Below are 57,671 nucleotides of genomic sequence, written 5' to 3' on the forward strand. Positions count from 1 at the left end.
ACCGGCAGGGTGGTGGTGGCGGTGTTGGAGTAGCCCGCCTCACCGTTGCCGTTACTCGACCGGACCCGAAACTCGTAACTGTGGCCGTTGACCAGCAGTTTGACGGTGTCACAGGTGCCCTCGACGGGATACGGCAGACGCACCCACTCCCCGCCGGCCGTGACATCCCGGTAGTACACGACATACCCCGTAGCACCAGGCGCCGCATTCCAGCAAAGGCGCACCTGCGCATCACCCGCCGTGGCGGTGAGCCCGGTAGCCGACGGCGGGGTGAGCCCCCGCGCCACGGGGGCTCGCGAGACCTCGTCACCCTTCGGAGGGTCCACCCCGTTCGTGGGCGGGATGGGCACCGGAGCCGCCGTAACACCTGCCGTGTCAGGAGACCTCTCGACGGGCGCGGGCGAGGCGCTTTCGGCATCGGCGACGACCGCTGCGCCGGGGACCGACCGAGGATCGCCGTCGCTCATGCTCCACCAGATCATCGCCGGCACCGCGACAGCCCCCGCCAGCAGAACAGGCCAGGGCCGAAAGGCCCGTCCGGTGCCACCGAACAAGATCAGCGTGGCCCGTCTTGCTCGTATCATCGTCAGCCGGGCCAGACGGCGGCATAGGCTCTCACCTGATGACGACCGTGCGCTTTTCACGCCATGATATTACTGGTGCGCCTTCGCGAGATGCACACCTTCACCATGCTCGTCCGTGCTAGGACGGTGATCGTCGCCGACGGAGGGGCTGGCTGTGTCTTCTGAGTTGAGCGGCGGCGTGGAGTCCGTGGGCCGTGTCGTCGCCGGCCGCTATCGACTTTTGGACAGAATCGGCTCCGGCGCCTATGGGACCGTTTGGCGCGCGATCGATGATCTTCTTGACGTGAGTGTCGCGGTCAAGGAAGTGCGCATCCGGGCGGGCGAGAGCGAGCAGGCGACCGCCGAGCTGATTACGCGGGTGGAACGCGAGGCCAGGGCCGTCGCGAAGTTGCGCGAGCATCCGAACGTGGTCACCATCCTCGACGTGGTCCGCGACGGTGATCTGCCGTGGATCGTCATGGAATGGGTGCCTTCCATATCATTGGCGCAGGTCCTTCACGAGCGAGGCGCACTCAGCCGGGAGGAGACCGCCCGGATCGGGCTGGCCATCCTCGACGCACTTGTCACCGCGCACTCCGCGGGTATCGTCCATCGCGATGTGAAGCCGGCGAACATCCTGATCGGCGACGACGACCGCGTCGTGCTGGTGGACTTCGGCGTGGCCGCCATCGCATCCGATCCGACAATCACCGACGGCCTCATCGGCACGCTCGCCTACATGGCACCGGAGCTGTTCGAGGGGGCGCGGGCCCTGCCGGCAACCGACGTCTTCGCCCTGGGCGTGACGTTGTACTGCGCCATGGAAGGTGCGACACCCTTCACACGGGCAACGGACGCCGCGACGATTGCCGCGGTGCTCCGGGAGAATCCGCGGCCACCGGCCTCGGCCGACCAGCTCACCAGCACGGTTCTGGCGATGCTCGACAAGGACCCGTTGACCCGCATCACCGCGTCCGCGGCGCGCAGCAGACTGGTCGCAGCGGCGGACAGCTCGCGCATCCCCGTCGTCGACCCGACTGCCATCAACCATGACACCAGATCCATCGACCCGATCGGGGCGGTGGACGCGATGCGGACGGAGCCGGTACAGCCGGAACCGGCGCGGCATGGCGAGGCATGGTCGGGGCGGGCCGCCGGTCTCCTGTCCATCCTGGTTTCCGTCGGTGCCGCCGCGGCCCCCTGGACGGCGGAGGTCCTCATCGACCTTCCCGACTGGCTGCGGGCTGTCGCGCTGTTCTGGTCGGCCCTTCTCGGCTGTTGGGCCGTCGCCTTCGCCTACCTGTTCAGCCGCCCTGACTTTCTGTCGATAGGGCCGGCCGGAATCAGTTACCGATGCGCCGGCGAGGACTTCACCCTGACCTGGGAGCAGATTCGTTCGGCCCGCGTCGTCGACGACCACCTGGAGATCGAGCTGGCCGACGGAACGCAGGCGACGCGGTACCGGGAGCGCCGCACACCGCCGAAACCCGCCACCGGATCCACCCTGGTGTTCTGTCGGCTGACGGATCTGCGCGGGGCGTCCGCCGCGGGTATGGAGAGCGCGATCCGCTCCGTATCCGGCACAGCCGGCTGAGTCATCGCTCGAGCTCGACGACGTCGGGCTCATCAAGATCGACGTCGAGGGCCCCGTTCGACTGATCCCACCGGTTGGTCCCGGTCTCCTCCGTTGCCAGCCGCTCGGCTACGATTCGGCGCAGCCCTGTACGACATACCGCCCTGGGCGACTACAAAAAGTGAAAATTCGGCCGATGGTTCGTGGGCCAGTCCGTGGCGGGCCCAGCTGTTCTGACGGGCCCCGCCGCCGGTCGCTGACCCGTACTCGACTGACATCAGGTGATCATGACTGACCCCTCATCGCCAGCTTCGCGTCACGCGACGATGTCCGGGCGGTACCTCGCCGGGCTGGCGACCCGTCTCGCCGACCGTCACCGGAAGGAGACGGCGGTCGTGGCCGTCGCCCGCGGCCACGCCGACCAGCTTCGTGCGCAGCTGGCACAGCGGGACGCCCAGTTGGCGGAGTGCCAGCTGCAGCTTGGGCGCCTCCAGGAGCGGATCGGGGGACTGACCGCAGACCTCGGGCAACGGGATCAGCGAGTCGCCGAGCAGGCCGAGACCATCGGTCAGCTGGAGAAGCGGCTGGAGGTCGCCGAGCAGGCGTTGGGGTTCATCTCCCACGAGGCGCTACCCGCGTTGATCGAGGGCACGCACACGCCCGCGTTGCCGGCGGCCCTCGACGGCAACGCCGACATCGTGGCCCGCTACGACGGCATCGCCGGCCATATCGCCGAGCTGCGCGACACGCTGCGACAGGCACAGGATGCGCTGCGGATCGGTGAACGACGGATCGCCGCCTGGGAGGAGGGCGTGCGATTCGTCATAGACCACCAGCTTCCCGCCCTGGCCACCGGTGATCTGGTTCCCGCACTGCCGGACGCCGCCGGTGACGAGGCGATCGTCGGAGGGCTGGACCGGATCGGCGCGGCCGTCGCGAAGCTGGTGGAGCAGGCCCACGATCGTTTCCGGGACCGCGAGGAGGCCCTGCGGACCGCGACGGTCGGGCTCGCGCGCAACGTGCAGGCCGTGTCCCACCGGGTGCAGGAAGAAGCCACGGCCATGGTGCTGGCGCATCCGACGACACCGGATGTGCTCGAGAGCGGCTACCGCGTGGACCACGCGGCCGCGCAGCAGGCCCGTTACGCGCAGAACCTCGCGGTGCTGTGCGGCGAATCGCCGGGCCAGCAGTGGCAGGAGCCAGTGGCCGCAGCCGACATCGTGACCGCGGCTGCCTCACGGATCATCGCCTATCAGCGGGTGCACGCGTCCGGCGGCCCGGACACCGCGGTTGTCGCTCACGTCGCCGAACCGCTCATCAGCGTCATCGCCGAGCTGTTGGCCAACGCGGCGCAGTCCTCGCCGTCGACGACCGAGGTGCTGGTCGCAATCCGGTCGGTGCAGCGCGGAGTGGTCTACGAGATCGACGACTGTGGCGTGGGCATGGAGGAGTTCCGCCTGAACCGGGCGCGGGAGATCGCCTCGGGACGCCGGCCCGTGCGGGTGGCGGATCTCGGCCAGACGCCGCAGACCGGCCTGGCGGTGGTCGGCGAGTACGTGCGCCGCCACGGGCTGCGGGTCGATCTCAGCGAGTCGGTCTACGGCGGCGTCCGGGCGGTGGTCTTCGTGCCCGACGAGCTGACCGAGCTGTTGACCCCCGCCGCACGCCTTACGCACGGCCACCACCGGACCGGGTCCGCGGCCGTTGGCACTCCCCCGGCACCCGGCGCGGTCTCCCCGCCGGACCCGGCCTCGGTCCCCCCTGGCGACCCGGCCCCGGCCGCGGCGGAGGATCGCCCGTCGAAACCGGTGCTCCCGCGACGCCGATCGCCCCGCCATGCCGTGCTCGCCGAGACGGCCCCGCCGTCCGTCACGCGTCCCGTCACGCCATCCGCGAGCCCGCCCGCACCGCCGCCGTCAGCCGACGAAGCCGGATCGTTCCTCGCGGCGATTCTGGGCGTCTCGCCGGACGCCGCTCCCGGTGGCGAAGTCACTGACCCGGGCGACCGCACCCCGCCCTCGGCCCCACTCACTCCCGCAGAGGAGACGGAATGACCCCCGACGCCATCGGCACTCTCCCCACCGACCACTGGCGCGGGATCGACGCCAACCGCTGGATGGTGGAGGAGATCGAGACGACGCAGGGCGTACGGCACGCGTTCGTCTTCACCGCCGACGGCTTTGTGACCGCCGTCTCCAACGCCCTGGACCGCGACGGCGCCGAGAGGCTCGCCGCCGCGTGCTCGGCCATGGCGTCCCTGGGCAGAGCGGTTGCCGCAGACCACGGTGAGGGCGGCATTCCCAGCCACGTGGTGTACGAGCTCAACGGCGCCAAGCTGATGTTCCGCGGCGCCGGCGAACGCACCTACCTGGGTGTGATCACCGAGGCCGTGATCGACCCGGCGCTCGTCGCCCACCAGATGACCACGACGGTACGCAAGATCGGCGAGAAGTCGTTGAGCTCCGCCGAGCGCCCGCACTAGGCCGTGGTCGACCCCACGGACTACCTCGGCCCGGTTCGACCGTATGTGCTGACCCGTGGCCAGGCGCGCCCCAGCCGCAACACGGTCCGGCCGGAGACCCTGCTGGTGGCGAACTCGGACGCCAGCCTGCCGCCCTCCGCCACGCGTCAGCATCGGTCCCTGGTGCAGCTGTGCAGGGGAATGCTGTCGCTGGCCGAGGCCGCCGCCCACCTGAAAATCCCGGTGAGCGTCGCGGCGGTCATGGTCTCGGACCTGGTCGACAGCGGCCATCTCGCCGTGCGCACGGTGGGAGCCGATCCAGACACCCCGAACCAAGAGCTTCTCGAAAGGGTCCTGAATGGTCTCCGTAGCCTCTGATCACCGCAGGGCTGATCGTGACGAGGCGGACCGGTATGTCTCGCCGACGGTGCGCCAGTCGGTCAAGATTCTGGTCTCGGGCCCGTTCGGCGTCGGCAAGACCTCGTTGATCGACTCGGTGAGCGAGATCGTGCCGCTGCACACCGAAGAACAGATGACCCGGCAGAGCCTGGGGGTCGACTCGCTGACGGGTGTCGAGCGCAAGACGTCGACGACGGTCGCCCTGGATTTCGGTCGGATCACCCTCGGGGACGACATCGTGCTGTATCTCTATGGCACTCCCGGGCAACGACGATTCTGGGACCACTGGGCCGGGCTGGCCGAGGGCGCGATCGGCGCCCTGGTTCTGGTCGACACGCGCAGGCTGGAGGAGAGCTTCGAGGTTCTGGACCAGATGGAACTGAGTGACACGCCCTTCGCCGTGGCTGTGAACGTGTTCCCCGATACGCCGGACCTCCCGCTGGAAGAGGTCGTCGCCGCGCTGGACCTGCCCACCGATACGCCGATGACGTCCTGCCGGGCTCTGGACAGGCAGTCCTCGATCCAAGCGCTGATCACTCTGGTCGAGCACGCGACGGTGTCCCCCCGGCTGACAGGGGCGCATCGATGATTTCCACCCGCGATTCCCTGTCGGACTTCACGGGTCTGACTCCGCTGTCGGAGACCACCACCTGCGCCGACCCACAGGCCTCCTACCGGGTGCTGCGGGAGCGGTGGGGGCAGGTCGCACCGGTGGAGCTCGAACCCGGTGTACCGGCCTGGCTGGTCATGGGCTATTCCGAGATTCTTCACGTGGTGCGCAACGAGCGCCTGTTCGCCCGCAATCCCTCGCACTGGCGGCTGCTGTCCGACGGTGTCGTGCGCCAGGACTCCGGGCTGGGACCGATGATGTTCCCGCGGGACAACGCCTACTTCGCGGACGGAGCACGGCATCGCCGGCTGCGGGCCCCACTCGACGAGGGCATCGCGGGCATGGACCAGCACGCCCTCCGGCGCTCGCTGCAGGCGACCTGCCGAGAGCTGATCGGCGGGTTCGCGAAACGCGGCGAGGCCGACCTGGTCACCGAGTACGCGTCGGTCATTCCCATGCTGGCGGTCTCCAGCCTGTTCGGAATCTCCACCGAGCACGGCCATCAGCTGCGGGCCGGCCTGATCGCCCTGTTCGGCAGCGGCGAGGACTCGCAGGAGGGCAACCGCACCTTCGAACGCATCCTGACCGAGGTCATGCAGTCGCACGCGGCCAGCCCGGCCGAGGACCTCACCACCGCCTTCCTGTCGCACCCGAACCTGCACGACAGCGACGAGGTCGTGCAGTCCATCGTTCTGATGATCTCGGCCGGCTACGAGACGACGACCTCGTGGATCGCGCAGACCATCCGGATGATGCTCACCGACCCTCGGTTCGCCGGGCGCCTGCACGGCGGCCGTCTGGGCGTGGACGACGCGCTCGACGAGGTGCTGTTCCGCGATCCACCCATGGCCAACATGCCCGCCCGGTACGCGCTCGCCGACACCGAGCTCGCCGGGCAGCCCATCCGTGCGGGCGACGCCCTGATCCTCGGCCTGGCCGCGGCCAACGCCGACGCGCGCATGCACACCGACGACCCCTGGCTGGAGACCGGCAACCGTTCGCACCTGGCGTTCTCCGCCGGACCGCACACCTGCCCGGCCCTGGACCCCAGCCGTCTGATCACCCGCACAGCCGTCACGACCGTTCTGACAGAACTGCACGACCTCACCCTGGCCATTCGTCCGGATGAGATCGAGCTGTTGCCCTCGCCGTGGACCCGCTGCCCGGCAAGCCTTCCAGTGCGTTTCGCCGCATCCGACGTGCCCATCGTTGAGCAGGAGGTCTCGCATGGCTGACTCCACCGCCATCCCGCTGGTTCCCCTGGACCCCTTCGGCGCCGATCACCACGGCGAACAGCGCCGGCTGCGGGAGGCGGGTCCGGTGGTGCGGGCCGAGCTGCCCGGCGGCATCCGCGTGTGGGTGGTCACCGACCACGCCCTGCTCGCCGACCTGGTGGCGGACGAGCGGGTGAGCAAGAACTGGCGGAACTGGAGCGCCATCCAGGACGGGACGATCACCGACGACTGGCCGCTGATCGGCATGATCAAGGTGACCAACATGGTGACCAGCGACGGCGTCACGCACTCCCGCCTGCGCCGACCGGTGACCCGGGTGTTCACCCGCGGCCGGGTGGAACAGCTCCGTCCCCGCGTCGACCAGATCGTCGCCGAGCTGCTGGACGGGCTCCCCTCCCAGGCCGGCCCCGACGGATCGGTGGATCTGCGGTCGCATTACGCCTACCCGGTGCCGATGCAGGTGATCTGCGAGCTGCTGGGCGTCCCGCGGGAGTGGCGCGCCGAGCTCCGCCGGCTTGTCGACAGCATCTTCCGCACGGATACCAGCAGCGAGGAGGCCGTGGCCACCGAGCGGCAGCGGCTGGCCCTGCTCGCCGAGCTGGTGCGGCTGCGTGGCGACGAGCCCGGTGAGGACCTCACCAGTGCGTTGATCAAGCTGCGTGAGGAGGACGAGGAGGCGCTGACCACCGAGGAGCTCGTCGACACCATCTGGCTGCTGCTCACCGCCGGCCACGAGACCACGCTGAGTCTCATCACCAACGGCGTACGCGCCTTGCTCACGCATCCGGACCAGAAGGCCATCGCCGTCGCCGGTGACGCCTCGACCTGGTCCAGTGTGGTCGAGGAGGTGCTGCGCTGGGACGCGCCGATCGGGAACTTCCCCGCCCGCTACCCGCTCGAGGATGTCACGATCGCGGGCGTCACGATCGCGAAGGGCGACGCGATTCTCGCCGCGTACAGCGGTGTCGGGCGGGACCCCCGCCAGTACGGCGCCGACGCCGACCAGTTCGACGTCACCCGCGCCCCCCAGCGGCATCTGTCCTTCGGCGGCGGACCGCACCTGTGCCTGGGCGCGCACCTGGCGCGACTGGAGGCAGGCGTCGCCCTGCCCGCTCTGTTCGCCCGGTACCCGGACCTGCGCCTGGCGGCCGACCCCGCGACCCTGCCGCCGGTTCCGTCCTTCTTCTCCAACAGCGCCGCCGCGCTGCCGGTCCAGCTCGGTCAGGCCGCCGTGGCCCCGCCCTTCGTTCCCTGAGAGACGCTCGGGGCCGTCACGTGAGCCGGCCGAGGCGCGCGTTGCTCCCATCCGCTCGACGCCGCCATCGCCGCCGGCCGCCTACCCGGGGGGAGCCCCGCTTGTCACAACGGGGTCACTCTCGCGGCTCGGTCGCCGGGGACGTCCCGCCGCCGCGGCCGGGCTACGACGACTGGCCCTCGGTGGAGGTCGGCGTGTCGCCCTGCCGTTGCTGTGGTGGGGCCGTGGTGGCAGTGGCGGTGGCGGCCGGGGCGGATTTCACGCCGTTGAGGCGCGCCAGGTAGGCGTTGTAGGCGTCGAGCTGCTCGTCGACCCCTGTCGTGTCGACCCGCCGCTCGCGGTTGCGGGCGCGGCGCTCGTCGGTGCGGGCCCACTGCACCGCGAGCACGAGCATCACGATCAGGGTCGGGACCTCGCCGAACGACCACGCGATGCCACCGGCGGTGCCCTGGTCGTCCAGCGGGCTGTCGCCCCACGGCCGGACGAGGACGTCGTACCAGCCGCTGCCCAGGACCGTCGTCGTACTCATCATCGTCAGCCCGAGGAAGGCGTGGAACGGGATGACCGCGACCAGCATGAGCACCCGCCCCGGATGCGGTGGGCGTTTCGGCAGCGGGTCGACGCCGATCAGCACCTCGAAGAAGTAGAAGCCCGTCATGAGGAAATGGGCGTTCATGAAGAGGTGGCCGAGGTGGTTGTTCATCAGGTCACTGAGCAACGAGCTCAGGTAGATCACGTAAAGGCTGCCGGCGAAGTTCGCCGTCACGAACAGCGGGTGGGTCAGGATCCGGGCCGGCCAGGAATGCAGGGCGGCGACCAGCCATTCCCGCGGTCCGCTGCGGTAGGGCGCGGGCGCGGTCCGCAGCGCCCGCAGCGCGAGGGTGATCGGCGCGCCGAGAACCAGCGGTATCGGCGCCAGCATGGTGAGGATCATGTGCTGGGCCATGTGCACGCTGAGCAGCACCGGCCCGTAGCGCCCGAGTCCGCTGGACGTCACCACGACGACCAGCAGGAGCCCGCCGAGGAACCCGATGGTGCGCCCGACCGGCCACCGGTCGCCCCGGCGCGTCAGCCGGATCACGCCGGCGATGTAGAGCCCGGCGGCGAGCACGCACAGCCCGATGAACACCCAGTCGGGACGCCAGTCGGCCAGCAGCCGCCACGGGGTCGGCGCCGGCGGCATCGGGTAGCCCAGCAGTGCCTCGGTGGCGTCCTTCGGCACCGCCGCGTCGTTGACCGGGGTCGACGTCCGGGAGAGGGCGGCGGCCAGGCCGAACGTCGCCGCCAGGACGCAGCTCTCGATCAGCGCGAGCCGGCGGAACAGCTGACGGCGGGCCAACTGTCCGCCCTCGGCCGCGGCACCGGCCGCGGCTTTGGCCCTGCTCCCGGCACTGGCCTCTGCACCGGCCCCGGCTTTGGCCTCGGTTTCGCTGTCAGCCGCGCCTGTGCTCCCCGCCTCGGCGGTGGCTTCGCTCCCACCCTCGGCGGTGGCTTCGCTGCCTGAGTCGGCGGTGGCCGCGGTGGCGATGACCCGGCGGCGGGTCAGGCCACCGAGGGCCACCGCGGCCAGCAGGCCGGCGACCTTGCCGAGGACCATCAGGCCGTACCGGTCGTCGAACAGCGGGCCGAAGCCGCCGAGACGGATCGCGGCGCTGGCGATCCCGCCGACGGCGGTGAACGCGGCGGCGCCGGCGGCGACCCGGGAGTAGCGACGCAGGGCGGCGGTGAACGGGGCGTCCGCCACCGTTCGCATGGTCAGCAGCGCCAGCAGGCCGCCCAGCCAGACAACCGCCGCCAGGATGTGCACGCCGAGCGCGACGACGGCCAGCGCGTGCTGCGACGACCCGGCGGCGTGGCCGGTGAAGACCGGCGGGAGCAGCGCGACGCCGGCCAGCGCCAGCAGCCAGCCGGCGGCGACCGTCGACATCAGCGTCGGCGCGATCAGCACGATGACCAGCGCGCCCGCGGCCACGCCGACCAGGGCCCTGCCCTGCGACGTCGCGCTCACGAACGAGCGCAGCGCGGACGGGTCGAGGACGTCGCCGGCCGGCCGGGCGGAGATGTCGGAGGCGGTGAAGACGAGCTCCGCCAGCGTCGCGGCCAGCCAGACCGCGGCGGCGAGGGCGGCGGCGCGGGCATGCCTGCGGGCGGCGGCACCGAGCCGGCCGTCCCTGGACGGAATGAGGACCGCCGCGGCCAGCAGCCAGCCGACCACGCCGACCGAGGCGATCTCCCCCACGACCCGGGAGAGCGGCAGGCCCCAGTGGGTGAGCGACCCGGCGTCCGGCAGACCCGGCAGGGTCGCCACCGTGGGGTTGGTGGCTACCGTCACCAGGACCGCGATCAGCGCAAGCAGGGCGCCCAGGGCGAGCAGCGGAGCGGTCATCGGACGACTACTCCCGCTTCCGTCGCCGGAACACCACGTACGCGCCGCCCAGGGCGACCAGTGCGGCTATGAGGAGGCCGATGATCCACCAGTCCTCGCCCTCCTTCGGGGGAGCCGGTTGCGCCGGCGGTGTCGTGGCGGCGGCCCCCGCGGCCACCGACGTCGACGCGGGTGCGGACGCCGGTGCGGACGCGGAGGCCGATGCGCTCGTGGCCGGCCCTGCGGTCGCCGTCGCGGTCGTGCTCGCGGCCGGGCCGGCGGCGGTGGCCGTGAAGGAGAACTCACCGGTGATCGGGTGGCCGTCGGCGGAGACCACGCGCCACGTTACGTGGTATTCGCCGGGTGTGGCGCCGCGCAGCGGCACCGTCAGGGTTGTCTCGATGACCTGCGGCGGGCCGGTCTGCAGGGTCCGGCCGTCGCTGCCGGTCACCACGACCGTCGCGTAGTCCGTCCAGACGGGTTCGTTGAAGACGAGGGAGATCCGGTCGGGCGGTGCGCTGACGGTGGAGCCGTCGCCTGGCTCCGTGCGCAGCACCGTCGAGTGCGCCCACGCGGCGCGAGGCGCCGCCAGCAGGGCTGCGAGGACCAGCAGGAGCAGCGCGGCCAGTGCCGCGGGTGCCGGGCGGGAAGCCGGGGCGAACGATCCTCGTTGCACCGGGCAGAGTCTACGTTCTACCAGCGGTAGAAGGACGGACGGTACGACCGCCGGGCGCCCGCGCCGCCGGCGACCGACGGCCCCGACGGCCCCGACGAGCCCTCAGCCCACGCCGAACCCGGCCGGTGCGGCCCGCAGCGCGCCCAGCAGGCGTTCCAGCCGCCCCCGCGGCGTCTCCACCAGGGTCAACGTCAGGACGTCCTGCTCGGCCTCGCCCACCAGGGCGCGGACGACGGCCCGGGCCTCGTTCTTCGACAGTGCTCGCCCGTCCCGCGCCGCGACGCGGATGACACCTTCGCGCAGGACGTTCCCGATCCGGCCGTGGGCACGTTCCAGCAACCATCGGGCGAGGAGATCGCCGCTGACGGTCCCCTCGGGGTCGATCAACGCCGCCTCGACGGTCACGTGCTGCGCACCGCCCGACGAGGGCGACGACGGCGGGAAGCTCAGCCGGTATTTCGAGGCCAGCAGATCCGTGAGCTGGGCGCGGGCGGCCGGGGTGGAGACATCGGGATGGTCCGCCGGCACCAGGAACCGAACGTGCGTCCCGGTCACGGCCAGCAGCCCACGCAGGAGCAACGGCCCTGGATCCGCGGTGAGGTCGACCTCGAAGGCCGCATCGGCGTCGAGATCGCGCAGATAGTCCGAACCGGCGAAAAGCACCCGTAGCCCCAGTCGGCGGGCTCCCGGCGGCCCGGCCGTCTCGCCGATCACCGTGGCCGGCCTGGATGCACTCGAAGGCGGCGATGCGGGTGATGCGGGTGATGCGGGTGATGCGGACGGCGCGGAGGCCCGGGTCGCCGCGGAACCGCCGTCTCCAGCGGCCCGGTCCGCGCCGGCGGCGCTTTCCACCGACTGGCGGCCGTGGGTGTAGATGCGGGTTCCGAAACCTTCGGACACCCGGTCGAGGACCTTCCAGGTCCGGCTGGTCGGCGCGCACACGTACAGGTCACTCGCGCTGCCCACCGCCTGCGCCCCGTGGTAGCGGTTGAAGGCCGGGAGAATTGTCTCGAAAACAACGCCGAGCTGCTGTGCGGACTGCTGGACCTGAAATCCCAGCATCGGATGGAGGCGGCTGTGCCCGTAGGCGACGACCACCACGCCGTTCACCTTGTCCCGCAGGCCCGAAAGGCCGCGCCCCAGAAACAGCCCGACACCATCCGGCGTGTACGGAGGGTCGGTGAAGACGAGATCCGCCCATTCCCGCGCCGCGGGCGGGAGCATGAATCGCAGATCACCGAAAAGGGTACGGATCGGGAGGCCTTCCGAACGGGCTGTCGCGTCGATGTACGCAAGGGTCCGTTCGTCGAGGTCGACCACGGTGATGTCGGCCCGCGGGCAGACCCGGGCCAGCGCGACCGAGGTCAGATCATGGTCGCCGACGAACAGCACCCGCCGACCGGCGAGATCGTAGGTGGAGCACAGCCAGCTCGCGCGGCGGGCCAGGGTCGGCGCCGTGGCGGCGACATGGTCGAGGTCACGGCGCGGAGCGGGCGCCCCCTCGATCAGCTCGGCCAGCGCCCGCACCCGCGCGGCGGACTCGGGATCCGCCGCGGGGCCGACGCCGTCGGTGGCGTCGAAGCCTTCGGCGGGGCCGAGGCCCGCGGCCCGCGCGGTGCCGGCCGGTTGGTCGTCGGCTGGCGCGGCCAGCTCGCCCAACCCGAAGAATTCGCGGTACCGGGCGGTGAGCTCCGGTCGGATGCGCAGCCCTTCGGGACTTTCTTCGAGGTCGCCCCCAATACTGCGCAGAAGGTCCTCCACAGCCCTTCGCGGGGTTGCCGTCAGGGCGATGAGCGCCTCGATCGGCTGGCTGCCCCGGGTCAACAGCGAGAGAATTTCGCGGAGCGGTCGCGAACGCACACCGAAGCCGCCGACAAAGGCCGCGACAGCATCCACCGTGGACTTTTCGCCGGTCATGTCGACAGTCATATCATTCGAGGGGGCAACCGTGGTCAGGTCGGTCCCGGGCACGCGGGAGGTCCCGACGTCCGCCACCGTTCGGACATCCACTGCCCCGACGCCCACCTGGCCGGCGTCCCGCGGGCGGGAGCAGGTGGCCAGGCCCCGGGTGGTCGTGCTCGGCGGTGGCTTCGCCGGGCTGCGCCTGCTGCGCCGGCTCGAGGCGCTGCTGCCCGCCGACCGGGCCGAGCTGATCGTGATCTCCCCGGTGGATCACCTGCTGTACACCTCGCTGGTACCGCAGGTCTGTGCCAGCACCGTCGAGCCCCGCCATCTCGCCGTGTCGCTGCCCGCCGTGCTGCGGCGGACCCTGCTGTGTCTCGGTGACGCGGTCGCGGCCGACCTGGCGGCACCGGCCGATGCGCAGGCCCCGGCTGGCCTGTCAGCCCCGGATGGCGGCCTCGCAGCCTCGGCTGGCCTCGCAGCCCCGGCCGCGATGGCAGCCCCGGCCGCGACAGCTGCCGGAGTCGGCCGGCGGACGGTGACCGTGCGTGCCGCCGACGGGTCGACCCGGGCGATCACCTGGGACCGGCTGGTCATCGCCGCCGGTTCGGTGACGGCGACACCGGACGTACCGGGGCTCGCCGAGCATGCCCTGGGCCTGAAGAACCTCGACGAGGCCGTGGCGCTGCGTGACCACGTGTTGTCCCGGCTGGAGCTCGCCGACGCCACCGACGACCCGCGCCGCCGCGGCGCGCTGTGCACGTTCGTCGTGGTCGGCGGCGGCTACACCGGCACGGAGCTGGCCGCGCAGATGGCGGCGTTCACCCGACGGGCCGCGGCGGCCTACCGACGCCTGCGGCCGGCGGACGTCCGGTGGCTGCTGGTGGACCACTCCCCCCGGCTGCTGCACGATCTCGCGCCGGCACTCGGCCGGCGCGCGGCACGGGTGCTGTCCCGGCGCGGGATCGAGCTGCGCCTGGGCACCTCGGCCGTGCGGATCGGCCCGGACTCGCTCACCCTCGCCGAGGGCGGGTCCAGCGTCCGCCGGCACACCCAGGTCGCGACCCACACCGTCGTATGGTGCGCCGGTGTGTGCGCCAGCCCGCTCGCCGCGGCGCTCGGCCTGCCGACCGAGCACGGCCGGATCGTGACCGACGAGTTCTTCCGGGTGCCGTCGGTCGAAGATGTCTTCGCCCTCGGTGACATCGCCGCGGTGCCGGACTCGGCCCGCGGCGGTGCGCCCGCCGGTCAGACCGCCCAGCACGCCGTCCGCCAGGGCGCGGCGGCGGCCCGCAACGTCGCGGCGTCGCTCGGCGTCGGGTCGCCGCGCCCCTACCGACATCGTGACCTGGGCTTCGTCGTGGATCTCGGTGGCCGTGACGCGGTGGCGAACCCTTTCGGTGTCACGCTGAGCGGGCCACCCGCGGCCCTGCTGACCCGCGGCTACCATCTGGCGTCACTCCCGGCGACCGCGAACCGAATGCGGGTGGCGACCGACTGGCTGCTCAACGCCGCCTTCGGCCAGGAGATCACCCACTACGTTCCGTCCGGCACGCAGCAGGAGACGATCGCCACCGCCGAACACACCGGGATCTACCGCACGCCGAAGAGTTGAGGATTCTCGTCGTGCCGGCTCACGTCGCCGGGGATCCCACACCGTCACGCAGCACTAGCAATTCATCCCAAGAGCGACAAAAGGTGCGGCCGATGTCGCCACCGATCGAAGATCATGCAATTTTGGTTGTCCCGACGACCGAAATCCTCAACTCTTGTCTGGTCGCAACGGTTATCCGGAGTGAAGCCCGAGCTCACCGCTGGAAGATCACGGGATTTTGGTCGTCCTGGCGACCACGATCCTCAACTCTTACCCGGCAGAAGCCACAGCAGCCATTGCAGCCACAGCCCGAAGCCCGAAGCCCGGGACCTTGCTGACAGGGTTGGCCTCAGGCTAGGGCGCCGCGCCCTGGTGTGCGGCGGGCTCGTGGCCGGCGGCCTTGCCAGTGGCGGCACCGACGGCGGCGGCACCGAAGGCGGCGCGGTCGAGACGGCGGCGGATGAAGATCCAGGCGATCTCCAGGAGCAGCCCGGCCCCGGCGGCGATCGCCACCCCCGTCCACGGCCCGGTGGTGCCCACCAGCGACAGCTGGAAGAACTCCTGGCCGAACGGCACCACCAGCACCAGCGCGAACGCCCCCGCCATCACGGCGACCAGCAGGATCCGCCACCACGTGTACGGACGAGCCACGATCGCCAGCGCCCACAGCGCCACCAGGAACAGCGTCAGGGTCGCCATGGACGTCTCGGCGTCCAGATCGTCGTAGATCGAACGGCCGACGAAGTAGGAGATCAGGGTCGCCGTCCCGGCGATGATCCCGGCCGGCAGCGCGAACGACAGGACCCGGCCGACGAAGTCCGGGCGGGCCCGTTCCGCGTTCGGGGCCAGGGCCAGGAAGAACGCGGGAATGCCGATCGTCAGGGAGCCCAGCAGCGTCAGATGCCGGGGCAGGAACGGATACGGCACCTGGGTGATCACGACGACGATCGCGAGCAGCACCGAGTAGACCGTCTTGGTCAGGAAGAGGTTCGCGACCCGCTCGATGTTGCCGATGACCCGCCGCCCCTCCCCCACGACCGAGGGCAGGGTGGCGAAGCTGTTGTTCAGCAGGACGATCTGCGCGACCGCCCGGGTCGCCTGGCTGCCGGAGCCCATCGAAACGCCGATGTCGGCGTCCTTGAGCGCCAGCACGTCGTTGACGCCGTCACCGGTCATCGCGACGGCATGCCCTCGGGACTGCAGGGCGGCGACCATCTCCCGTTTCTGGTTCGGGCTGACCCGCCCGAAGATCGAATGGGTCTCCAGGACGTCCGCCAGGGCGTCGCGGTCCTCGGGAAGGGTCCGGGCGTCCACGGGGTCGTCCGCGCCGGGCAGGCCGAGCGTGCGGGCGACGGCACCGACGGACAGCGCGTTGTCCCCGGAGATGACCTTCGCGGCGACCCCCTGCTCGGCGAAGTAGCGCAGCGTGTCCGACGCCTCGGGGCGCAGCCGCTGCGCGATGACGACCAGCGCCACCGGCGTGGTGCGGTCGGGAACGCCGCCGGGGTCGTCGGCCGCCGCGGCGAGGTCGTCGCCGAACCGGGCCAGCAGCAGCACTCGCAGGCCCCGCGCGCCGAACTCGTCGACCTCGGCCAGCGCCGGGTGGCCGGCGGGCAGCAGGACGTCCGGTGCGCCGATGAGCCAGGCGGTCACCGCGCCGGCGGGGTCGGCGATCGCCGCGCCGCTCCACTTGCGCGCCGAGGAGAACGGCACCTCGCCGCGGACGGACCAGCCGTCCTGGGCGGGGTAGGAATCGATGATGGCCTGCATGCTCGGGTTGGGCCGCCTGTCCGCGGCTCCGAGCGCGCCGAGCACGGCGCCGACCGTCGCACGCGTCACCGCGGCGCCCGTGGCCGGCGCATCCGACGTCGTTGCCTCCGTGGCCGGCGCGTCCGTGGCCGGCGCGTCCGTCGTGGTCGCGTCCGAGGGCGTCGGGCCGGCGTCGACGAGGCGCAGCTCGGCGACGTCCATCGCCGCCTCGGTGAGGGTTCCGGTCTTGTCGAGGCAGACGACGTCGACCCGGGCCAGCCCCTCGATCGCCGGGAGCTCCTGAACGAGGCACTGCCGGCGCCCGAGGCGCACCACGCCGACGGCGAACGCGACGGAGGTGAGCAGCACGAGTCCCTCGGGCACCATCGGGACGAGCCCGGCGACCATCCGCCGGATCCCCTCCGCCAGATCGTCGTCGTTCACCGTGATCTGGCTGATGACCAGCGCGATCCCGGTGGGAATGATCATCCAGGTGACGACCCGCAGGATCGTGTTGATGCCGTTGCGGAGCTGGGAGTTGACCAGGGTGAAGCGGCTCGCCTCCTCGGCGAGCTGCGCGGCGTAGGCGGCCCGGCCGACCCGGGTCGCGCGGAACGCACCCGTGCCCGCCACCACGAAGCTGCCGGACATCACCTGGTCACCGGGCTGCTTGTGGACGGGGTCCGCCTCACCGGTGAGCAGCGACTCGTCGACCTCGAGGCTGCCCGCCTCCAGCACGAGACCGTCCACCGCGATCTTGTCGCCCGAACCGAGCTCGATCACGTCGTCGAGCACGATCTCGGCCGCCGCCAGCTCCGCGGCGACGCCGTCGCGGCGCACGAGCGGCCGTGCCTCCCCGACGACGGCGAGCTGGTCCAGGGTCCGCTTCGCGCGGATCTCCTGGATGACGCCGATCAGCGTGTTGGCGATGATCACGCCACCGAACAGCGCGTCCTGGATCGGGCCCACGATCGCGATGAACACGAAGAGCACACCGATGATCGCGTTGATCCGGGTGAGGACGTTCGCCCGGATGATCTCGCCGACCGACCGGCTGGACCGGACCGGAACGTCGTTGACCCGGCCGTCCGCGACCCGCTCCGCGACCTCGGCGGCGTTCAGCCCCCGCGCGGAGAGCTCCGCGCCGCCACCGGCGCCACCAGCGCCGTCGGCGTCACCGCCGGTCGCCCCGTCCGGCTCCTCGGCCCCGTCACCGGCGGCGGTGGGCCCGGTGGAGTCGGGCGACGTGGCCACTGGGCGGTCCATCAGCTACCTCCGGAGGGGACTGGTCGGCGCTCAGGCTAAGCGGGTGCCCCCGCCGACCCCACCGTATTGGACGCCCCACCGACGCCACTCGCCCACTCATCGCGACGAACCCGTTCATCGCGACGATGCGGCCCGACCAGTCGACGCCCAACCGGCCGGCACTCGACCGGCCCGCCCGTCCAGGTGCCGGAGGGCGCATCGCTGGGAGGCCAGGCGATACCAGCCAAAGCCGAAGGCCAATCAAGCTGCCGGGATGGCCTCGGTCCGTCCGGCGAGCACGAGGGCCAGGAGCAGCAGCCCCAGGCCGACTCGGTAGGCGACGAAGGGCGCGAAGTCGTTCCCGCCCACGTATCGCAGGAACCAGGCGATCGCCGCGTACCCGACGAGGAACGCCACCACGCTCGCACCCGCCAGCGGGCCCCAGGCCACGGTGGACGTCGGTTGCCTCGCCTCACGGTAGAGCCGGTGCAGCCCGAACGCCCCCGACACCGCGACCGCGGGGACGGCGAGCAGGAAGGAGAAACGCGACGCGGCCTCACGCGAGTACCGCAGCACCAGCCCGCCGCCGATGGTCGCGCCGGACCGTGACACTCCGGGAATCAGCGCGGTGGCCTGCGCCAGCCCGATCAGCAGACCGTCGCGGGCGGACAGCTCGGCCAGGGGCTTGCGGGCACCGGGCCGGCGATCCGCCCACCGGTCCGCGGCGCCGAGCAGCAGGCCGACGCCGGCCAGGGCGCCGGACATCAGCCGCAGGTCACGCAGCCGGCCCTTCACCACATCCTCGAAGAGGTAGCCGCAGGCTCCGATGGGAACGGTGCCGAACGCGATCAGCCAGGCGAGCCGGGCGTCGGCGGCCTGAGCCTCGGCACCGCGGGCGTCCGCCCCGGTGCTGCCCGCCGACAGGGGCAGCGATCCGAACCAGGCGCGACCGAGGCGGGCTATGTCCGAACGCAGGTAGACGATCACCGCCGCCGCCGTGCCGATCTGGGTCACGGCGGTGAAGGCCGCGCCGGGGTCGTCCCAGCCGGCCAGCGCCGCCACGACCCGCAGATGCGCGCTCGACGAGACCGGCAGAAACTCGGTGAGTCCCTGGACCAGCCCGAGGATCGTGCCTTCGGTCCAGTTCACCGCGAGGTCCCGTGCATGGACACGACGTTATCGGTGCGCCGTCGCCGTCGCGCGCGTGCGCTGGGCCACGTAGCTTCCCGCGGCGAGCGCGACCGCGATCGGCCACTCGATCGCCTCGACCGCCGCGAGTGTCCCCAGCCCGATGTAGTACGCCGTCATCTTCGCCGAGGGGATCGGGACGGGCCCGAGGTGGCGCCCGTCGTCCTTCGGCGGCGGCGCCATCTCCAGCCGGGCGGTGACGTAGGGCAGATGCAGCACCACCACCCGCTCGTCGTGGTTCGGCCGACGGCCGCGCACCGCGGACCCGATGGCGCTGCCCACCGCGCTCCCGATCGTGTTCGCGGCGGACCCCGCCGGCCCGGACCCCACCGAGGCGACGGAAACGATCCTGGACGCGACCGACCGCGGGAAGCCGGCCGTCACCGACGCGGGACGCGCGGCGCGGGCGGCACCGGCCGACGTCCGCGCCTTCGCGGTGCTCCGGCTCCGGGGGGCGGTCGTGCGCGTCGTCGCCGTGAGGGAGGGCGTGGCACGGGACGTCGTGGCACGAGTCGTCGCGGTTCGCGCCGGCGCGGTACGGCTCGACGTCGCCCGGGGTGCCGTCGCTCGGGTCGTTGTGGACCGGGACGTCGTGGACCGGGAGGCGGAACCTCCGGGAGCGGAGGCAGCGGAGGCGGATCGCCGCTTCGCAAGCGCCTCGGTAGCGGCGGTTTTCCCTGTCGGGGAGGCAGTCGAGCTACCTGTCGACGCCGTCATGGGCTGGGCCGGGCTCCCACCGACGCGCGCCGCGGGCACCGTCTTCGCGCCACCCGATGTCGCCTTCGCCGGGCCCGAGGGCACCCCGGTGCCGGTCGTCGCCCCGGGAGCGCTGGCCGCCTTGGCCTTGGTCGCCTTGGTCCCCTTGGTCTTGGCGGCGGAGGACTTGGCAGGCACGGGCTTGCCGGCCGACGCCTTGCCCGACGCCGATTTGGCAGCCGCGGGCTTGGTAGCGGCTGGCTTGGCGGTCGACGCCCTGTTGTCGGACGCCTTGGCGGACTCGGGCCTGGCGGTCGACGACTTGCTGGCCGACGACCTGGCAGCCGCGGGCTTCACGGTCGAGGTGGTCCCGGCAGCCGAGGTCTCCTTGGGCACCGCCACCGCCTCGGAAGCGCTGGTCGACTTCGAGGCGCTGGCGGGCTTCGAGGTACCGGCCGGCTTCGAGGTGCTCGGGGGAACCTGCTCGGCGCCGTTGGTCGACCCGGCTGCCCCGGCGGCCTTCTTCGTCTCCGCGCTGGACGTCGCCGCGGACCCGCCGGGCGCAGGTGCGGCCGGAGCCACGGCGGTCGGAGCGGTGAAGGTCGGCATCGGACCGGGCCGGTGCGCGAGGCCGCCCACGACGCCCGCACCGTTACTGGACGCGCTGGTCTCCGATGAACTGGTCGCCATGGGGCCGTTCCCTCCGTCGTGCGCCATGAAGCAACGAGCCCGAACAGCTCATTGTCACTGAGCGTATATTACTCGTGACTCCAGTGACGGGCGGTAGCCGTCTCGCCGGGCGCGCGCAGCCACGCGGCCCAACCGCCACTCCCGGCGACGATCCCGGAACATCAACGCCCAGATCGGACGCTGCCCCCAAGCCTGGCGCGACAAACCGTTCCATCCACGGATCACGGCGAAAACGAGGAAGAGCCGACCCCTGGACACCGTCGACCGCATCAACCGTTTCGACGACAGGAGAAGATTTACGCAGAAATCACGCGGCGCCACCGGATCATCCCTCGGGGGTGACTGGAAGCAGCACGACCTGTCGCCACCTAGAATGCCCCGACCGCCTCGACAAAACGTAGTCTGCTGATTACGGCATACCCGGCCTGGTAAAGCGGGGAAAGGCTGTGGCCGGGTTCACGGAGGTCCTTCTCGGCCGCCTCGGCGTATCGGCGCCCGCCGTAGGTCAGCGCCCTGAACACGATGCGGCCCGCCGCCGGTGCCGGCGCTCGCTCGCCGTCCGCCTCGAAGCTGGTCAGGTGTGCTTCCGTCACCTGCAGGAAGCGGCGGGTGGCGGCGACCACCGCGCTGTGGGCACCGCCCCCGACCGCACCGCCGCCAGCACTCGCGTACAGGCTCGTGGTGCCGTCGGCCAACGAGACGACCGTTACCGTTCCCTCCGCGGCGCCGATTTCCATCAGCGCACCCCACACAATCGTGCCAGCCGTGTGACGGAGCATTCCCTCAACGACCGGATCGAGCGTAAGAACCCCCTCACGGAGCCGGTGGAACAATGCCGCACCGTTGTCTGAACGACGAAGCCCACTCGCAACGATCATCGTCCAAATCGTAGTGGCGAACTCCGGATCCGTCCTCGGCAAGAGGAAATATCGGCGAAGAGGATCAGTGCTGACTACACTTTCGGTGGTCCAGGTTGGCGACATCCGGACCAACTCGGGACCATAACTACCGACTGATGCGGACCGAGCAGATATCGGTCACGCCCCCGGCTCAGCTGTCGGTCACCGCGGCACGGCGACGCCAGGTCGGCGGCTCGCCCGCACGCTCCGCGACCACGCCGCGGCGCTCCAAAGCGCGCAGGTGCGCCAGCGCCTCGGCCACGGCGCTGCGTTTCATGAAGCCCTCGATCTCGTCCCAGGGCCGTGACCACTCCATCCGGCTCGCGACCTCCCAGGCGGTCGCCGGGCCATCGTCCAACGTGGCCAGCACCTCGCCGAAGCGCTGGTCGTGATGCCTGCGCAGCTGCGCGACCCGGTCCGACAGGCCGTCGAAGCGGTATTCGTGCGCGGGGAGCGTGGCCTCGGCGGGCAGGGCGTCGACCTTGTCCAGGGAGCGCAGGTAGTCCCCCAGCGGATCATCCCCGACCGCGGCGCCGAACGGGATGTTCGGCGTGATGCGGGGCAGCACGTGATCGCCGGAGAGCAGCAGCCGGTTGGCCGGCTCCCAGAAGCACAGATGCCCCGGGGAGTGCCCCGGTGTCCAGACGGCCCGCAGGTCCCAGCCGGGGACGTCCGGGCGGTCGCCGTCGTCGAGCAGGATGTCCGGGCTGGCAGCGACCGGGAACGGACCGGGTGGCAGCTTCTCGGCGGTGAACGCGCGCATGGCGCTCGGCGGTGCGCCCGCGCGCAGCATCTCCGCGTTGAGGTTCCGGAACAGATCCGCCGGTTCGAGCGGGTGCGCGCGCAGCAGCGCGGCGTCCGCGGGATGCAACGCGATCCAGGCCCCGGACGCCTCCCGCAGCCGCCCGGCGAGTCCGTAGTGGTCAGGATGCATGTGGGTGGGCATGATGCCGCGCAGATCCGTGACGGAGTATCCGGCGACGGCCAGCCCCGCCTCGACGGCGGCGAAGGCCGCGTCGGTGTCCCAGCCGGAGTCGATCACGTAGGCACCGCGATCGGTCTCGAACAGATACATGAAGACGTGGGTCAGCCCGGCGGTCGGCAGCGGGACCGGGATGCTCCACAGACCTGGCCGGAGCCGTTCCACCGGGGGCAGTTGCGGGCCCGACGGACGCGCCACCCCGGTCACGCGCTGATCACACTGGTACGACGGTCAGCTTCCCTCATCCGCTCACGCCTCCACTGCGCTGCGCGTTCGCGGGCGGCTCGACCGGTGCCCCACAGGAGCCAGGGCCACGCACCGCGCACTCACGGTCACCGGCGCTGTCACGATCACCCGGCCAACCAGGGCCCACGCGGTCGACGCCAGCAGGACGCGACGACATTATTCGATATATCTTTACTACTAATCGAACGGTAGCCCAAACAGACCGCCGGTGCAGAAGGCGGGATGGCCGGTCATCCGCCCGACCAAAGTTTCGCGATCTCGGTCCGATGGCGTGCCGCCCACCGCGGCACCGACGCGCCCGGGCCCGTCGGTGGCTCGTCGAACCAGCCGAACACCTCCCAGCCGATCACCTCGGTGAAGACATCCCGCCCTCGGCCCACCTCGCCGAGGGCCACCAGGTCCAGCGCAAGCTGCAGAGCCGCATCCAGGGTCTGAGGGTGCTCGTAGCCGAGCTGTCGCCGAGCCCAGGCCAGTACCCGCTCGTGGAGCACACGGGCCTCGCACGGCAGACCGAGACCACGCAGAGCAACCCCCAGGACGAGTGCGGTGGCCTGGGTGTCCAGGTGGTCGGTGCCACACCGGCGGGCCCGCCGATCATGGGTGTCCCGAAGCAGGACGTCAGCCTCCGCGAACTCCCCGAGCCGGGTCAGGATGTCGCCGAGGCCGTGCGCTGACCGCAACGTGTCGGGATCGTCCGGGCCGAACCGGTCGCGCTGGCGGCCAAGCGTGTCCCGGTACAGCCGCACCGCCTCGCCGCGGTCACCGATCTCGCCGTGTGCGCGGGCAAGGCTGCTCGCCACGACGAGCACCTCGCGATGCTCCGGGCCAAGTGTCCGCAGCCGGCGGCTGTACGCCTGCGTCAGAAGTATCTGCGCCGTCACCACCGCGGCCGTCACAGCTGGTGCTGCTGGCCCTGCTGCTGGTGCTGGCCCTGCTGCTGGTGCTGGCCCTGCCGACGGCGCCGGCGCGCCACCGAAGCCGGTTTCGGTGGCGTGGCCGCCGTCCACGCCAAGGCCGTCCAGCAGGATCGAGGCCTCGACCACAGCGGCGCTGAGCACATCCGGGTGATCCGGCCCGAGGTCGCGGGCCCAGCGGCATCGCACGGGCCCGCTCAGCCCGCGGCCGTCGTCGTACCGCCCCGAGCGATGCAGAAAACCCACGACGAGCAACGTCAGCCGACGGATCTCCGCGCTTTCCGCCTCGGCCCCGGCCGGGCCGGCCGTGTCCATCCAGGCCGAGACGGCACGTACGTGCGGCTCGAGCCGCGTGAGGTCGGACCGGTGACCCGCCTCAGCGCCGTCGTGAAGATCGCGGCCGGCCAGGGTGAGCAGCCGCAGCGCGCCGCGCAGCGCTCGGCGCCGCCGTTCCTCGCCCCCGAGCCCTGCCCGGAGCCATTTCCGCACCAGCGGGTGCACCCGGATCCCGGCCTCGTCGCGCCAGACCAGCCCGAGCCGGAGCAGCTCACCGCCGATCACGTCGACGCCGTCGGCGACCACGAGAGGAAACGGGGCGGTCGCGAGGAAGGCCAGCCCGTCCAGGATCTCCGCCGTGGCCGGACTGTCACGTTCCAGCCAGGCGCGGCTGGTGGCCACGATCCTGGGCAGACCGCTGCCACCGGAGGCCTCGTTCGCAGCCTCAGCCGCCCCAGCCCCCTCAGCCGCCCCAGCCCTCTCGGCCGCCTCAGCCCTCTCGGCCGCCTCGGCCGTCCCGGGCGCGTGCCACTCGTCGAGCAGACGCAGGTAGGCCGCGATCGGCAGCCCGGTGCCGGCCAGGAAGCGACCGGCCTGCGCGAGCGCGAGCGGCAGATCCCCGACGGTGGCCGCGAGCAGGGCCGCCTCCGCTTCACCGGCCCGGGTGTCATGTAGCCGCAGCAACCGGATCGAATCGGCCCGATCGAGGTCACCGAGCTCCACCAGGGTCGGCATGAGCCGGCCGATCTCGGGCGCGCGGCCGATCATGATGACGTGCCCCGTGTCGGGCGGTGCGGCGATACCCAGGTCCAGCGGCGAGTCGACGTCGTCGTAGATCAGCAGCCAGTCCGCGCGCCGGGCCAGCTCGGCCCAGAGCTCCCTCAGCACGGTGGTACCCGGCCCTGTCACGGCCGGCACGAGGATCGTGGCCAGGCCCAACAGACATGACTCGGCCCGCGCCGGGGTCTGCGCGTCCACCCACCACACCAGGCGGTAGCAACCGTGGTGGCGATGGGCGTACTCGACGGCCAGCTCGGTGCGGCCGACTCCGCCGGCCTCGTCCGCCCCGGCGGCGCAGACAATGCCGACGCCGCGTGCTCCCATGGCGGCGTCGGGCGGAGCAGCCCCGCGCAGCGCCCGATGGATGCGGACGAGCTCGTCGTCCCGCCCCACGAAATGCGGATCGCGTTGCCGCACGTTCCACACCGGCGGCAGCCGGCCCGAATCGCTGGCCCCCGGCATCGTCTCTGGCGCCGTCAAGATGTTCGCCCGTCTTTCAACACCGACAATGAGGCTTTTCCGTCTCACGGTGCGCGGCCGGGGACGCCATCGGCCCTGACCGGCGACGGAAAAGGACCAATCCACCACAACATGCGCGTTGCCGCTCCCCACATCCGATCGTTTCGTGGCGCGTGGCACCGGTAGCGGAACCCGGCCGCGGGGACGGCACCGCGTGCGGAGTCCCATTACCCAACGCCTCGAACGACACTCCTCCTTCCCCGACACAGCCGGCACAGGATGAAAGCCGGCAGCAGCCGGGCCGGTGTTCCTGGCCGGACTCCCCCACAGGCCTGCGAATGGTAAGGCTGGTCGTCCCGGAAATCCCGTCATGAACACGGGTACCGGGCCGGCGGGATTCGCGGGCCGCCGGACGTGGGCACGATGGGGCCGCAGCGTCATCCGCCGCACGCTGGACAGCCGGCCGCGAGGGACCGGCCCGATACCCGGACCAGAACCCGGGCCCTCCTTGGCCAGCTCACGGAACGTGCGAGTTGACGGCCACGGTCACCCGGCGCGGAGATCCGAGTCACCGTCAGTCCACCGATCCGGCGTCGATGCCACCCGGGTCGGGACTCGCCGAGCAGTGGACTAATCGTTCTGATGCATGTCCTCATAAATGCTCGTATCGTCCGCGACGTCCCCCGTGGGCATTCCGCACGGGGGACCGGGACCCACCCATTTCCAACCGGGCCGCCGACACCGGAGTGGGGCTGCCACGCCGTCGCCGGTCCGGCGCCCAGAAAGGTCGATGATGAGAAATCCGCGCACTCAATTGTCTCGGGCAGCCACCATGACCGCCGCGGTGGGACTCTCACTCGCGCTGGCGGCCTGCGGCGGAGGCGGCGAGAGCGCCGAAAAGCCCACCGCCACCGCGGCCGCGAACCGCCTGGCGGCCGGATCCAGCAACGGTCTCGAGTCCAGGCCAGCCAGCGAGATCGTCGCGACCGCGGCCCAGGCCCTGAAAACGACCAGCAGCGTGCGGTATCTCGGCCGCGGCACCGAGGACGGCACACCCTCGTCGGCCGAGTTACGGATGACCGCGGATGGCACGGTCACCGGCGTACTCGACGGAAACGGGCAACGGGTCGAGATTCTGCGGGTCGCCGGGGTCGCGTACGTCCGCGGCCCTAGCGCCGCCGGGCCGTATCCGGGGGCCAGGACCGATCAGTGGATCAACACCGGCCCGGTCGGGGCGGCCGACGACGACCTGTCGATCAACAGCGCGGCCGACGCGATCCTGGACCTGAAGGCCGACATCGACGGAGGTGAGGACGCGACCGTCGAGCAGATGACCGAACAGGGCCAGCCCGCGGTACGGGTCGCCACGAAGACCGCCTCGTTGTACGTCGCGAATGTCGGCCAGCCCGTACCGCTGAGGCAGGTCTTCAACGACGCGAACGACAGGTTCGAGGTCACCTTCACGGAATACGGCAGTCCGGTGCCCGCGGCGGTCCCGACCGACGCCTTCCAGCCCCGGACCACACCGACGTCCTGACCACTCCTGACCGCTCCTGACCACCTGGCGCACCCGACCCACCTGGCCACCTCGCCCGCACGGTCCGCCCAGCCAGCCGGACTCCCCGCGGACCCCCGCGTCACCGAAATCACATGTTTCCTATTGAATTCCAAACAGTCGGCTCCGCACCGCGGAAGAACCGCGAGTGAGCATTTTCCGTCGTCGACTCGGACCCGACCCATCCCTGACTACAGGCCGTGAGGCGGAAACGGCTCAGTGACACTGCGCCGCCGGATGACCCAACGATCGCGCGGCGCAGGTCACACCCACAGCGGTCACTGTGAAAAGCGCCATCACGGCCAGGGGACGGATTCGCCGGTAGCGCGCCATACCCTTGGGTCCGGATAGCCGCGCCCACCATGGACTCGAAGTCGCATCCGTCGAATACGGGTTCATGGAACGCGGGCCGCGGGAAGCCGCGCCGGTCGGATGCGGGCGGCAGGAAGCAGTGATCGGAGTATGCGCATGGCGCACGGTCAGACGGCACCTTCGGCCGCCCAGGCATCTCCTCTCAGGCCGGCGCCCGGCCGACCCGTTCCGCGCGTGCCGTCCACCGGCCGGCCCCGCTCCGTCGAGGACGGCACCAGGCCCGGTGGCGTCGGGGTCCGGCACGCCGCCACCGGCCGTCGCCCGGTCACCGCCGCACCGGACGACTCCGGGCTGTGGCCCGGCACCACCGGCTCGGTTCACGGCACGCCGGCCCGCCAGCCCGGCTCCGTCCGGCGGACGATCTCGGTCATGATGGAGCGCCCGCAGGGCCTCACCGGCCTGCTGCACCTGACCAGCACCGGCCGCGATCTGATGACCACCTCGGCCGGCGGCGCCACCGTTCTCGGCGAGGCTCGGCTGCGCCTCGTGATCGACTACATGGCGGCACCCGGGACGATCCTGGAGATCGAATCCGAGCCGGCGGTGCCCGGCCTGGCGAGCCTGGTCGGTGCCCCGTCGCGCGCCGGCTTCCGCGCCGCCGCCCGCCAGGTGCTCGCGGCCCAGCCTGACAGCACGGCCCACCCGGAGGACAGCGCGCAGGGCACGGCCCGCACGGCCATGGCCCGTCTGCTGCTCGGCCAGCTCCTGGACGACGTCCCGGTCACGGTGCTCGTGTCGGGGGCGGCGCTGGGGCGCAACGGCATCCACCGCTCGGAGTCGCGCCCGAACGCAGGGGCGGAGTCGGGTGGCAACCCGATGATCGATGTCTGCGCCGGGTGGCAGCGTGAGGGGCTGCTCGCGCGCCTGTCCGCCGAGCGCCGAGCCGATCGGGACGCCGGCGGCAGCGGGGACCAGGACACCGGCGATCGAACGTCTCCGGCCCGCCCGATCAGTGTCCCGGCCGGCGATCTCGCCGTGGCGGAGGACCCCCTCGGGTGGCATCCGTTGCCGCCGATGTCGACGCACGCCATGCGGCGGCTGCGCCGCATCGACGTCGTCCCGGCCCCGGGCACGCCCGGGGCCGCGGTCAGGGTCGACGCGCTGCTGCGTGACTCCTACCTGGAGTCACCCGGGCGTGAGTTCGTCGTGCACGAATACGGTGTCGACGCCGATGTGGACGAGGCGGGTCTGTTCACTCGTTCGGTGGCCCGGGCGGGGGTGCTTCCGGGAGCCGAGTGCCCCGAAGCTCTCGGCAGTGCCGGGCGCATCGTGGGGATGCCCGCCACCGACCTGCGCCGCACGATCGGCCGGACCTTCGTCGGAACCTCGACCTGCACGCATCTCAATGACACTCTGCGCGCGCTCGGCGACCTTCCCGTACTGATCGGGTTTCTCGGAGAACCCAGTACCGACTGAGCTGACATGTCATCGGCTGCCAGCCCGGAGCGGATATTCGCGGACAGGCCGGAGGGGCGCTGCGAAACGCACACCATGTCACTGTGTCTTTCGATATCAGGACACCCGGACAAAGGTCCTGCTCACGGGGGTCCATACCGGCTGACCTGCTCGCCGGGCGCCCGACAGGCGCCTTCGGGCGAGTAGTTTCTTGATCATGACTGGAGTTCGCGTCTTCCTCCTGGACGATCACGAAATCGTCCGCCGGGGCATCCGCGAGATGTTGGAGGACTCCGGGGACATCGAGGTCGTCGGTGAGGCCTCCACCGCGGCCTCCGCCCTGCGGCGCATACCGGCCGCCCGGCCCGATGTCGCAGTGCTCGACGCCCGGCTGCCCGACGGCAACGGCATCGAGGTGTGCCGCGAGATCCGTTCCACACAGCCGACCGTCGGCTGCCTCATCCTCACCTCCTATGACGACGACGACGCACTGTTCGCGGCGATCATGGCGGGCGCCTCCGGGTACCTGCTGAAACAGATCAGAGGCAACGACCTCGTGGGGGCGATCCGAACGATCGCGGCCGGCCGGTCGCTGCTCGACCCGGCCGTCACCCAGAAGGTCCTGGCCCGCCTGCGGGACGAGCCCGTCGAGGACGAGCAGCTCTCCGCGCTCGGCGCACGGGAACGGCAGATTCTCCGGCTGATCGCCGAGGGCATGACGAACCGCCAGATCGCCGCGTGCGTCCATCTGTCGGAGAAGACGGTGAAGAACTACGTGTCCGCGATTCTGGGCAAGCTCGGGCTGACCAGCAGAACCCAGGCCGCCGTGTTCGCCGCACGCCTCAAGGCCTGAGCCCGGAAAGGCCTGATCTCGGACCTCCGAAGAACCCTCGGCTCCGGCCACGTAATGCGATCAGCCTGGTGCTGCACGTAGCGTCTGGAGGTGTGCTGAACGGTGAGTCCGCCCTGCGGACCTGCGACACCTGCGGAAACGAGTACTGGATGGCCTTCGAGGTGCGTGTGGTCTCCGGGGAGACCTACCACTTCGACTGCTTCGAATGCGCCGTGCAGAAGCTGGCGCCTCGATGTGAGCACTGCGACTGCCGGGTCATCGGCCACGGCGTGGAGGTGTCCGGGCGCTTCTTCTGCTGCGCGCACTGCGCCCGCCAGAGCGGCGGCATCGGACGCGAGATCCGCAGCGCCGTGGGTGCGCATCCGACCTGACACCCACCCACGGCGCGGTTTCGATCAGCGCTGATCAGCCGGCCCACTCTTGATCGCCTCGACGAGCGCGCCGATCTTCTCGCCGGGGAGGTTCCTGGCGAGGTCCGCCTCGCTGATCATGCCGACGAGCCGCTTGTTGTCGATGACCGGCATTCGCATCACGCGATGCGAGATCATCTGGTCGAGCACGGTGTCCAGATCGGCGTCGGCGCCCACATAGAAGGGCTTGCCCTGGCCCAGGTCGCCGGCGCAGACCTTCGCGGGGTCCTTCCCCTCCGCCAGACAGTGGATGACGATGTCCCGGTCGGTGATGATCCCGCCCAGCCGGTCGTCGGCGCCGCAGATCGGCAGCGCCCCGACACCGAGGTCACGCATCATGCGGGCGGCGTTGGTCAGCGGCTCGTCCGCCCCGATGCACCGTGCCTCGCCGTGCATGATGTCTCGAGCCGTTGTCATGGGAGTTCCCCCTCCGTCGGTGCTGCCCGGTCCTTCGCGCTGCGCCGAGTCATGGCGCGTTCGTCCCGCGCGACTTCCGACCATGACATACCCAAAGTAATCACATGCACACGATCAGGATGCGATACCGAGGGCGAGCCGCCCATCCCGCACTGCCTTGTCGAGTGAGAGGCGGGCGTCGAAGCTGTCGAGCTCGATGAGGTCCGACCAGGTCCGCGCGGCGACGGCGGCCGCCTCCTTCCGCGCCTCGGCCTCCGACCAGCGTGCCTGCACGATCACACTGTCGCCGCGCTCCAGCGCCTCACGTGCCCGGCGCAGCAGCTCGGCATGGACCTCGTCATCCGAGCCGAACTCACGTGCCGGGCCCGAGCCCGACGCCAAGTCCGCGTCCGTGTCCGCGTCCGCGTCCGCCGGACCCTCGTCGCGCGCCCCGGCGCCGGGTGGCACAAGCTCGCGTTCCACCGCGAGCTCACCGCGGATGGCGTCCGAGGCGAGGAGCACCCAGCCGTCCTCGTCCCGGATGAGACGCTCCGCGAAGGCGGCTCTGACGCTTCCGGGCGCTCCGCCGACCAGGACGAGCCGCACCCGGGCCCGGCGCAGATGCTCCAGCGCGATCCGGACCAGGCGCCGGGCCTCGCCCGTCGCGGCCTCATCCCCCAGGTGGGCGCGTACCGCGGACTCCCCGGCAAGCACGATCCCGCGGTGCGCCATGTAGAAGTGGGCGAGCGAGGGCGGGTGGGTCTCCCCCGCGAACTCCACGCACCACCCGAAGAACGGGCCGGTCAGCTGCGGCGCGCCACGCAGCTCGAGATCCACGGCCAGCATGGACGCGTCCGCCAGGACGTCGGCGATGCGCCGGCCGTCGTCGGCCGAGAGCCGATCCAGGATCCGCGGCCCGTCATCCAGGCAGAAGACGTGCTCGGCCAGCAGGTTGCCGTGCCCGTCACGGATCCGTCCGCGCGCGGCCCGCCCGTCGATCAACGGCCGGCGCCCACGCAGGTAGCGCTGGCCCAGCTCGTCGATCTCGGCGATCTCCGCCGCGTCCAGCATGGTCCCCTGGAAGGGTGTGAGCCCCTCGATCGCCGCCAGCCAGGCGGCTTCCAGATCCCGCAGCCGCCCGTGCTCGGCGATCTCGGCGGACGTCTCGCACCGCTCGTGGAAGGTGACGAGGGCCCGCGCGACCTCCCGCAGCGGCTCGTCGACCGGCTCGCCGCGTGCGAGCAGCTCCGAGAGCCGGCGTTCGCTCGGCAGCCGGCGCATGACCACCATGTGCTCGACCGGCGCGCCCGCGCTGTCCCGGACGTCGGCGACCCCCAGATAGACCCCGGGCGCGAACGGGCGGTTCCGGACGATCTCCGCGCGGCAGGCCTCCTCACGCGCCTCCCGGCGGCGCAGATCCGCCTTGCCGACAGCCGCGCGTTTGGGCATCTTGAAGACACGGTCGGAGACGAAGAACAGGGTCGAGTGAGCGGTCTCGACCGTGGACATGGTGGTCTGGTGTCCCCCGCCGCCGCGCCGGGTCGCCCCGGGCGGCGGCGCGACGTCGGCCTGCTGGCCGGACGTCCTGGACGTCGTCGAGCTGTTCACCTGGTTCTCCCTCGGCTCGGACGGACAAGCCCCGTACCTGGGGTGTGCCCGTCCGGAAGCCGAGTGGAGCGGTCGCCCGGGCATCCGCCGGCGACCGGCATGTCAGTGGCGGTGCGCCGGAACCATCCTGGTCGCGTGCCGGGTCATCACCGCGCGGACACCACAGGGGTCGCTGCCGGTCGGCGCACACGGCTCGCACTCGGTCTCCACCGTGGCGTGCTCGACGCCGTACTTGTCGGCCAGCATCACCTTGACGCGGCCGGCGACCGTACGGGCTTCCTCCAGCGTCGGATGCCCGGCCACCTCGATGTGGGCGCTGGCCGCGAAGACCCGGTCCGACAGGCTCCAGACATGCATGTCGTGCACCCCGGTGACACCGTCCACCGCGAGCATGTCCCCGTGGACGGCGGCCAGGTCCAGGCCGGCAGGAGTCCCCTCGAGCAGCACCCGGGACGTCTGCGCCAGCAGGCGCAGACCCTGGACGCCGATCAGCGCCGCGACCACGAGCGAGAGCACCGGGTCGAGCCAGTACCAGCCGTCCGTCAGCCAGATGACGAGACCTGCCCCGGCCACCGCCACCGAGACCAGGCAGTCTGAAGCCAGATGGATGACGGCCGCACGGGTGTTGAGGTCGCCGTGCCGCTCGTGGACGAGCAGTGCGCTGAGGCCGTTGCCGACGGCCGCTACCAGCGCGACCACCAGCACCACCAATCCGTCGATACGCCCGGGATGGGCGAGCCGACTGACCGCCTCGACACAGACGAGCGTGGTGGCCACCAGCACGCTGGCGGCGTTGGCCTGGGCAGCGAGCACAGGCCAGCGCAACCCACCGAAGGTGCGGGTGGCGGACGGTTCCTGGCGAGCCAGTCTCAGCGCGACCAGGGCGAACGCGACGCCCGCGGCATCGGCGAGGTTGTGCGCCGCGTCCGCGAACAGTGCGACCGAACCGACGATCAGGCCGGCAGCGCCCTGGCCTATGACGATCGCGACGTTCGCCGCGGTCGCGATCGCCAGCCTGCGGGCCTGGGAGGTGTAGCTGCGCGACGAGCGCCCGTCGGCACCATGCCCGTGGGCATCATGCCCGCCGACACCGTGCTCATCGGTGTGGTGCTCATCGGCGTGGTGCCCGCCGGCATCGTGGGCGTGCCCATGGAAGCCGCGCGTGTGCCCTCCGTGGCCATGGCCGTCTCCGCCGTGCGTCGCGCCATCGCCGCCCGCCGGAGCCGTCAGACCCGTCGGTACCGTCAGACCCGCCGGAGCCGTCAGACCCGTCGGTGCCGCAGCACCAATGCCCCGGGGCTGCCGCGGGACATGGTCGTGAACGTCACGCCGCCGACGAGCCTCGGGGTCGGAGGAGCTCACCGGTCCGGCCGATCGCCACGGCCGGGCTCGGCTCCGGCCACGGCCACGACGGCCGGGGAGAACTCCGCCGTCGACAGCTCCGCGTGATGCGGCGCGGGTGCGTCGAGCGGATCGTCATGGGCATGGTCGTCATGGGCATGGTCGTCATGGGCGTGGTCGGGATCCACGGCGAGGACCACGCTGAGCAGGTCGTCCAACGCGTGCGCGAGAGCGGAGTCCGCCAGTTCGTACCTCAGCCGCCGGCCCTCGGACACCGCGACCACCAGGCCGCAGCCCCGAAGGCACGCCAGATGGTTCGACAGGTTCGTCCGGCTCACCGAAAGGATCTCGGCGAGTTCCGTGGGATAGGAGGGACCCTTGCGTAGCACCAGAAGGAGCCGTGCCCTGGTCGGATCGGACAGCGCGTGCCCGAACCTCGCCAGCACCTCTCCATGCGCCACAAGCTTCACCATGTACTGAACAGTACAGCGGACGCTGACATCAGGCGACCCTGAACTATCTCCTGATGCGGACGGGCCACCCGGCACGCTCCGGCAGGCCCATCCGCCCAGTACCGCCACCCGGGAGCACCGCCCGGGTCCGCGCTCAGCCGTCGATGTCGCCGATGCGGTCGATGAGCTCCTCGATGAACAGGAGCACGCGGGCCGGCACGCAGCGCCGACCCGGCCCGGCCAGCACCGAGTGCCCGCCCGGGACCACGGTCAGATCCGCGCGGGTGGCCGTCCGGGTCGTCATCCGCACCAGCGAAAGCGGACTGATCTGATCATCGCGGCCATGCACGAGGAGTATGGGGATGTCGGGCAGCACCCGCGGCGGCGGATCCGCGACCGGGATACCCGCGACGGGCACATGCAGCAGCGGCAGCCCGAGCAGGGCGAGCCCGTCGGGGCGCACGGCCGGTGAGCCCGCCATCGCCAGCGCGGCCAGTGCCCCCGAGTCGGAGCCGAGCAGGACGAAGGGCAGCCCTGGCCGGCGGACCTCACCGACGGCACGAGCGACGTTGACGCCGCCCGGCACGATCGCGGCGCTGTAGCCGTCGAGCGCAAGCCGCGCGGCGAGCCACTCGTAGGGCTTCGGGCTCTCCCCCCGGCCCATGAGCATGGCCACGGTGGCCCGGACGGTCTCTCCGGCGAGGCGACTGGCCGGGTCCATGTCGTGTTCGGCCAGCCGGGGGCTGATTGTTGCGGTCAGGGGCGTCATGAAGCCGTGTTCTCCTTCTCTGGCGCTCCGTTGCGCCGTCGCGGCCCACGGCGGGGCATGACGCTCACAACAACGTGTGAGCGCGGATCTTTCCGGCCAGGCACACTATCCCCCTCGGCCGGACGCCACGGCAGCACGCACACGAGGTCGTCCGTGTCCGGCGGACGACACCCCGGACCGCCTCCACACCACCGGTCGGAGCTGCCCGGAATCCCGGGCAGCTCCGACCGCACCGTGGCCGCGCCAGACCGCGCCCGGCAACACGCTCCGCCCCAGGAGCGCCAGCCGGGCGCAGGAGCAGCTTCCCGGCCTGACCGGGCGCCCCGCGCCTCTCAGCTCTCGTGGATCTGCTGAGTCAGGTAGTTCGTCGCGCCGAGCTGCTCGATGAGCGTGAGCTGGGCGTCCAGCCAGTCGATGTGCTCTTCTTCGGAGACCAGGATCTTCTCCAGCAGAACGGCCGATCCCACGTCGTTCTTCGAACGGCACAACGCGATTCCGCCGCGGAGCAGTTCCACGGCCTCGTCCTCCTGCGAGCGGTCGGTCTCGAGCTGCTCGGGCACCGTCTCACCAATCCGCAGGGAGTGCAGCCGCTGCAGATTGGGTAGACCATCCAGATAGAGCACGCGCTCAATCAGAGCGTCTGCGTGTCGCATCTCGTCGATCGACTCGTGGTAGTAGTACTCCGCCATGCGCCGATAACCCCAGTTCCGCTGCATCCGGGAATGCAGGAAGTACTGGTTGATGGCTGTCAGTTCGTTCGTCAGTACCCGGTTCAACAGGTCGATGATGTCCTTGTCGCCACGCACCTTCGCCATCTCCCTCACTCGCCTCTCGCGTCAGCCGACCACGGACGACGCCCTCCCGGACGGCCGCGCCCGCGACCGCCCTGAACGGACTACCTCGGCGTGCCCGGCACGGCAAGCCAGTTGGCCGCCGCCACCGCCCACCGCGCAATAGCCCAGGAAACAGGAAACCACACAGATGGGCGGAACACATAACGGCAGGAGAGCCGCGAAGGTCACATCGACACCCGTTTAGGCTAGCCTTTCCTCAGTTAGGGAAGGCTTCGCTGACCGGTCCTGGCACACTGAACCGAACGGGATTCACCACGCCCTCGGGGCGAAAACGGGCCACCGGCCCGACCGGGCCGATCTGTTGCCGGCCGCTCCCATAACGAGGACGTAAGCGTACGCAAGCGCCCTGTCGCGACATGGTCCAGCCGGGCCGGTTTCACGGGGCGCCAATTGCGGCACCCATCCGGAACCCGCGACGAGCGGTGCGCCCGGCCGCGAACGCCAAGCGCACCTCAAGGCAGGTCACCGGACCCTGCGGGAGCGCGAAGAGTTACAGACATGCGACGCTCTGCGGGTAGCAGGTTCCCCGGAACCCCGTCGAGCAGGTGGAGTGGTCCCGATGCAGCGCGGTACGAACATGGGTGGTGCCCTGTTCGTCTGCTGCGCGCTCGCCAACACCCTGGGCCTGCTGGGGCTGGTACGCGCCTTCGGCTACCCGTATCTGCTCAACGAGCCGGCCGAGGCGACCCTCGCGGACCTGGGCGCGCACCTGAGCACGCTCATCCCCTTCGCCGCACTCGCCGCGACCGCCGCATTCCTCCTTGTCCCCATGACGGCGAGACTCATCCGGCCCTCGCCGAGGGATCCGCTGCCCACACAGCCCGCCGACGGCGGCGCCGCCGTCGGCGGCTGGCAGACCGGTCCCCTCGACACCGGCCCGTCGAGCCCCGCCCACTCCACCCCCCACCTGGACGGCAGGCGGCGCACCCGCCGGCTGCTCCTGTGGGTCAGCCTGGCGACAAGCACGATGATGATCTTCGAGTGGTCGATCTGGCTGGTCGGGGTCCCCCTGCTCGCTCGCCCGACCGAGGTACCCGGGCGGATCCCCCCCGAGGTGATCACCTTCGACCTGCTGCGCGTCACGGCCGGCGTCGTGTCCGGGGAGACACTCGGAGCCCTCCTGCTCGCGGCCTGGACGACACTCGTAGCCACCCATTTCGTCGACCCGATCTTCGACGGGTGGTGGCCATTCGGCCCGCTGCGCCCGATCGGGCGTGGCGTGACCCGCCACAGCGGCCCCTTCGGCCCTCTCATCGCGATCATCCGGGCCTGGGTCGACTCGCTTCGCGTGCGCGGCATGCTGTGGTCGCGTCCGGCTCTCGTGGGCGGCGGATTCGTCTGCGCCGCGCTGCTCGTCGGCGGTGCGGCGGCCACGGCGGGGCTGGTGCCCCTGGCACCGCTGCCGTTGTTCGCGCGGATGGTGTGGAGCCTGTGGCTGGCGGCGGTCGGTGTGGCGATCTGGATCGCCGGCACGCCTGCGCGCACCGTGGCCGTGCGGATGCGCAGACCCCGGCTGATCACACTGCGCCGCTCCCCGCAGTCCACCGGCCCGCACGCCAGCGACCGACCGTCCCACTTCGAGCGGCTTCCCTACCGGTTCGCCGCCTATGACGCGGCGCTGCGGCGAGGCCAGACCGGGCCCCGGCCACTGCGGCCCTCACCGGACGACCTCACGGCCGACGCCGTCACAGTGGCCGGCGACGAGGTCGTGCTGCAGATGCCGGCCCCACAGCCCGGCACCGGCGGTCACCGTGCCCCGGCCGCCGCGTCCGAGACCGGCCGACAAGACGCCGATGCCGGCTCCGGGACAGGGGCTGGGGCTGGGGATGGGGCTGGGCGAGGTCAGGTCAACGCCGACCCCGGGAAGGACGTCGACCCGCCCACCGAGATCGTCGGCGCACAGGGAGACCACGACCGACCCGTCTGATCACGACCGCCCCGTCTGAACAGCGCGTCGGGGAGCGCCGCCCGAGGCAGGCCCGGTCCGTCTGGCTGCCACTGCTGCCGACCAGGATCCGAGGATCGTGGTCACCTGGGAGCGCGTAGCGAAATGCCAGCCAATAGCGATAAACAGGCAGGCAGCCATTTGACAATCCACAAGAAGTGCGGATTTTGGTTGCTGCAGCAACCAAAATCCGCACTTCTTGCCCGAAAGCAGACGGCGGCAATGGAAGCCCGAGGCTCGGGATTCAGCGACCGGCGGCTTCAGCCGCGCAGCTGTGGAGGCCGCGGGGCACGCACCGGAGCCTCCTGGCCGGCCTGATGCACCGTCCAGCCGAGCTCATCCGAGCCGGTTACCGCCCACGGCGGTTCGCCCTGCTCATGGGCTCCTCTCCCTCGGCTCCCGCCGCCCCCACCGCGCACACCGCTGCGCGGGCCGGCGACGAACGCCGCGACGTCACGCATCGCCACGTCCACCAGCGCTCCCCGGCCACCGGCCCGGCAGAGCGCGACCGCCAACGCACCGAAGAGTCCGGCCAGCGGATCCGCGATCGCGTCGCCGCAGAAGACCGGCACCGGACCACCCCGCGCCGCCTGGTCCCAGGCCACCAGGCCCCCGCCCACCGCCGCGTCATCGCCGAAGGCGACCGGCCCCGCGCCGTCGGCCTGCGCGGCGACACGCCGCCCGTACCCGGTGATGCTCAGCCAGACCCGCCCGGGTCGGGCCGCCACCCAGGCCTGCGCGTCCAGCCCGAGCTGGGCCAGCGCACGTGGCCGGGACCCCTCGATGACGACATCCGCCTGCTCGACCAGGTCACGCAGGGCCGCGCGCCCGGCCGGCTCGTGGAAGTCGAAACGGGTTTCGTCCTGGCCCGTGTGCAGCCACCGGTAGAAGTCCGGATCACCGCGGCGTGCCCCGTCCGGGCGGTGCACGCTCTCGACTTTGATCACCCGCAGGCCCAGCTGCCCCAGCAGTCGCGCGGCCAGTGGACCGGCCCACAGCGACGACAGGTCGACCACGAGCGGGGCGGGAGCCGACGTCGGCCCAGGCGACTCGGGTGGGCCGGGCGGCGCCGGACGGCGCCCGGTCGCTCCACCGGACACTCGGACCACCGCGAAACCGGACCCGGGATCGAGGCCGCCAGCGTCAGCACCGCCAGCACCAGCACCGCCAGCACCAGCACCAGCGGCGGCGGCGGCAGGCAACGGTGCCACCGGCAGGCCCAGCAACCAGGCACGCTCCACCAGGTCACGGCTGCGCCACCGCGGCAAAGCCGCGGCCAGCGCGTCCCAGACGTCATCCGTGATCTCGGCACCGAGCAGTGCGGGGACTGCGTCGACATCGTCCGGGCGAGCGAGGTTGACCGCCACCCAGCCGTCGGCGGCCCGCATCAACCGGCAGCTGCCATTCGCGGAGACAGTGCCGCCACGACGCAGGCCGAGCAGGGCGGCCCGACCGCCGAGGATCTCCGCGACATCGGCGAACACCGGCGAACCCAGCCGGGTCGACACGGCTGTCAGCAGCTGGGCGGCGGCACGGGCACGGTCGAGCACCGGGGCTGCCGGGACGACCGGTGGCCGCCCCGGTTGGCCGGTGAGAGCCATCAGCCCGGACTCCGCCCAGTCCAGGGCACTGTGCGTCGGCGTCGGCGTCGGCGTCACCAGCATCGGCATCGGCCGACTCCCGGGGCCGCCACCGCCACCGGTCGTGGCCTCCTCCGGCACGGGAAGGCCCGCGGCGCGCAGGGCGTCGCCGAGCTCGACCAGTGCCCACGGGGCTGCCGCCACCACCGCAGGCCCCGTCCGCGAAGGGCGGCCGTCAGCCGCTCGGTTCGGCACCACGGGCCGGAATCTCACCACACTGGACCACCACGAAACCACCCCGCCCGGTGTACTCGATCTGCGCAAGCTCCCCGGACGAGCGGCCGAACAGATTTCCGATCTTGAAGGAGGACACGACCCGGGTACGTACGCCTGCAGTCCAGGCGACGGCCGCGTCCCGGTCGACACACACGGGCTCGTCGGTCGACAGCACCAGCGGGCTGCCCAGGCACAGCACCGCCACGCCTCCGGTGCCCGAAACCTCGGTGTTGAACACGCCTCCCGCGATCATCGCGCCGACACCCCCCGACGTCGTAGTGATCTTGTAGCGGATGCCGGACTCCAGGGCAAGCAGACTGCGGCCGTTCACGGTCAGGCGGTCGTTGTCCAGGTGAAAGATCGAGATGTGGCTTCCGGACTCGGCGAACCAGGCCGTGCCACGACCCTTGACCCGCATCAGGTCCTGGCCCTCGCCGGTCACCGCACGCCGGAGGTAGCCGCCGACGCCCTGGCCCTTGTAGGCGAAATCGATCTGGCCGCGGTAGGCGACCATCGACCCCTGCTTCGCGTACATCTCGCCACCGTCGAGGCGAACCCGCAGCATCCGGTCGCCCGATTCCAGGCCGAACGGCTGCCCACCGTCATTTCCTGCCGCATGCTGCCCGAGTGGTTGATTCACGGACACCATTGAGCCTTTTCCATCTCACGTTTGTCGAGTGCCGCGGCCACCGGCCAGACAGCGCGAGCCGCGGTCAGCTCCGGCGGTGGATGCTGACCGCGTAGCCGTCACCCGGTGTGCTCGGCGCGCCTTCCCAGGTGGCGAGGCGGCGTTCCAGGGCCAGCCCCGCCTGTGCGCACCACGAGTCGTACTCGGCGAGCCCGAAGGGCGCCTGGAGCAGTGGAAGGTGCGCGGCGTCCAGACCGAACCCGGCCACAAGCAGACCACCAGGCCGCAGCCGCTCCGCGAGGGCCCGCACCACACGCGCCTCGGAGCCCTCGGCCAGGAGCGGTATGACATTCCCCGCGGCGACGACCAGGTCGAACTGGCCATCCAGATCCGCGAGGTCCACGAGGTCGGCGAGGACCCACGTGACGGAGTCGGAGGCTGCCCGCGCCCGCGCCAGCATCGACGGGTCGACGTCGACGCCGGTGCAGGCATAGCCCAGTTCGGCCAGGCGGATCGCCACCCGCCCGGTACCGCATCCGGCGTCGAGGATTCGTCCGCCCGGCGGGACCAGGGCCGCGCAGAGAGCAGCCTCGCCGTGCACATCCATCCCAGCAGCGGCCAGTTCGGCGAACCGCCGCTCATAACGCTCGCCCAGGCCGCCGGAGGCCGCGGCGGACCGGTGGTCATTCGTTCCGCTGGTTCCGCCCGTTGCGTGCAGGCTGGCCCAGCGGCTGGGCCGCCCGCCGGGACCGAGTTCGGGCCCACCCGCGCCGTCAACGGCGGCGGTGTCACTCATCGCCACGCCCCACGGCCGCCCGCCGCGCCGGCGAGGCCCGGCCCGCTCACCAGGCCGGGCGCGCCGGCCAAACCCTGAACCACCACCGGCCGAGGCTATCGGAGCCGCTGGGAAGCCGGTGTTACACCGCCGCTCCGTGCCATGCCGGCACCCGGTCGGTGAGCCAGCCCTCGATCACCGCACGCAGACTGGCCGGACGCAGATCGAGCCCGTGCAGGCTGCTGAGCGTGACCGCGGTCAGGTCGACGTCGAACTCCCAGCTGCCGATCTGCGCGCCCCACGGCAGGTCCGCCGCGAACAGCACGTTGATCTCCTGGTAGCGCACGCCCTTCTCGACGTACACATGCTCGGCGCAGCCGATGAACTCCAGGTCGGCGACCTCGAATCCGGCCTGTTCGCGGGTTTCCCGCCGCAGCGCGGCCTCCACGGTCTCGCCGGGGTCCACGTTCCCGCCGGGCAGGTAGAACCAGGACTGCCCGCGGCGGTTCGCCAGCAGGACACGATCTTGCCGGAGGAACAGCACCCGGGCGCTGATCTCGACAGGGGCAGCGGCGGTCATGAACGCTCCAGGAGGGCTAGACACATCGGTGCGGATCCGAGCAGGGGGTGGGCCTCGGCGGCCGGCGGCCGGCGGAGGCTGCGGCGGCGGCGGTCAGTCGCCACGGGTGGCCGGCAGCGAGGCCGGGGCGAACTCCGCGGGATCGAGCCCGAGAACGTTCACCGCGTCCAGTACCACTGCCTGCTCACTGACGACGAACTCACCATCGACCCGGCCGATGACCTCTCCCAGCGCGATCACCGCCGCCGCTTCGGCCGGCCGGTTCCGGACCTTCGCGATCTCGGCCAGTGCGGTCGCGCGACCCTGCGTCGGATCGCTGACGAGCCGGGTGAGGTGGGCGTCGAACAGCGCCTCCAGTTCGTCCGGGGCGAAGTGCGACATCACCGGATCGCTGGCGACGAAGGCACGCAGCCCCTCGCGCTCGGCCGGATCCACCCGGCCGTCGGCGGCCGTCACCAGCGCGCACATCGCCACGGCCGCGTCGCGGAAGGCGTTGCCGCGCAGTTCCTCGCGCCTGGCGGCGAGCTGCGCCTTCAGCGACGCGACGCTCAGCCGGCGGCCGAGGCGTCCGACGTCCCCGACACCGGACGCCATCCCGCGCCACAGCGGCCACTCGTCCAGCACCCACCGCCGCACCGCCGTGGCAACCGGAAGCGGACGGAGTCGGGTCGCGACGAGCAGGCCCGCGTCGACCAGGACCAGGTCGCGCCCCTGCCAGGTGGGCGGGACGGGCGCCCCGTCGGACCAGTCGGCGGCGAACAGGATGGTCAGGGTGTGCGCGACCTGCGGGGCGGCGGCGTTGCCGAGCGCGTCGCCGGCGTGTTCGGTGGCACCGAGAAAACGCCAGCCGCCCGACTGCCCCACGGCCGCCGGGCCGCCGAGGACGACACCTCCGGCAAGGCCGGCCAGTGCACGGGCCAACGCACGTTCGGTGTTCTCTCCCGGCGGCACCGGGCCGCCGGGCAGCTCATGCCAGTCGTCACCCGGTGAGCGGGCCAGCAGGACGCTGTCACCAACCCGGACAAGCAGGCGAGCCTCAAGCCGGATCAGGGCAGGCGGGGACATCGCGGAGTACCTCCCGACGGGGGCGAGGACGAGGAGTCACGGTGTCCGTTCGGAGTGTCCGTTCGGACGACGCGCGTCCTACATCATCCCCCAGACGGGGGAGGGCCGGGCAGCGCACCGCCTACCCGCGCCCGGGCCGATGTGGTCCGGTCGGCGACATCCGTCCGAAGGCGCCGCCTCACCCGCTGTGGACGCCGCCCTACCTGCGGTAGGAGACGTAGACCCGGGCTCGGTATCCCGTCGCGGCCAGCCGGCGGTGCTCACGGCGCGGGGTGCCACGCACCGTCTGGAACTCGAAGCTGTCCGGGTGGCGCCCAGCCCGCACGGCGAGCCGGGTGGTCAGCGCCATCAGCCGCAGGTCCTGGGTAGCGATCATCGGATAGCCCGGCCCGGCCATGAGAATCCCCAGGCAGGCCGCGAACCCACGGCGCTGGTCATGAAATGTGGGATCCGCCGACGCCGCCGACCGCCGGACCAGGTGCCAGCCGGGCCGCAGCCGCAGCCGCACCCGGGCGCCCGACCGGGCCAGCTCCCGGCAGTCGGCCGGGGTGCGGCGCAGGTCGGCGCGCAGCGTCACCCCGGTCGTCGGCGCCACACGGCGCAGGTCTCCCAGGGCTCCCAGAACCTCGTCCACCGAAGCCGGATCATCGGTGTGGCCGTCGGTCGCCAGCGTGACGGTCGAGCCGACGGCCCCGGCCCGGGCACAGATCTCGGCGGCGTTGTCACGGGCCCTCTTCTCGCCGTCGTGCGGGATCTCCCACCCGATCGCGGGAAGCCGCAGACAGATGTCGAGATCCTCGGCGATACCCGCGCGATCGGCGAGGTCGAGCAGGGTCAGATACGCCCTGGTGGCGGCGTCGGCGGCAGCGCTGTCCGCCGCGGCCGGGCCGAGCCGGTCGATGGTCGCCAGAATCCGGTCGTCGGCCGCCAGCGCGGCGCGCGTGAGCGCGTCCATCGGGCCGCCACCGACGGACGATCGAGACTGCCTGGACACATAAAGTAGCCTCACGTAGCGGCTCGGCGGTGTCCAACCGACAGTCACCTCGCTGTCAGCGGGGCGGGTCGGCCCCAGCCGGCCGCGGGAGCCGCTCCTTCGCCTCCCCGCACGCCCCCGCTCGGGCGGCGCCGGCAGAAACAGGTACCAACAGATGATCGCCACGATGGGACGGCGGACCCGATGAGCAAGCTCCTCCTCGGCCCGCTCCACCGCTACGCCGACGACCGTCACGCGACCGTCTGGGTGGAGACCGACGCGCCCTGCACCGTCGAGGTACGGGCCGAGGAGGGACCGCGCGCGGAGGCACCGACCTTCACCATCGCGGGCCACCATTTCGCCCTGGTCACGGTGGGCGACCTGGAACCGGGCCGGCCCTACCCCTACGAGGTCTGGCTCACCCGGGCCACCCCACCGGACGAGGCCGCCGCCGCGCGCGACGACACACCGCCCGGCCGGGCGGTCCTGGTCTGGCCCGAACCCGGCTCCGCCCAGCCACCGAGCCTGCTGCGGCCGCTCGGCGGGCAACGGCCGGTGCGGCTCGCCTTCGGCTCATGCCGGGTGACCGCCCCGCAGACGAGGCCCTACACCCTTTCCCCCGAGGCTGATCCACGCGGGCTCGGCACCGACGCGCTGCACGCGCTCGCGCTACGCCTGGCCACGACGCCACCGCAGGGCTGGCCGGACGTCCTGCTCCTGCTCGGCGACCAGGTGTACGCCGACCACGTGTCGCCGGACACCGCCGAACGGATCCGGCGCCGCCGCGACGTCGGCGTACCGCCCGGCACGGAGATCGCCGACTTCACCGAATACGCCTGGCTGTACCAGGAGGCCTGGTCACAGCCGGAGATCCGATGGCTGCTCTCCACGATCCCCACCGCCATGATCGGCGATGACCACGACGTTCGCGACGACTGGAACATCTCCGCGTCCTGGCGCGCCGAGATCCGCGCACAGCCGTGGTGGGACGCCCGGATCACCAGCGGGATCATGGCCTACTGGGTCTACCAGCACCTGGGCAACCTGGACCCGCGGACGCTGGCCACGGATCCGACGTACGCCGCGGTGGCCGCCGTACCCGACGGCGAGAACGTCGTCCGGGCCTTCGCCCGCCGCGTCGACCGGATGCCGGACCTCGCCGCCCTGGCCGACCTGCCCGCGGGCGACCTCGCCGGTGCGGCCAACGACGCCCCGGCCGACGGCGCACCGGCCGACGACATCGCCGTCGGCGCGTGCCCACCGGTGCCGCCCCGTTGGAGCTTCCGGTGGGATCTCGGGCGCACCCGGCTGATCGTCGTCGACTCCCGGCTGGGCCGGGTCGTGGCTCCCGACGGAACCCGCGCGATGGTCAACGACACGGAATGGTCCTGGATCCGCGAGCAGACGTTCCAGCAGGGCGAGGTCGACCATCTCCTGCTCGGGACGTCGGTGCCGTTCCTGCTGACACCGACCATCCATCATGTCGAGGCGATGAGTGAGCGGCTCGCGTCCACGCGGTTCGGTGGGCGGCTCGGCGGGCTCTGCCGCTGGTTCGCGCGGACTGTCACGCGCCCGGTGGAACGGGTGCGGCGAACGCTCGACCTGGAGCACTGGGCGGCGTTCAGCCGGTCCTTCACGCAGATGTCACAGCTGCTCGACGCGGTCGCCGGCGGCGAGCACGGGCCCGCACCGGCCAGCGTCGTCGTCCTGTCCGGGGATGTGCACCACGCCTATCTCGCCCGGGTCGACTCCGATCGGGCGATGTCGCCGGTGTGGCAGGCGGTGTGCTCGCCGTTGCGCAACCCGCTCGGGCCAGGGATCCGCCGCATCGACGCGCTGTCACGCCGCGCGGCGTTCGCCACCGTCTCCGGCTGGCTGGCCCGCCTCCTCGGGGTGCGGGGCATGCCGGTGCGGTGGACCGTCACCCACGGACCGTGGTTCGACAGCCAGCTCGCCACGCTGGAACTCGACGGCCGCACGGCAACCCTGCTCCTCGACAAGACCGAACCGGACGGCGAGCCGGCCGGGCTCGAGGAGATCCTTCGGGTGACGCTGAGCCAGCCGCTCGAGCCCGGCCAGCCGCTCGGGACGGGTCAGCCGAAACGGTAGGGCTGGCCGGTGGCCTCCAGGACGGACATCCACAGATCACCGGCCGGGTCGACCTGGTTGCGGTGGCTGACCGCCAGCTCGATCGGCATGTGGATGAAGCGGCGCCGCCACCGGCCGACCACCATCTCGGTGCGCCCGGACATGGCCGCATGCACCGCGGCATGCGCCAGCCGAATCGTGTAGACGTTGTCGTACGGATTCGCCGGAACACTGCGGATGTGGTAGCTCGGGTCGATGTACTTCAGGTTCAGCTCGGTGCCGTGCTCGGCGAAGTGGTCGGTGATCCGCCGCGAGAGCTCCGGCCCGATGTCGAAGAGCTTGCGGTTGCCGGACGCGTCGGACGACTCCGGCAGGCCCTCGACGAGGTCCTGCCCGGCGCCCTCGGCCACGACGACGACGGCGTGCCCCCGCTTCTCGACCCGGCGACGCAGATAGGTGAGCAGGCCGCGCTCCCCCTCCAGGGTGAACGGCAGCTCCGGGATCAGCACCACGTCGGCGTCGCTCTTGGCCAGGGTCGCGTAGCAGGCGATGAAGCCGGAATGGCGGCCCATCAGGCGGACGACGCCGACGCCGCCGGGTGCCGAGGTCGCCTCGGCGGACGCGGCCCGGATCGACTCGGCGGCCTTGGCGAAGGCCGTCTGGAACCCGAAGCTCTGGTCGATGTAGGGGATGTCGTTGTCGATCGTCTTCGGGATGCCGACAACCGCGATCTTCTCACCGCGCTCGGTGACGACGTCGGCGATCGCCCGGGCACCGCGCAGGGTCCCGTCCCCGCCGATCACGAACAGGATGTTGATGTTCATCCGGGACAGGCAGTCGACGATCTCTCCTGGGTCCTGCTGGCCGCGGGAGGTGCCGAGGATCGTGCCGCCGTCCTCGTCGATGTGCGCCACCCGCTCCGGGGTGAGGTCGACGACGCTGTGCCCGTACTTGGCGATGAAGCCCTGGTAGCCATGACGGAAGCCGAAGATCCGGTTCACGCCGTAGTGGTTGGTCAGTTCCAGCACCAGGCCGCGGATGACGTTGTTCAGCCCCGGGCAGAGGCCACCGCAGGTGACGATGCCCACCCGGGTCTTCGACGGATCGAAGTAGATCTTGCGGCGCGGCCCGGCCGGCTCGAAGCCCGGCAGCTCGTCCAGCGGGACCTTCCGGGACGAGATCATCGTGAGGGTGTCGTCGAAGAGGACCTTGTCGCCCTCGTCGATGTAGTGCTGGGTCGTCGGACGCTCGCCGAGCAGCGGCAGGAGCGGTGAATCGATCCGGCAGGGACCGAGGGTGCGCACCTCCAGCTCGGCACCGTCCACGGTCAACGCCTCGCTCACGGCCCCCCGATTCCGACACCGCCAGGGCGTTCCCATTCCAGCGCCCGACTGGACCGGACCACGATCGCCCCAGCTCCTTCCCGCCTTATCGCACCGAGCGTACCGGTCCGGGCGTCTGGCCCATGACGGTCGTCGATCAGACAACCCGGTCATCCGGCTGGTGGACACCAGGTGATTACCGGCACGAAACACAAACGACGACCAGCGGACACCACCGAGACAGGGCGAGGACCACCACCTGTCCCGTTCACGGTCTTCGTCCGGTTCATGCCTCCCAGTTCGAACGTCCGATTCAAACGTCCGGTTCACCGGTCCGGTTCGCGCCGGTTCGCGCCGGGTCGAGCCGGTCGCCGGACTGGTGCCCGCCGTCCCTCTCTCGGGTTCTTCCCCCGGTCGCCTGGGTGACGCCAGACTCCCGGCGCTACCGGTGCGCGAGCCGAGGGAGATTCGGGAGCAACGCCCCAGCGAGGTAGCGCCGGGCCAGCTCCCCGCTCTCCCGGACGTAGCCAGCGATATCAGGAACCGCGTCGGAATGTGGATGGGTGCCGAGCCAGGCGACCAGCAGCAGCCTGCGCAGCAGAACCATCGTCGGCACGATCGCGAGGTCGTGGGCCGTGAGCGGACGGTCGAGCTGGTAGGCGGCCAGCCAGGCCTCGACCAGCTCCGGGAGCGCCGAACTGTGCTCGACGAAGGACAACGCGGCCGCGAGGTCGTACAGATACCAGCCGAAGCCGCAGTCGTCGAAGTCGATCAGGTGGACTCCCTCGGGCGCGGCGTGGGTGAGGCCCGGTTCCCACCCATCGGCGGGCCGTGCCACCAGCAGGTTCGCCAGTCGCATGTCCGCGTGGATCAGCCCGGCCCGGTCGGGGCCGCGCCCGTAGGCGGCGAGCGCGCGCTCCATCTGGGCGACCGCGGGGCGCAGGACCGCGAGCACCGGCTCGGACCGCTCCGCGAGTGCCGCCACCACCCCGGCCTGCCAGCTCCCCCATCGCCCGCACGGGCCCAGCGTCGTCTGCCAGGACCACGAGAAACGCCTGAAGCCGGCCGGCCGCGGCCAGCTCTGCGCATGGTTGTGCAGCCGGCCGGCGAGGCCGCCGAGGACACCGAAGAACGGCACCAGCGCCGCCTCGTCCCCGGGCGTCGGCGATTCGCCCTCGACCCAGTCGAACAGCACGGCACAGCGCACCCCCGCACCCAGCCCGACGGTCGTCACGACCGACCCGGACCGGTTCGCCACCACTCGGGGTGTCGCCACGACACCATCAGCCCGCAGCGACGCCACCCAGTCGAGCTCGGCGACGATCTCGTCGATCGCGTGGTAAGCCGGCCGATGCAGACGCAACGCCCACCGGCGCCCCCCGGGCAGGTCATCCACCCGGTAGGTCACGTTCTCCGAGATGTTGACCAGCGCCGCCGTCGGGGCGGGACCAAGATCATATTCGGCCAGGACGTCGTCGAGCACCCCGGCGAGCTCGAGGAGCTCAGCGGTGATCACACCGTTGACGCTGTCACCGGAAGCACCAGCCGTCACCGTCGCCGGCCCCTTTCGCCCACCTCGCAACCCGGCAGGCTGCCCGCCGACCAAGCTAACGCCAGCGACAACCCGAGGCCACAGCCCCAAGATCCGAGGATTCCGGCTGCTCCAACAACCGGACCCTCAGGTCCTGCCCGGCAGCAGCGGTAGCGGCAGCCCGAAGTTCAGGATCTTGCCACCCGGCCGGGGACGACGAACACCCTCAACTCCTCGAACTACGACCGTGGGTGGGCAGGGCCACGGTCATGCGCGTTTCGATGCCGGGAAAGGCCGGAGTTCCTTTCCCGGCCAGTTCCTCCCGCACCGGGGCCGACGAAATGCGCGACCGCGGCCCGGTGCCGCCCACCGGGAAACACGAAAACGCGCCGGCCGCCTAACCACGCACGCCGTGAGCCATCCACGCCAGCTGCGACGCGCACCGTCGCCACGACTCCGAGTCTCTCGCCATCCACCCAGGTCATCCGCCTGCCGAGCCAGGAACCCAGGCACGGTCACACCGTCGGCACACCCGCCACGGAACCGGCCGGAAACTGGCCGCCGCGGGCTCACCAAATGCCTCCCCGACCCACGCCACCTGGGTTATCATTGGATACACGCAGAATCCGGGGAGACAACGTGATCGTTTCCGCCAACACGGTTCCCGAAAGCAGCGTTCCCGACTCCCGCGTTCACGGCATCGACCTTTCCGCAGCCACCGTTTCCACCACCGGTGTTTCCGAGATCTCGGCCTCCTGTCTGCGCTGTGGTCGCCGGCTCACCAGCCCGCCCAGCGTCTCGGCCGGGTTCGGCCCCGGCTGCACCCGGCACTTCCGCCGCACCGCACCCACTCTCCCGGGTTTCACCAGCCAGCAGCTCGAGGACGCGTTGGAGCTTCTCGAGCTCGGCGGCATCGTTCCGTTGCGGGGCCGCCGTGTCTGGCTCACCGTCGGCCATCGAGGAGCCACCTACCGCACCGCGCCCACCGGGCAGTGCACCTGCGCCGCAGGGGTCCACGGGAAGCCGTGTCACCACGTGGCGGCCGTCCGTCTCGTCGTCGTCTGAACGTCAGGCGCGGCAGGCGCGCGGGTGCACGGGTGCGGGCGCGGAAGCGGCATATGTGGGCAGGTCGCCGTGCGCACCTGGCACGCGCGGGGCGCTACGGCGCGCAGCCGGGTTCTGTCGGGCCGGCGCCGTATCGTCGCGGTGTCCCGCCGGTCCGTTTCCACGGACGGACGGCGGCTCCGCGCCACCTGACCCACTTGCCGGAGGATCCCGATGCCCGCCCTCGACCAGGTCAAAAGCCGGTCACTGCGTCTGCTGGACTATCTGGCGGCGCTCGCCACGGATCTGCGTGGCGCCCCACGGCGGCGGCTGGCCGAGTACGACCCGTTCCCGGTGCTGCCGGGCGACATACCAGGGGCGGTGCCCGGCGACCTACCAGGCCGCCGCGCCGTCCGGCTGGGCCCTGGGCCGTCGCGGGAAAGCTGGTTGGAGGTCCGGAAGGTAGCGCTTCCGGACCCGCCGCAGATTCCCCGCCCGCTGGGCGCCCACCTCGGCGACGTCGCGGTGCGGCCCGACGCACCACCCAGACTGCCTGCCGGCCTGCGGGAGCGGGCGGGCGCAGGCGAGGAGGACGCGGAGACGGTCATCCAGGCTTACGAGCGCTGGAAGCGTGATTCGTGGCAGCCCTGGGCCGCCGCGTGTGCCGCGCGTGATCTCTACGAGCGGCTGTTCGATCTTCGGCTGCGGCACAGTCATGACACGGCCGGGTCACAGCTCGTCTGGGGGCACTCGCTGCTGAGCTGGCGGGTTCCGGCCGCCGGCGGTGAGCAGGCCGTGGTCCAGCACCCGCTGCTGATCACACCGGTTCGGGTGGACGTCGGCCAGCACGACGGGGTCATCAGAGTCCTGCCCGACGGGCCGACGTCGCTGGAGACGGACCCGGTGCGCGGCCTGGAGGCTCCTGGGCTGCACGAGCTCCCCCGTCTGCGCGACCAGGTGCGCACCAGCCCGCCGGATGTGTGGGAGCCCGCGGATCTGCGCCGTCTGCACCGCCAGGTTGCCGCCCCGCTGGGGCTGGACGCGGCGATCCTGCCCGGTCCCGATCTGCCGCAGCCCGGTACGAACCCCTGCGTCGTCGACACCTGGGCGTTGTTCCTGCGACCGCGGCCGGCGGCCGGCGCGCGTTTCTACGCCGAGCTGCGGGAGGCGATGGCCGAGCGGGAGTTCCTGCCCGAGGCGGTGGCCGCGGTCGTCGCCACCGAGTCCCTGGTGGCGCAGGCGCTCGGTGAGGCGCTCGGCGGATCGTTCGACGGCTCGTCCAGCTCGTTCGGCTCGTTCGGCGAGCTTGATGGTGCCGACGGCGCCGGCCCGGCTGACCAGGATGACCGCGACGGCAACTACGACGACGGCTGGGCCGCGACCGGAAGGCGCCTGCTCATGCCGCTGCCGACCAACGACGAGCAGGAGCGGGTGGCCGTCCAGCTCGCCACCGCGCGGGGCGTCACGGTGCAGGGCCCACCGGGAACCGGCAAGAGCCACACCATCGCGAACCTCGTCTGCCACCTCGTCGCCCACGGGCTGCGCGTGCTGGTGACCGCGCAGGACGAGCAGGCCCTCACCGTGCTCCAGGAGAAGATCCCCGCCGACCTGCGCCACCTGTCCGTCGCCGTCCTCGGCGCCAGCCAGGCCCACATCGAGCAGCTGCGCGCGTCCGTCGTCGAGATCCAGGCCGCGGTCGGCGACATCGACCTGCATCGCGAGGCCCGGCTGGTCGACCGGCTCGCGATCGATCTGGACGCGGCGCGCTCCCGTACCAGGGCGCTGGAGCTGGAGCTGGTGGAGCTGCTGCGCGGTGAGGAGCGCGAGTTCGACCTGCCGGGCGGCCGGCTCCGGGCCGCCGGGGTGTCCGAATGGCTGGCGAGCACCGCGGCTGAGCTGGGCCTCATCCCGGATCGGATCGACCCCGTCACCGCACCGCCGCTGCCCCTCGACGAGATCGAGGAGCTCTTCGCCCTGGCCCGGCGGATCCCGCCGGCTCAGGCGGAGGCCGCCGGCCTCGACCTGCCCGACCCGGTGGCGCTGCCCGGCGCCGCGCCGCTGTCGGCCCTGTTCGAGCGGCTCGACGAGCTCGACGAGGAGGTGTCCGAAGGGGAGCGCCTGGGCCTCGCGCCCGACGCGGTCGACCGGCTCGGCGCGGCGGGGCTCGCCGAGCTGCGCACCGAGCTCCTCGCCGGCGCGGAGGTCCTGCGCCCGCTGGAGGAGCCGTGGCTGGACCGCCTGCGGGAGCAGTGTGCGTACTCGCCGCGGCTGGCCGAGTTCTGGCAGGCCCAGGCGGGTGAGCTGGCCGCGGCGGTGGCTGAGCTGCACGACCTGCGCGGGCAGCTGTTCGGGCACCGGGTGGGTGTTCCCGACACCGATCCCCGCACCCAGCTTGAACAGCTCGACGAGCTGCGCGGCCGGTTCGCGGCCGGGAAGAGCCTGCCCCGCTTCGGCGGGCGGGACCTGCGGGACTACGCCGAGGCACTGCTCGTCGACGGCTACCCGCCCCGTACCGCCGACGACCTGGACATCGTGCGCGCCGCGATCATCGGCCGGATTCGGGTCGGCACCGCGCTGGGCCGCTACGCCGATGTCGCCGAACAGCTCGGCGCGCCAGGCATCCCAGGACCCACGGGCCCCACGGGTCCCGCCGGCCCCAACGATGACCGCGGCGGATCCGCCGCGTCGGTGTTCGCGCCCGTTCCCGCGCTGGACGCGGTGAGCGGGCAGCTGGCGGCCGCGGTGGGCTGGGAGGCCGGCCAGGGCCGTGAGCTGGCGCACCGGCTGGTGGCGGTGTTCCGCGAGGCACCCACCCGGCCGACCGCGGCCGATCTGGTGCATCACGCCGGCCTGCTCGACCTCGCCGAGAAGCGGATCGCGCAGCAGGCTGCGCGGGCGGAGCTCGCCGGTCTCACCGAACACCTGCGCGTCGGCGCGTCGACGCCGGCGGCCAGCCCACTGTGGGCCGAGCTGGGTGACGCGCTCGATCACCGCGACACGCTCCGCTGGGCACAGGCGCTCGGCTCCGCGACCCGGCTGCGTTCGGCGCGGCCCGAGGTCGAGCGCCGCGCCGAGCTCGCCGGGCGGCTCGCCGCCGTGGCACCCCGCTGGGCGGCCCGGGTGCTTGCCGAACACGGCGACCGGGCCACCTGCGGCGATCCAGGGCTGCTCGCCGAGCTGTGGCGGTGGCGGCAGGCCGAGACCTGGCTCGCCGACCTGCACGCCGGCGCCGACATCCCGGCGCTGCAACGGCGCCTCGGCACGGCGACCGAGGAGAGCCAGCGGCTGGTGCTGGAGGTGGCCGGTCGATCGGCGCGGCTGGCGCTGGCGCGCAACCTCGGCTCCGAGCAGCGTCAGGCCCTGACCGGGTGGGTGCAGGCCCTGAGCCGGGTCGGGAAGGGCACCGGCCGGTTCGCCGGTCGGTGGCGGGCCGAGGCCCGTGCCCACATGACCGCGGCCATGGGCGCGGTCCCGGTCTGGATCATGCCGATCCATCGGGTGATGGAAAGCTTCGACCCGCGGGTCAACGAGCCCTTCGACGTCGTCATCGTCGACGAGTCCAGCCAGTGCGACGTGCTCTCCCTCGGCGTGCTGAGCCTGGGGCGCAAGGCCGTCGTCGTCGGCGACGACCAGCAGACCAGCCCGTCCGCCGTCGGCGTCCCGCGGGACAGGGTCTTCGCGCTGATCGAGAACCACCTGCCCGACGTGGCGCACCGCTCGCTGCTCGACGTCGAGGCGAGCCTCTACGACACCGCGGCCCGGGTGTTCCCGCGCACGGTCGTGCTCAAGGAGCACTTCCGCTGCCTGCCGGAGATCATCGGTTTCTCCAACCGGTTCTACGACCAGCAGATCCTGCCGCTGCGCGAGACTCCGGAGATCACCGTCGGCCCGGCGCTGCGCCCGGTCCGCGTCGCCGGGGGCGGGCGGGCGTCGGGCCGGTTCGGCGATGCCAACGAGGTGGAGGCCGCCGCGGTGGTCGACCAGATCGTCGACTGCTGCGCCGACCCGGCCTACGCCGGCATGACGTTCGGTGTGGTGACCCTGCTTGGGTCCGGCCAGCCCCGGCTGATCGAGCACAGCCTGGTCGAGAAGCTCGGGGAGGAGGAGTACGTCCGCCGCCGGATCCGGGTGGGCGACCCCTACCAGTTCCAGGGCGACGAGCGCGATGTGATCTTCGTGTCCGTCGTCGCCGACGACAACCGCTCGGCGGCGACCCGGCGCCGTGACCTGCAACGGGTCAACGTCGCGGCGAGCCGGGCCCGCGACCAGCTCTGGGTGTTCCACACCGTCGCTCCGGAGACGCTGCGCGACGACGACGTCCGTCGCCAGCTCATCGAGTACATGTACGCCGCGCCCGCCGCCGAGGAGGTCACCCGCCTCGCGGACCGCTGCGAGAGCGAGTTCGAGCGGGCGGTGCTGCGCGAGATCCTCACCCGCGGCTACCGGGTGCGCCCACAGCACCCGGTGGGGCGTTTCCGCATCGACCTGGTGGTCGAAGGCGACGGTACCCGGCTCGCCGTCGAATGTGACGGCGACCGCTACCACGGCCCGGAGCAGTGGGAGACCGACCTTCGCCGGCAGCGGATCCTGGAACGGCTCGGCTGGACGTTCTGGCGGATCCGCGGCTCGGAGTTCTACCGCCATCCGGGCCGGACTCTCGACGGCCTGTGGAAACAGCTCGACCAGCTGGGCATCCACCCGGCACCGGCCACACCCGCCGTGCCACCGGCCGCATCACCCGCCGATCCACCGGCGCCGGGGGCGTTCCCGGGGGCAGCAGCCGCCCTCGGTTAGCTACCCTCGGTTGATGCCAGGCCACCCGTCATCGCTGCGCGTCAGGCTGCTGTGGGCAGCCATGTTCGCGCTGATGGCGCTGGTCGGCGCGGTGCCGAGCACGGCCCCGCTCCCGAGCGGGGCCGCCCTGGCACTGGCATCCGCGCCCGCGACGCCGACGGCAACGGCAACGCCGACGGCGCAGCGGCTGTCAGCGACGGAAGGTCTGGATCTCTCCGAACCGGCCGAGGCCGTCGCTCCGGCGGCACCGGGCCGCGCGGACATCCTGCGCTCCTGGCTCGACGCCAAACCTCCGGTGAGCAGCCAGCACCAGCGCGCCGACCATCAGGTTCCCGCGTTGGTCGCGGTGCTGTGCGCGCTCGCCGCCAGCTCGGCCTGGGTACGGGCACAGCGGGGCCCGCACGGGCGTGGGCCGCGTGACGCCGGTGGCGGCCCGGGCTCCCGTGGGCCGCCAGGCAGCCGACGCCGCGTCGAAGCGTCAGCCTGACGCCGGATCCGGCGTCGCGTCACTTCGCACGCACAGCGAGGTGCCCACCCCTGAGCACAGGCCCCCGGGCCGCCTGCCAGATGCCCGCGGCCGCATGCCGCGCACACCTCTCGCGCACCTGCCGCGTCTCGCGCACCTGCCGCGCCATCCGTGCCATGTGAGCCATCCGTGCCTCTCGCGTTGTCCGCGGGAGTTCGCACGGGGATGAGCGCTGCCGCGGCCCGGAGCTCCCGATCACCAGGAGCCCAGATGGATCCACAGTTCGAATGGGATCGACTGCTCGTCGCGGTCGCCCTGCTCAGCATCATGTTCATCATCCCGATGATCATCATCATTCGTGACCACCGGGCGGACCGCCGCCGCTTCGGCGAGGCGGCGACCAGCGCGCCGATCCGCTACACCGTGGACGGGCACCGCTACCGCGAGGGCTACCCACCGCCCGAGCCGGTCCGCACGCAGGCCTGAGACCTGGCCTGGGACCGATCCCGCCGGCCGGTGTGGGCGGCGGCTCCGCGGAGCCGCCACCCACACCGCTCCATCACGGAAAGTGGAAGGTCCGGGGATACAGCTGCGGCCGGATCGGCAGCATGAACGGGAAGGCGGAGCGGCGCGGCGGCCACTCGTCACGAACCCCGGTGCGCCACGACGGCCAGGCAACCGATCGTGCCTGCCGCAGGGAGACCGGACCGGGCGTCGGCGGCCGCTCCTGGAGCGGGGGCAGCGGGGAATCCGACCAGTCGACCCGCAGGCCACCGCAGCTCAGGCAGACCGGGCCGCTGCGCGGGGAAGGCACCGGCACGCCGTTGTGCCGGTAGACCTCCATGTAACCACCATCGTCCTCGAACCATCGAGCGACCGTGTACGAACGATGCCAGGTGCTGTGGCACCGGCGGCACCGGAAGTAGATCTCCTCGGTCGCGCTCTCGACATCCAGCACGTGGCGCTCGCCGGTCATCTGCCGAGCCCTTCGTCCGCTTCGATGGGGTCAGGCCTGTCCTGACCGTGCCCCGCCACGGGCGCGCTAACCAGCCCCGGGTGATCGTCGAGTGGTGCGATCGACGTTCGCCCGGAAGTGCGGGCCCGGCCCGAAGGTGGGCCCCGGCGCTGGCCGGTTCCGTCGGTCGAGAGGACTTCCGTGATCAGACTTCCGTGATCAGCGTTCGGGGTGCTGGTCACCGCCGACCGGGCGCACCTCGTCGACCAGGCCCCAGTCCGCCGCGACGGACGCGTCCAGGGCCCAGCCCGTCAGGGCCATGAACGCGGTGCGCTCGCGACCGACGCGCCGGACGATGCTCGACGTCCCACCCGCGCCCGGTACCAGGCCCATCGCCAGCTCGGGCAGGCGGAACGTGGTGGCCGGGTCGGCGACGACCCGCTCCGCGAACGCCGGGATCTCCACCCCGGCCCCGACACAGGTCCCGTGCACGTAGGCGGTGACGGGACGGCCGCAGCGCAGCAGCGCCAGCGGAATGCTGCGCGTGGTCCGCACCGCGTGGGCCCGCGCCGGATCCGGCAGCGTGCCGAACTCGGCGAGATCCCCGCCGCTGCAGAAGGTGCGCCCCGCCCCCCGCAGCCGCACCCGGGTGATGGACGGATCCGCCCCCGCCAGCGCGAACGCCGACACCAGCCCGTCACGGACGTCCCTGCTGACCGCGTTGTGCACCCGCGGCCGGTTCAGGACGACCCACAGCTCGTCGCCGTCCCGCTCGACGAGCACCGCCGGGTCGGTCGTCGGGTCAGTCGCGGGCCGACCCTCCCGGGCGGATGCCGGCCCGCCGGCCTCGGCCCGCCGGGCCGCGCGGCGTTCCCGCTCGGCGCGGTGCCCGGCCAGCCACGCCGCGAACTCAGGGCCGCCCTGCAGCGTCGAGTAGGTGAACGACTCGGCCACCACGGCGTCGTCCACATCGACACCCGCCGAGTAGCGCACCAGCTGCGCGAAGGCGACGGCCGCGGACGGCACCGCGCGCGCCGTCGCGGCGATCGCCGCGAGCGCGTCCGCGGTGGTCTGCCCCGGCCGCAGCGGGCCCACCCACGGCGCCGGCGGCGCGTTCTGCGGCGTCAGCAGGACGTCGAAGCCAGCGGACTCGACACCGGACGGCGCATCGGCCAGGTCCGCGGCGACACCGACGAGCACGCAGGGCAGCCGCCGGGCGAACGCGGCGACCTCGAGCGCCCGCGGACCGCACACCCGGACAGCCAACAGCGGCTCCCCCGTGAACGCCGCGAACATCTCCGGGTCGGCGCGCAGCAGGGACAGTGCCGTCTCGGGGTCCAACAGGCTGACCGGCGCCGCCCCGAGGGACAGCGAGTCGCCGGGGTCGGGCGGCATCGCCGCCACCGGAGGCCCACCGCCACCGTGTGTCTGATCCACGTCCACCGGACCACGTTAGGGCGCGGTTTGCGGCGACGGGAGGACTGCCGCCGGGTAGCGGCGGCCGGTGGCGGCCTGCTGGCGCAACGCTACCGGGACGCTACCCGCGACCGGGAACCTGCCGGCTACCGGCCAGCGCCGGTGGTCCACATCGCAGGTCAGCCGGCCGCAGGGCCCTTCCCGACGTCGACGGAGGTCGATGCGGGCCGACGGGTTCGGGCGTAGCGGCGCCGCGTGGCCCACCGCCGCGGTTCGGCCCATGTCGTGTTCCGGTACTTCCGAAGGGTTGATGACCCGTGCCGAGTCGCTATTCCTGGGGCGGCGCCCATCCGTCGATCGTCTGGCTGACCGCGGAGACAGCTCCGGTCCGCGACACCGTCCTCGCCCACCCGGTGTACGCCCGCCTGGTCAGCGCGGACGACGTCACCGCCTTCATGACCAGCCACGTCTTCGCGGTCTGGGACTTCATGTCGCTGCTGAAGTCCCTTCAGCGCACCCTGACCTGCGTCGACGTGCCGTGGACGCCGACCGCCCACCGCGCCTGCCGCCGGCTGATCAACGAGATCGTCCTCGTCGAGGAGAGTGACGAGTACGGCGGCTCCTACATCAGCCACTTCGAGCTCTACCTCGAGGCGATGGAGCAGGCGGGCGCCGACACCGGGCCGATCAGGAGGTTTCTCGACGAGCTCGCCGCGGGCACGCCGGTACCCGCCGCGATCACCCGGGCAGCGGTGCCGGCCCCGGCCGCCGCGTTCGTGCGGGCCACCTGGGACCTGCTAGCGACCGCTGCGCCGCATGCCCTGGCGGCCGCGTTCGCCTTCGGCCGCGAGGACCTGATCCCCGAGATGTTCACCCAGGTGCTGGCCGGCAACGTGGAGATGGCCACCTTCCGCGACTATCTGGCCCGGCACGTCGCCGTCGACGGGGAGCAGCACACCCCGATGGCCATGGAGATGCTCGTCGCGCTGGCCGGCGACGACCCGCGGCGCTGGCGGGAGTGCGCCGACGTGGTGCGGGGCTGCCTCCAGGCCCGCGCCGCGCTGTGGGACGGCATCGCCGCCACGCTCCCCGATCGACAGCCGGTGTCCCGATGATCGTCGCCCTGTTCGTCCTGCCTGGACTCGCCGCCGCCTACGTCGCCTTCGTCTGCGCATCGGTCGCGCTGCCCCGGCGACTGTGGCTCGCGCTGGGCCCGATGTCGCTGGAGCGGATCCCCGACCGGGCCGCGCGTCGGCATCGCGACCGGGTCCTGTTCACCAGCGACGAGCCCTGCACCTGGTCCCTGCCCGGTCCTGCTCCCGGTCCTCGTTTCGGGCCGCCCCCCGGCCCTGGTCCCGGTGCCGGTGCCGCGCCCGGCCCGGTCGCCTGGACGGCGCGGGACATCCAGGCGACCGCCGGCCTGGTCGCGGCCGCGCTGCGCGCGCTCGGTCTGCGCCACGGGCAGCGGGTC

47 protein-coding genes (1 of these 47 running past the window's edge) are annotated in these 57,671 nt (G+C 71.9%); 21 read left to right on the forward strand and 26 right to left on the reverse strand.

Annotated elements, in window-relative coordinates:
• Positions 1 to 350 (reverse strand): fibronectin type III domain-containing protein (locus AWX74_RS00005; protein ID WP_207550222.1); only part of this gene is annotated, 350 nt, incomplete at its 3' end.
• A gap of 421 nt (positions 351 to 771) precedes the next feature.
• On the opposite strand from AWX74_RS00005, the gene AWX74_RS00010 reads away from it, so the two are divergent.
• From AWX74_RS00010 to AWX74_RS00040, 7 genes are all read left to right on the forward strand, one after another.
• Positions 772 to 2,157 carry a serine/threonine-protein kinase gene (locus AWX74_RS00010; RefSeq protein WP_242666036.1) on the forward strand — a complete coding sequence of 462 codons (1,386 nt, stop codon included), beginning with the start codon at positions 772 to 774 and terminating at the stop codon, positions 2,155 to 2,157.
• Between the two features lie 266 nt (positions 2,158 to 2,423).
• Positions 2,424 to 4,190: an ATP-binding protein gene (locus AWX74_RS00015; RefSeq protein ID WP_226930746.1), complete on the forward strand. Its 1,767-nt coding sequence runs from the start codon at positions 2,424 to 2,426 to the stop codon at positions 4,188 to 4,190.
• Positions 4,187 to 4,618: a roadblock/LC7 domain-containing protein gene (locus AWX74_RS00020; RefSeq protein ID WP_091270263.1), complete on the forward strand. Its 432-nt coding sequence runs from the start codon at positions 4,187 to 4,189 to the stop codon at positions 4,616 to 4,618. The genes AWX74_RS00015 and AWX74_RS00020 overlap by 4 nt, the downstream gene beginning before the upstream one ends.
• 45 nt (positions 4,619 to 4,663) lie before the next feature.
• Positions 4,664 to 4,975: a DUF742 domain-containing protein gene (locus tag AWX74_RS00025; protein WP_242666037.1), complete on the forward strand. Its 312-nt coding sequence runs from the start codon at positions 4,664 to 4,666 to the stop codon at positions 4,973 to 4,975.
• Positions 4,956 to 5,585: a GTP-binding protein gene (locus tag AWX74_RS00030; RefSeq protein WP_091270265.1), complete on the forward strand. Its 630-nt coding sequence runs from the start codon at positions 4,956 to 4,958 to the stop codon at positions 5,583 to 5,585. Before AWX74_RS00025 ends, AWX74_RS00030 begins: the two co-directional genes overlap by 20 nt.
• On the forward strand, positions 5,582 to 6,841 hold the full coding sequence (locus AWX74_RS00035; protein WP_091270267.1) for a cytochrome P450: 1,260 nt from the start codon (positions 5,582 to 5,584) through the stop codon (positions 6,839 to 6,841). Before AWX74_RS00030 ends, AWX74_RS00035 begins: the two co-directional genes overlap by 4 nt.
• A complete protein-coding gene (locus AWX74_RS00040) occupies positions 6,834 to 8,096 on the forward strand; it encodes a cytochrome P450 family protein (protein WP_091270268.1) in 1,263 nt (420 codons plus the stop codon). The genes AWX74_RS00035 and AWX74_RS00040 overlap by 8 nt, the downstream gene beginning before the upstream one ends.
• Before the next feature lie 163 nt (positions 8,097 to 8,259).
• Here the strand turns inward: AWX74_RS00040 and AWX74_RS00045 are convergent, their stop codons facing one another.
• The 3 genes from AWX74_RS00045 to AWX74_RS00055 all read right to left on the reverse strand — a co-directional run bounded on the left by AWX74_RS00045 (position 8,260) and on the right by AWX74_RS00055 (position 13,054).
• Complete coding sequence (locus tag AWX74_RS00045; protein ID WP_091270269.1) at positions 8,260 to 10,482, reverse strand: bifunctional copper resistance protein CopD/cytochrome c oxidase assembly protein; 2,223 nt, start codon at positions 10,480 to 10,482, stop codon at positions 8,260 to 8,262.
• 7 nt (positions 10,483 to 10,489) lie between these two features.
• Positions 10,490 to 11,137, reverse strand: a complete 648-nt coding sequence (locus AWX74_RS00050) for a copper resistance CopC family protein (protein WP_165615408.1) — start codon at positions 11,135 to 11,137, stop codon at positions 10,490 to 10,492.
• 102 nt (positions 11,138 to 11,239) lie between these two features.
• Positions 11,240 to 13,054, reverse strand: a complete 1,815-nt coding sequence (locus tag AWX74_RS00055; protein WP_226930745.1) for a bis-aminopropyl spermidine synthase family protein — start codon at positions 13,052 to 13,054, stop codon at positions 11,240 to 11,242.
• 136 nt (positions 13,055 to 13,190) lie between these two features.
• On the opposite strand from AWX74_RS00055, the gene AWX74_RS00060 reads away from it, so the two are divergent.
• Positions 13,191 to 14,654 (forward strand): NAD(P)/FAD-dependent oxidoreductase, encoded by a 1,464-nt coding sequence (locus AWX74_RS00060; RefSeq protein ID WP_091270274.1) that lies wholly within the window; start codon positions 13,191 to 13,193, stop codon positions 14,652 to 14,654.
• A gap of 333 nt (positions 14,655 to 14,987) precedes the next feature.
• On the opposite strand, the gene AWX74_RS00065 is transcribed toward AWX74_RS00060, so the two are convergent.
• From AWX74_RS00065 to AWX74_RS00075, 3 genes are all read right to left on the reverse strand, one after another.
• Positions 14,988 to 17,648, reverse strand: coding sequence for a cation-translocating P-type ATPase (locus AWX74_RS00065; protein WP_091270277.1), 2,661 nt, complete (start codon positions 17,646 to 17,648; stop codon positions 14,988 to 14,990).
• Between the two features lie 240 nt (positions 17,649 to 17,888).
• Positions 17,889 to 18,776, reverse strand: a complete 888-nt coding sequence (locus AWX74_RS00070) for an undecaprenyl-diphosphate phosphatase (protein ID WP_091270280.1) — start codon at positions 18,774 to 18,776, stop codon at positions 17,889 to 17,891.
• A 27-nt stretch (positions 18,777 to 18,803) separates the two neighbouring features.
• Positions 18,804 to 19,097: a hypothetical protein gene (locus AWX74_RS00075; protein WP_091270282.1), complete on the reverse strand. Its 294-nt coding sequence runs from the start codon at positions 19,095 to 19,097 to the stop codon at positions 18,804 to 18,806.
• Between AWX74_RS00075 and AWX74_RS00080 the strand changes: the two genes are divergently transcribed.
• Positions 19,084 to 20,262, forward strand: a complete 1,179-nt coding sequence (locus tag AWX74_RS00080; RefSeq protein ID WP_131799366.1) for a hypothetical protein — start codon at positions 19,084 to 19,086, stop codon at positions 20,260 to 20,262. The genes AWX74_RS00075 and AWX74_RS00080 overlap by 14 nt on opposite strands.
• A 307-nt stretch (positions 20,263 to 20,569) precedes the next feature.
• Here the strand turns inward: AWX74_RS00080 and AWX74_RS00085 are convergent, their stop codons facing one another.
• From AWX74_RS00085 to AWX74_RS00095, 3 genes are all read right to left on the reverse strand, one after another.
• The gene (locus AWX74_RS00085) at positions 20,570 to 20,938 is read right to left on the reverse strand and encodes a hypothetical protein (protein ID WP_226930744.1); all 369 of its coding nucleotides are present in this window, start codon (positions 20,936 to 20,938) and stop codon (positions 20,570 to 20,572) included.
• Between the two features lie 313 nt (positions 20,939 to 21,251).
• On the reverse strand, positions 21,252 to 22,289 hold the full coding sequence (locus AWX74_RS00090) for an MBL fold metallo-hydrolase (RefSeq protein ID WP_165615410.1): 1,038 nt from the start codon (positions 22,287 to 22,289) through the stop codon (positions 21,252 to 21,254).
• Between the two features lie 269 nt (positions 22,290 to 22,558).
• A complete protein-coding gene (locus tag AWX74_RS00095) occupies positions 22,559 to 24,778 on the reverse strand; it encodes a tetratricopeptide repeat protein (protein ID WP_131799367.1) in 2,220 nt (739 codons plus the stop codon).
• An 811-nt stretch (positions 24,779 to 25,589) separates the two neighbouring features.
• Between AWX74_RS00095 and AWX74_RS00100 the strand changes: the two genes are divergently transcribed.
• The 4 genes from AWX74_RS00100 to AWX74_RS00115 all read left to right on the forward strand — a co-directional run bounded on the left by AWX74_RS00100 (position 25,590) and on the right by AWX74_RS00115 (position 29,303).
• Positions 25,590 to 26,294: a hypothetical protein gene (locus tag AWX74_RS00100; RefSeq protein WP_226930743.1), complete on the forward strand. Its 705-nt coding sequence runs from the start codon at positions 25,590 to 25,592 to the stop codon at positions 26,292 to 26,294.
• A gap of 564 nt (positions 26,295 to 26,858) precedes the next feature.
• Complete coding sequence (locus tag AWX74_RS00105) at positions 26,859 to 28,100, forward strand: DUF2889 domain-containing protein (protein WP_242665997.1); 1,242 nt, start codon at positions 26,859 to 26,861, stop codon at positions 28,098 to 28,100.
• Positions 28,101 to 28,296: 196 nt separating this feature from the next.
• Positions 28,297 to 28,932, forward strand: a complete 636-nt coding sequence (locus AWX74_RS00110; RefSeq protein ID WP_006538133.1) for a response regulator — start codon at positions 28,297 to 28,299, stop codon at positions 28,930 to 28,932.
• A 113-nt stretch (positions 28,933 to 29,045) separates the two neighbouring features.
• Complete coding sequence (locus tag AWX74_RS00115; protein ID WP_035948607.1) at positions 29,046 to 29,303, forward strand: hypothetical protein; 258 nt, start codon at positions 29,046 to 29,048, stop codon at positions 29,301 to 29,303.
• Between the two features lie 24 nt (positions 29,304 to 29,327).
• Here AWX74_RS00115 and AWX74_RS00120 read toward each other — a convergent pair whose 3' ends face one another.
• From AWX74_RS00120 to bfr, 6 genes are all read right to left on the reverse strand, one after another.
• On the reverse strand, positions 29,328 to 29,759 hold the full coding sequence (locus AWX74_RS00120) for a CBS domain-containing protein (RefSeq protein WP_006538131.1): 432 nt from the start codon (positions 29,757 to 29,759) through the stop codon (positions 29,328 to 29,330).
• Positions 29,760 to 29,873: 114 nt separating this feature from the next.
• Entirely contained in the window at positions 29,874 to 31,346 is a 1,473-nt protein-coding gene (locus tag AWX74_RS00125; RefSeq protein WP_091270292.1) for an AAA family ATPase, read from the reverse strand.
• Positions 31,347 to 31,448: 102 nt separating this feature from the next.
• A complete protein-coding gene (locus tag AWX74_RS00130; RefSeq protein ID WP_091270294.1) occupies positions 31,449 to 32,708 on the reverse strand; it encodes a cation diffusion facilitator family transporter in 1,260 nt (419 codons plus the stop codon).
• The gene (locus AWX74_RS00135) at positions 32,705 to 33,160 is read right to left on the reverse strand and encodes an ArsR/SmtB family transcription factor (protein WP_091270296.1); all 456 of its coding nucleotides are present in this window, start codon (positions 33,158 to 33,160) and stop codon (positions 32,705 to 32,707) included. The genes AWX74_RS00130 and AWX74_RS00135 overlap by 4 nt, the downstream gene beginning before the upstream one ends.
• A gap of 133 nt (positions 33,161 to 33,293) precedes the next feature.
• Entirely contained in the window at positions 33,294 to 33,908 is a 615-nt protein-coding gene (locus tag AWX74_RS00140) for an alpha/beta fold hydrolase (RefSeq protein ID WP_091270298.1), read from the reverse strand.
• A gap of 332 nt (positions 33,909 to 34,240) precedes the next feature.
• Positions 34,241 to 34,714 (reverse strand): bacterioferritin, encoded by a 474-nt coding sequence (gene bfr, locus AWX74_RS00145; RefSeq protein WP_193209627.1) that lies wholly within the window; start codon positions 34,712 to 34,714, stop codon positions 34,241 to 34,243.
• A gap of 607 nt (positions 34,715 to 35,321) precedes the next feature.
• On the opposite strand from bfr, the gene AWX74_RS00150 reads away from it, so the two are divergent.
• Complete coding sequence (locus tag AWX74_RS00150; protein ID WP_131799368.1) at positions 35,322 to 36,689, forward strand: hypothetical protein; 1,368 nt, start codon at positions 35,322 to 35,324, stop codon at positions 36,687 to 36,689.
• A 278-nt stretch (positions 36,690 to 36,967) separates the two neighbouring features.
• On the opposite strand, the gene AWX74_RS00155 is transcribed toward AWX74_RS00150, so the two are convergent.
• The 6 genes from AWX74_RS00155 to AWX74_RS00180 form a co-directional block, all read right to left on the reverse strand.
• On the reverse strand, positions 36,968 to 38,494 hold the full coding sequence (locus tag AWX74_RS00155) for a CoA transferase (RefSeq protein WP_242665998.1): 1,527 nt from the start codon (positions 38,492 to 38,494) through the stop codon (positions 36,968 to 36,970).
• A gap of 28 nt (positions 38,495 to 38,522) precedes the next feature.
• On the reverse strand, positions 38,523 to 39,212 hold the full coding sequence (locus AWX74_RS00160; protein WP_054567176.1) for an AIM24 family protein: 690 nt from the start codon (positions 39,210 to 39,212) through the stop codon (positions 38,523 to 38,525).
• 64 nt (positions 39,213 to 39,276) lie between these two features.
• Positions 39,277 to 39,987, reverse strand: a complete 711-nt coding sequence (locus AWX74_RS00165) for a class I SAM-dependent DNA methyltransferase (RefSeq protein ID WP_226930742.1) — start codon at positions 39,985 to 39,987, stop codon at positions 39,277 to 39,279.
• 121 nt (positions 39,988 to 40,108) lie between these two features.
• Positions 40,109 to 40,546, reverse strand: coding sequence for an NUDIX domain-containing protein (locus AWX74_RS00170; protein ID WP_091270300.1), 438 nt, complete (start codon positions 40,544 to 40,546; stop codon positions 40,109 to 40,111).
• Between the two features lie 93 nt (positions 40,547 to 40,639).
• Complete coding sequence (locus AWX74_RS00175) at positions 40,640 to 41,611, reverse strand: tellurite resistance TerB family protein (RefSeq protein WP_091270302.1); 972 nt, start codon at positions 41,609 to 41,611, stop codon at positions 40,640 to 40,642.
• Positions 41,612 to 41,810: 199 nt separating this feature from the next.
• The gene (locus AWX74_RS00180) at positions 41,811 to 42,566 is read right to left on the reverse strand and encodes a proline dehydrogenase family protein (RefSeq protein ID WP_226930741.1); all 756 of its coding nucleotides are present in this window, start codon (positions 42,564 to 42,566) and stop codon (positions 41,811 to 41,813) included.
• 222 nt (positions 42,567 to 42,788) lie between these two features.
• Here AWX74_RS00180 and AWX74_RS00185 point away from each other — a divergent pair, with 222 nt between their 5' ends.
• The gene (locus AWX74_RS00185) at positions 42,789 to 44,693 is read left to right on the forward strand and encodes an alkaline phosphatase D family protein (RefSeq protein ID WP_091270306.1); all 1,905 of its coding nucleotides are present in this window, start codon (positions 42,789 to 42,791) and stop codon (positions 44,691 to 44,693) included.
• Here AWX74_RS00185 and AWX74_RS00190 read toward each other — a convergent pair.
• Positions 44,678 to 46,015 carry an ATP-dependent 6-phosphofructokinase gene (locus AWX74_RS00190; RefSeq protein ID WP_091270307.1) on the reverse strand — a complete coding sequence of 446 codons (1,338 nt, stop codon included), beginning with the start codon at positions 46,013 to 46,015 and terminating at the stop codon, positions 44,678 to 44,680. The genes AWX74_RS00185 and AWX74_RS00190 overlap by 16 nt on opposite strands.
• 421 nt (positions 46,016 to 46,436) lie before the next feature.
• Complete coding sequence (locus AWX74_RS00195; protein WP_091270308.1) at positions 46,437 to 47,546, reverse strand: phosphotransferase enzyme family protein; 1,110 nt, start codon at positions 47,544 to 47,546, stop codon at positions 46,437 to 46,439.
• A gap of 618 nt (positions 47,547 to 48,164) precedes the next feature.
• Between AWX74_RS00195 and AWX74_RS00200 the strand changes: the two genes are divergently transcribed.
• The 4 genes from AWX74_RS00200 to AWX74_RS00215 all read left to right on the forward strand — a co-directional run bounded on the left by AWX74_RS00200 (position 48,165) and on the right by AWX74_RS00215 (position 54,315).
• Positions 48,165 to 48,590 carry a DUF6011 domain-containing protein gene (locus tag AWX74_RS00200; RefSeq protein WP_242665999.1) on the forward strand — a complete coding sequence of 142 codons (426 nt, stop codon included), beginning with the start codon at positions 48,165 to 48,167 and terminating at the stop codon, positions 48,588 to 48,590.
• 213 nt (positions 48,591 to 48,803) lie between these two features.
• Complete coding sequence (locus AWX74_RS00205) at positions 48,804 to 53,363, forward strand: AAA domain-containing protein (protein WP_091270309.1); 4,560 nt, start codon at positions 48,804 to 48,806, stop codon at positions 53,361 to 53,363.
• A 13-nt stretch (positions 53,364 to 53,376) separates the two neighbouring features.
• Positions 53,377 to 53,850 carry a hypothetical protein gene (locus AWX74_RS00210; RefSeq protein ID WP_131799369.1) on the forward strand — a complete coding sequence of 158 codons (474 nt, stop codon included), beginning with the start codon at positions 53,377 to 53,379 and terminating at the stop codon, positions 53,848 to 53,850.
• A 249-nt stretch (positions 53,851 to 54,099) separates the two neighbouring features.
• Positions 54,100 to 54,315, forward strand: a complete 216-nt coding sequence (locus tag AWX74_RS00215; RefSeq protein WP_091270311.1) for a hypothetical protein — start codon at positions 54,100 to 54,102, stop codon at positions 54,313 to 54,315.
• Between the two features lie 73 nt (positions 54,316 to 54,388).
• On the opposite strand, the gene AWX74_RS00220 is transcribed toward AWX74_RS00215, so the two are convergent.
• Positions 54,389 to 54,805, reverse strand: coding sequence for a hypothetical protein (locus tag AWX74_RS00220; RefSeq protein WP_091270313.1), 417 nt, complete (start codon positions 54,803 to 54,805; stop codon positions 54,389 to 54,391).
• 198 nt (positions 54,806 to 55,003) lie between these two features.
• The gene (locus tag AWX74_RS00225) at positions 55,004 to 56,221 is read right to left on the reverse strand and encodes an enoyl-CoA hydratase/isomerase family protein (RefSeq protein ID WP_242666000.1); all 1,218 of its coding nucleotides are present in this window, start codon (positions 56,219 to 56,221) and stop codon (positions 55,004 to 55,006) included.
• 296 nt (positions 56,222 to 56,517) lie between these two features.
• Here AWX74_RS00225 and AWX74_RS00230 point away from each other — a divergent pair, with 296 nt between their 5' ends.
• Both AWX74_RS00230 and AWX74_RS00235 read left to right on the forward strand, forming a co-directional pair.
• Positions 56,518 to 57,315, forward strand: coding sequence for a DUF3050 domain-containing protein (locus AWX74_RS00230; protein ID WP_091270316.1), 798 nt, complete (start codon positions 56,518 to 56,520; stop codon positions 57,313 to 57,315).
• Positions 57,312 to 57,671, forward strand: the 5' end (the start) of a protein-coding gene (locus AWX74_RS00235; protein ID WP_091270318.1) for a class I adenylate-forming enzyme family protein. The gene runs 1,656 nt beyond the window's last position; the window shows 360 of its 2,016 coding nt (coding positions 1–360); its start codon is at positions 57,312 to 57,314; its stop codon lies beyond the right edge, outside the window. The genes AWX74_RS00230 and AWX74_RS00235 overlap by 4 nt, the downstream gene beginning before the upstream one ends.

It is taken from the genome of Parafrankia irregularis (genome assembly GCF_001536285.1).
GTDB classification, from domain to species: Bacteria; Actinomycetota; Actinomycetes; order Frankiales; family Frankiaceae; genus Parafrankia; species Parafrankia irregularis.

Coding starts and splice junctions, on each gene's coding strand:
- AWX74_RS00015 (WP_226930746.1), top strand. CDS start 2,424: ATGACTGACCCCTCATCGCCAGCTTCGCGTCACGCGACGATGTCCGGG.
- AWX74_RS00020 (WP_091270263.1), top strand. CDS start 4,187: ATGACCCCCGACGCCATCGGCACTCTCCCCACCGACCACTGGCGCGGG.
- AWX74_RS00030 (WP_091270265.1), top strand. CDS start 4,956: ATGGTCTCCGTAGCCTCTGATCACCGCAGGGCTGATCGTGACGAGGCG.
- AWX74_RS00035 (WP_091270267.1), top strand. CDS start 5,582: ATGATTTCCACCCGCGATTCCCTGTCGGACTTCACGGGTCTGACTCCG.
- AWX74_RS00040 (WP_091270268.1), top strand. CDS start 6,834: ATGGCTGACTCCACCGCCATCCCGCTGGTTCCCCTGGACCCCTTCGGC.
- AWX74_RS00045 (WP_091270269.1), bottom strand. CDS start 10,482: ATGACCGCTCCGCTGCTCGCCCTGGGCGCCCTGCTTGCGCTGATCGCG.
- AWX74_RS00055 (WP_226930745.1), bottom strand. CDS start 13,054: ATGACCGGCGAAAAGTCCACGGTGGATGCTGTCGCGGCCTTTGTCGGC.
- AWX74_RS00065 (WP_091270277.1), bottom strand. CDS start 17,648: ATGGACCGCCCAGTGGCCACGTCGCCCGACTCCACCGGGCCCACCGCC.
- AWX74_RS00080 (WP_131799366.1), top strand. CDS start 19,084: ATGGCGCTGCCCACCGCGCTCCCGATCGTGTTCGCGGCGGACCCCGCC.
- AWX74_RS00085 (WP_226930744.1), bottom strand. CDS start 20,938: ATGGAAATCGGCGCCGCGGAGGGAACGGTAACGGTCGTCTCGTTGGCC.
- AWX74_RS00100 (WP_226930743.1), top strand. CDS start 25,590: ATGACCGCCGCGGTGGGACTCTCACTCGCGCTGGCGGCCTGCGGCGGA.
- AWX74_RS00110 (WP_006538133.1), top strand. CDS start 28,297: ATGACTGGAGTTCGCGTCTTCCTCCTGGACGATCACGAAATCGTCCGC.
- AWX74_RS00120 (WP_006538131.1), bottom strand. CDS start 29,759: ATGACAACGGCTCGAGACATCATGCACGGCGAGGCACGGTGCATCGGG.
- AWX74_RS00135 (WP_091270296.1), bottom strand. CDS start 33,160: ATGGTGAAGCTTGTGGCGCATGGAGAGGTGCTGGCGAGGTTCGGGCAC.
- AWX74_RS00140 (WP_091270298.1), bottom strand. CDS start 33,908: ATGACGCCCCTGACCGCAACAATCAGCCCCCGGCTGGCCGAACACGAC.
- AWX74_RS00150 (WP_131799368.1), top strand. CDS start 35,322: ATGCAGCGCGGTACGAACATGGGTGGTGCCCTGTTCGTCTGCTGCGCG.
- AWX74_RS00160 (WP_054567176.1), bottom strand. CDS start 39,212: ATGGTGTCCGTGAATCAACCACTCGGGCAGCATGCGGCAGGAAATGAC.
- AWX74_RS00165 (WP_226930742.1), bottom strand. CDS start 39,987: ATGAGTGACACCGCCGCCGTTGACGGCGCGGGTGGGCCCGAACTCGGT.
- AWX74_RS00170 (WP_091270300.1), bottom strand. CDS start 40,546: ATGACCGCCGCTGCCCCTGTCGAGATCAGCGCCCGGGTGCTGTTCCTC.
- AWX74_RS00175 (WP_091270302.1), bottom strand. CDS start 41,611: ATGTCCCCGCCTGCCCTGATCCGGCTTGAGGCTCGCCTGCTTGTCCGG.
- AWX74_RS00180 (WP_226930741.1), bottom strand. CDS start 42,566: ATGGACGCGCTCACGCGCGCCGCGCTGGCGGCCGACGACCGGATTCTG.
- AWX74_RS00185 (WP_091270306.1), top strand. CDS start 42,789: ATGAGCAAGCTCCTCCTCGGCCCGCTCCACCGCTACGCCGACGACCGT.
- AWX74_RS00205 (WP_091270309.1), top strand. CDS start 48,804: ATGCCCGCCCTCGACCAGGTCAAAAGCCGGTCACTGCGTCTGCTGGAC.
- AWX74_RS00210 (WP_131799369.1), top strand. CDS start 53,377: ATGCCAGGCCACCCGTCATCGCTGCGCGTCAGGCTGCTGTGGGCAGCC.
- AWX74_RS00215 (WP_091270311.1), top strand. CDS start 54,100: ATGGATCCACAGTTCGAATGGGATCGACTGCTCGTCGCGGTCGCCCTG.
- AWX74_RS00220 (WP_091270313.1), bottom strand. CDS start 54,805: ATGACCGGCGAGCGCCACGTGCTGGATGTCGAGAGCGCGACCGAGGAG.